Genomic DNA, 52,042 nt, shown 5'->3' with positions numbered 1-52,042 from the left:
GCCCGCCAGCGGCTTTACCTTTCCTCGGCGCAAAGCCGCATGTTGCATGGGCAGACGCGCTATTGCGTGCCGTCGCCATTTTTTGACGAAATTCCGGGTGAATTGTTGCTGGGCTTGAACCGTACCCGCGCGGCGCAGGCGGGGGGCGCATCTGCAGGTTTGCGTGTGGCGGGCGGGGACGCTGCGGTCAGCACCTCGGCTGGCACTTGGCGGATCGGGCAGAGCGTCGAGCACGCCAAGTTTGGTGCCGGCGTCATCGTCGCCTGCGAGGGACGTGGCGCGGATGCGCGGGTGCAGGTCAATTTTGGCGGCGCGGCCGGCATGAAATGGCTGGCGCTCGACTATGCCAAATTGACGCCTTTATGAGTGGCGAGGCCGGTGCTATCCTCGCTGTTGGCGGCTGAGGCGCTGGGCTGAAAACAGGGGGTGGCGCTGTCGCCACGGGGCAATCAAATTTTACGGGTGAAGCGGAATGGCAAAAATCAAGGCGGGGCTGTTATCGCTGCGTGATCTTTTCGCTACGGCGTGGTGGATTTTCCTCATTGCCGGCATCGGTTTCGTCGTTGCCTACCAATTCGTCGAGCCCGCGCCGCCGCGCCATGTGGTGATGACGAGCGGTGGCGAGAGCGGTGCCTACTACCAATTTGCCAAGCGCTACGCGGCAATTCTGGCGCGCGATGGCATCACCCTGGAAGTGCGCACCTCAGAGGGTTCGGTACAGAATCTGGAGCGCTTGCAAGCCGGCGAGGCACAAATCGGCTTCGTGCAAGGCGGGGTGGTGCCGAGTGCGCCGGCAGACGACCCGGACGCCGAATCGCCCTATCCTGACCTGTTGTCCTTGGGCAGCATGTTTTACGAGCCGGTCTGGGTGTTTTACCGCGGGCCGGTAATAGACCGCCTGTCGGCCTTGCAGGGCAAGCGTCTGGCCATTGGGCAGGAAGGCTCCGGCGTGCGTCAGCTGGCGCAGCGTTTGCTTGAAGATAACGGCATCGATTTTCGCCAGAACACGGCTCCTATTTCCGGCTTGGACGCAGCGGAAGAACTGCAGCAGGGGCGCATCGACGCCGCTTTCGTGATCGCCGCCGAACATGCGCCGGTAGTGCAGGTTTTGCTGCGCTCGCCGGGGGTGAAATTGATGAATTTTTCGCAATCCTTCGCCTACGAGCGCCGCTATCCCTTCATGACCCGGCTCACCATGCCGCAGGGCGTGGCCGATCTGGTGCGCGATCTGCCGCCGCAGGACACCCGGGTGCTGGCCCCGACCGCCAGCCTGGTGGTCCGCGAAGATTTGCATCCGGCCTTGCAAAACCTGCTCTTGCAGGCGGCGCGGCAGGTGCATGGCAAGCCCGGCTTCTTCCAGACTGCCAACGAATTTCCCGCCTACATGGACGGCATGCTGCCGCTGTCGGCCGAGGCCGAACGCTTTTTCAAATCTGGCCCGCCTTTTCTGCAGCGCTACCTGCCCTTCTGGCTGGCGGTGCTGGTCGATCGTTTGTTCGTGCTGCTCTTGCCGGTGATTGCCTTGTTGATTCCATTGATGCGCATTGCTCCGGCGCTCTATAGCTGGCGGGTACGCGCCAAGGTGTTTCGCTGTTATGGCGAATTGAAATTTCTCGAAGACGACCTGAAAAATCATTACGACCCGGCGCGCACGCAAGATTATCGGCGCAGGCTCGATGCGCTCGATGAGGAAGCTGCCGTCTTGCGCGTCCCCTTGGGCTTTACCGATCTGGTGTATACCTTGCGCGAACACGTCAATCTGGTACGCCGTATTCTCGCCAAACAAGAAGCAGGCGAGGGCAAAAGCGCGTGAAAGTCTTTCTCGTGGCCAATCCCAAGGGGGGCTCCGGCAAAAGCACCGTGGCGACGCATCTGGCCGCCTATTTTGCGCACGCCGGCGCGCCGGTGATGCTGGGCGACATCGACCGCCAGCATTCGGCGCGCGAATGGTTGGCGAGCCGCCCGGCGCATTTGCCGGCGATTGGCACCTGGGACATCGGTCATGACCACATCGCCCGCCCGCCCAAGGGGGCCAGCCACGTCGTGCTCGATACGCCGGCGGGGCTGCGCGGCAAGATGCTCGATAAAGTATTGAAACTTTCGGCGCGGGTGATCGTGCCGGTGCAACCCTCTATTTTCGATATGCGGGCGACACGGGTTTTTCTTGAGGCGCTCTTGGCGGAAAAAGCCGTGCGCAAGGGGCGCGCCGACGTGGCCGTGATCGGCATGCGGGTGGATGCGCGCACGCGGGCAGCGGGCGAGCTGGAGCGGTTTCTGGAAAAATTTGAACTGCCGGTGCTGGCCTATCTGCGCGATACCCAGCGCTATGTGCAGGTCGCCGCAGCCGGGTTGACGCTTTTTGACCTGCCGCCCAGCCAAAGCGAGCGGGACCGGGAGCAATGGCAGCCGATTCTGGATTGGGCTGCTGCGCCCACCGTCAGTTAAAGCTTTCGTCATGCTCAAATACCTGCTTTTGCTGCTCGTGATCTGGGTCGTCTGGTGGGCCTGGCATGCGCCGCGCCGCCCGGGCAGCCGGCCGAGGGCACAGAAGCCGCCGCAAAAGGAAGGCGAGGAAAAAATGCTGGCCTGCGCGCGTTGCGGTGTCTATTTGCCCGCAAGTGAAGCCCTGCCTGGGCCGCAGGGGCAGTACTTTTGTTCGCCGCAACACCGCGATGCCTAGCATTCCGCTCTGGCTGACCGGCACCTGGGAAGCGAACTGGCGCTCCTTTCAGTATTTTCTTTTCGTACGCGCGGCCTTTGGCGCACTCTGTCTTTTAGGCCTGGTATTTCCGGGGGCATGGAACGTACAGCTTTCGCTGCCGCCCTCGCCCGAGCTGTTTACCCTGTTCATCACCTATCTCGTTCTCAGCGGTGGTGGTCTGTTGCTGGCGCGCCTGTGGCAGAAACATTTCAATTCCCAGCTCTCGCTGCAGGTGCTCGCCGACATCGTGCTGATCAATCTTTTGATGGCGCTGGCGGGGGGCATTGAAAGTGGTTTTGGTCTGGTTTTGCTGGTTTCGCTGGCGGCGGCCAGCCTCGTTGGACAAGGGCGGTGGGTGCTTTTTTATGCGGCGCTCGCAACTTTTGCCGCATTGCTCATGCAAAGCGAGGCTGTGATTACGCGCGGGGTGGACCCGGCGAGCATCGTACAGGCCGGTTTTATTTCTGCGGGTTATTTTGCCACGGCCATTCTGGCGCGCCTGCTCGGCCAGCGCATCATGGCCAATGAAGAGCTGGCGCGCCGGCGCGGTGTGGCGTTGGCCGACCAGATTCACATCAATCAGCGGGTGGTCGAGCGGATGCAAGATGGTGTGCTGATTCTCGGGCACGATGGTCGGATCGTGCGCCATAACCCGATGGCGGCACGCCTGTTGGGTTTGCCGGATACCGCCAGGCAGCTCGAAAACTACGCGCCTCCCTTGGCCGCAGCGCTGCAAAACTGGCTGGCGGGCTATAGCAGCGACAGTGTTTTTATCAGCGGTGCCGGCAATGCCGAACTGGGCGCACGGTTTATGCCCACCGGCAGCAGTAGCGGCGAGGTGCTGGTTTTTATCGAGGATGTGGAGCGCATCAAAGAACAGGCCAAGCAGCTCAAACTCGCCGCGCTGGGGCGGCTTACCGCCAGTATCGCGCATGAAATCCGTAATCCCTTGTCGGCGATTGGCCATGCCGCTGAACTGCTCTATGAGGAGCGGCGCGGCGAGACTTTCGAGCGCCTGTTGCGCATCATCGGCGACAACACCTTGCGTTTGAATCGCATCGTCAGCGATGTGCTCGAGCTGGGGCGGCAAAAGCGAGCGCAGGTGGAAAATCTTGCCCTCACCCCATTTTTTGCGTATTTTTCCGAAGATGCGCAAGCCGTCGGCCTGTGGCCGGCGGGAGGGGTTGTTTTCGATATTGCGCCGGCCTTGTTGCTTTGTTTTGATCGCGCACATTTGCATCAGGTGATGTCGAATTTGATCGGCAACGCCGTGCGTCATTCCACTGGCAGTCCCGGGGCGGTGCGCGTGGTGGCCGCAGTCAGCGGCGAGCGGGTGGAGATCAGCGTCAGTGATGATGGCCCGGGCGTGCCGGCGAATTTGAGCGACCAGATATTCGAGCCATTTTTTACCACCCACAGCCTGGGGACCGGGCTGGGCTTGTTCATTGCCCGCGAACTGTGCGTGGCCAACGGGGCAACCCTGAGCTTGCGCCAGGCTTCTGCGCGCGGCGCGACGGGAGCACAATTCGTCCTTTCCGGGAGAGCAGAGACCTGCCTCTAAGCCGCATCGAATACCGCCCGCGCGCCGCCGCGCCGTACAAGGCATCGCTGGCCGGCTGCGGCTGTGTGAAGGCAGAAAGCGCGGCAGAAAATAGCGGCTCGGGGCTTTCCTCGCTGCGCCGGCGCGGCATCCGATTCAGGCGCGGATCTCTTGTTTTTTCTTGCCTAACCGCTATAATCCCACGTCTTTTTTCCCTGCTTAGGAAAGTATTCCCATGGTGGTTATTCGTCTTGCTCGTGGTGGCGCCAAGAAGCGTCCGTTTTACAACATGGTGGTGACCGATTCGCGTAATCGTCGCGATGGTCGTTCGGTTGAGCGCATTGGTTTCTACAATCCGATGGCTTCCGGCGCGGCTGAAGGTCTGCGGATTGCGACCGATCGCCTGGATTACTGGCTGAAGAACGGCGCGCAGTTGTCGCCGACGGTGGCGCGTCTGGTCAAGCAAAACGCCAAGCAGGCTGCGTAAGACACCTTGCCTGCCAGCGAGATCATTGTTCTCGGCCGTTTGCTCGAACCGTATGGCGTGCGCGGCTGGATACGTTTGCAGCCTTTTGGCGATGATCCGCTCAGTTGGAAGACGTTGCCGGTTTGGCAGCTAGGTAAGGAAGGCGGACCTTGGCAGGGCTATGAATTGCTCGGGTTGAAGCGCCACGGTGATGGTTTTATTGTGGCTTTTGCTGGAGTGAGCGAGCGCACGGCTGCCGAAAGCTTGCGTGGCATGTTGCTGGGTGCGCCGCGTGCCGATTTGCCCGCGGTGGCGGAAGATGAGTTTTACTGGGGCGATTTGCTCGGCCTGACGGTCGTCAATCGTGCCGGCGAGATTTTGGGCAAGGTTGCCGGTCTGATCGAAACCGGTGCCAACGATGTTTTGCGCGTGGTCGATGATACGGGGGAAGAAGCTCTCGAGCGGCTTTTGCCTTTCGTGGCGGCAGTGGTGGGCAGGGTCGATGTTGCGGCCGGCACCATTGAAGTCGACTGGGAGCGCGACTGGTGATTCGTGTTGACGGCGTGACACTCTTTCCGGAGATGTTCGCGGCGCTGACGGAAAGTGGAATCACTCGGCGGGCGCTGGAAGAAACGCGTTGGGTCTGGCAGGCGTGGAATCCGCGCGATTTTGCAGAAAACACCTGGCGACGGGTCGATGATCGTCCTTTTGGCGGTGGCCCGGGCATGGTGATGCAGGCAGAGCCGCTGGAAAAGGCGATTGCTGCAGCAAAATCCGCACAGGCGGCAGCCGGAATGCAGGCAAGCCGGGTGATTTATCTGTCACCGCAGGGGCAGCCCTTGTGTCATGCGCGGGTGATGGAACTGGCGGCCTTGGCCCAGGCAGGAACGGGTTTGGTTTTGTTGTGCGGGCGTTATGAAGGCGTTGATGAGCGGCTGATTAGGCGCTGTGTCGATGAGGAAATATCGCTCGGGGATTTTGTTTTGTCCGGTGGCGAGTTGCCGGCGATGGCCTTGATCGATGCCATCGTGCGCCAGTTGCCGGGGGTGTTGGGCGATGAGGCTTCTGCCGTTGAGGATTCTTTCGTCAACGGTTTGCTCGATTGCCCGCACTACACTCGCCCGGAGGTTTACGCCGGGCAAGGGGTGCCGGAGGTTTTATTGTCCGGCAACCATGAGAGAATTCGCCGCTGGCGCTTGCAACAAGCGTTACGGAGAACCCGGGAGCGTCGCCCGGAGCTGTTCGACAAATGGCTGGCGCAGCGTCATTTGTCCAAGGAAGAAACGCAACTCCTCGCGGAAGTTTTTAGCGCGGAGCAATGCGGTGAGTAATTTTCAACAACAAGGATCTCACATGAATCTGATTCAACAACTTGAGCAAGAAGAAATTGCCCGTCTGGGTAAAACCATCCCTGAATTCGCCCCGGGCGACACCGTGGTGGTGCAGGTGAAGGTCAAGGAAGGTGCACGCGAGCGCTTGCAGGCTTACGAAGGTGTGGTGATTGCCAAGCGCAATCGTGGCCTGAATTCGTCTTTCATCGTGCGCAAAATTTCCTCCGGTGAAGGCGTGGAACGCACCTTTCAGACCTATTCGCCGCTGGTTGCCAACATCGAAGTGAAGCGTCGTGGTGACGTGCGCCGCGCCAAGCTCTACTATCTGCGCGAGCGTTCGGGCAAGTCGGCACGGATCAAGGAAAAATTGCCGGCGAAGAAGGTTTCTGCCTGATCTTTCAGTGCGAAACTTTTCGGCAAGACAACAAAAAAGGCGCTACGGCGCCTTTTTTGTTGTGCTCAAAACCTGCTTTCAAGCTTGTGATTTATCACGCTCGATCAAGGCGTAGGCCGAATGATTGTGGATCGATTCAAAGTTTTCCGACTCCACGACATAGGCGACGACGCGTGTTTCAGCGTTGAGGCGGGCGGCGACGTCGCGCACCATGTCTTCGACAAATTTCGGATTGTCGTAGGCGCGCTCGGTGACGTATTTTTCATCCGGGCGTTTGAGGAGGCCAAAGAGTTCGCAGGAGGCTTCGGCTTCGACCAGCTGGACGATTTCCTCTATCCACATGAAATCATTGGTGCGCGCCGTGACGGTGACATGCGAGCGCTGATTGTGCGCGCCGCGCTCAGAGATTTTCTTCGAGCAGGGGCACAGGCTGGTCACCGGTACGACAACCTTGGTGGCGACTTCAATGCGCCCATCGATGATGTCGCCAATGAAGGTGACATCGTAATCCAGGAGGCTTTGCACGCCGGAAACCGGGGCGGTTTTGTTGATGAAGTAGGGAAAATTCATCTCGATATGGCCGCTTTCGGCTTCCAGGCGCAGCAGCATATCCTGCAGCATGGCGGGGAAATTTTCTACCGAAATGGCGCGTTCGTGGCTGTTGAGAATTTCCACGAAGCGCGACATGTGCGTGCCTTTGAAATTGTGCGGCAGGCCAACGTACATATTGAAGGTGGCGATGGTGTGCTGTGTGCCTTCCGATTTGTCGCGCACCTTGATCGGGTGGCGGATGGACTTGATGCCCACCTTGTTGATGGCGATCTGGCGCGTGTCGGCGGAGCTTTGTACGTCGGGGATGCAGGTAGCGGTCATTGTCCTATTCTGTATGGTAATGAATTAAAATTGATCAAGATCCTGTGCTGGCGCGCACCTGGCGCACGATGCCGGCGGCGTCCAGAGCAAGTTCGCCAAGGAGTTGGCTCTGTTCGCCATGGTCGATGAAACTGTCGGGCAAGCCCAGGCGCAGCAGGCGTGGAGGGCAGCCCGGTCTGCTCGGTTTGCTCAACTCGCCCAGCGCCCGTTCAATTTCTGAACCGGCACCGCCGACGATAGCGTTTTCTTCGATGCTGACCAAGAACGAATGGTTCCCGGCAATTTCTTGCAACAGGGCGCGATCCAGCGGTTTGATGAAGCGCATGTTGACGACGGTGGCGTTCAGCACTTCGCCGGCGGCGAGGGCGGCCGGAACCAGGCTGCCGAAGGCGAGTAGCGCGATGTCGCGGCCTTGGCGCAGGATTTTTGCCCGCCCGATGGGCAGGGGCTCGAGGTCTGCCGCGGGAAGTTTACCGTTGCCGCCGCCGCGCGGATAGCGCACGAGCGCCGGGCCGTCGTAGGCGTAAGCGGTGGATAGCATCTGCCGGCATTCGGCCTCATCGGCCGGGGCCATGATGAGGAGGTTGGGGATGCAGGCGGTAAATGACAAATCGAAACTGCCGTGGTGGGTCGGGCCATCCGCCCCGACCAGGCCGCCGCGATCGATGGCAAAGACCACGGGCAGATTTTGCAGGGCAACGTCATGAATCAGCTGATCATAAGCGCGTTGCAGGAAGGTCGAGTAAATGGCGACGACCGGTTTCAAGCCTTCGCAGGCCAGCCCGGCGGCGAAGGTGACGGCGTGCTGCTCGGCAATGCCGACATCGTAGTAACGCGTCGGGAATTCTTGCGCAAAGCGCACCATGCCGGAGCCCTCGCGCATGGCCGGGGTAATGCCGACCAGGCGGGAATCGGCGCGCGCCATGTCGCACAGCCAGTCGCCAAAGATCTGGGTGTAGGTGAGCTTGGCGCTGCCGGTGGGGGCGATGCCCTGGTCGGCGGCGAATTTTCCGACACCGTGATAAAGGGTCGGGTCGCTTTCGGCGAGTTTGTAACCGTGGCCTTTTTTGGTGATGACATGAAGAAATTTCGGCCCTTTGAGCGCTTTCATGTTTTCCAGCGTGGGAATCAGGGCGTCGAGATCGTGGCCGTCGATGGGGCCGTAATAATGGAAACCAAATTCTTCAAACAGCGTGCCGGGGGCAATCATGCCCTTTACATGTTCTTCGGCGCGCCGGGCAAGTTCGAGTAGCGGCGGCGCGAAACCGAGCATGTGGCGGCCGGCTTCGCGGGCGGCGTTGAAGGTTTTGCTGGAGGTGAGGCGGGTCAGAATGTGGTTGAGCGCGCCGACCGGCGGTGAAATCGACATTTCGTTGTCGTTGAGGATGACGAGCATGTCGGCATCGGCTACGCCGGCGTTGTTCATGGCCTCGAACACCATGCCGGCTGACATGGCACCGTCCCCGATGATGGCGACGACTTGGCGTTCTTCCTTCTTGTGCTTGGCGGCCAGGGCCATGCCCAGCGCAGCCGAGATGGAGGTGGAGGAATGACCGACGCCAAAAGTGTCGTATTCGCTTTCGCAGCGTTTCGGGAAGCCTGCGATGCCGTGGCGCATGCGCAATTTATCCATGCCAGCACGCCGGCCGGTGAGGATTTTATGCGCATAGCACTGATGGCCGACGTCCCACACCAGGCGGTCGTGCGGAGTGTCGTAGACCGCGTGCAGGGCGATGGTCAATTCAACCGTGCCAAGATTGGACGACAAATGGCCACCGGTTTGTGACACCGAGTGGATCAGAAATTGACGCAATTCGCCGGCGAGTTCATTGAGCTGACGCCGCTCCAGGCGGCGCAGCGCGGCGGTGGTGTCGATGGTGTCGAGAAGAGGGTAAGCCATGGTGGGGGTCAGAATGGCCGGTGACAGATGAAATCGGCCAGTTCGGTCAGGCGCCGGGCGCGCTCGCCAAAGCCGGAGAGGGCGATGAGTGCCTCGTGGCGCAGGTTTTCTGCATAGTCACGAGCACCGGCGAGGCCAAGCAGGGTGATGTAGGTCGGTTTGTCGGCGGCCTCATCCTTGCCGGCAGTTTTTCCCAAGGTGGCAGTGCTTGCGGTGCAATCGAGAATGTCGTCTACAACTTGGAACAGGAGGCCGGCGCGTTTGGCGAAACGGTCGAGCTGGCGTTGTTCCTGCTCGCGCAAAGACTGGCCTGCCAGCGCGCCGAGCAGTACGGCGGCGCGAATCAGTGCGCCAGTTTTCAGCGCATGCATGAGTTCGAGTTCAGCTTGCGTCAGCGCTTTGCCGACCGAGGCCAGATCGATCGCCTGGCCGCCCGCCATGCCGCGCGAGCCGCTGGCGTGGGCGAGCAGGGCAATCATTTCGATTTGGCGCTCGCCCAGGGCTTGGCCGGCGAGCAGTTCGAAGGCCAAGGTTTGCAGGCTGTCGCCGACCAACAGTGCGGTGGCTTCGTCGAATTCGATATGGCAGGTGGGACGGCCGCGGCGCAGCACGTCGTCGTCCATCGCGGGCAAGTCGTCGTGCACGAGCGAATACACGTGAATCAGTTCAACGGCGCTGGCCACAACCTCCAAGCGTTCCGGCGGTGCTTCGCTCAACTCGCCGGCCGCAAAAACCAGGAGCGGGCGCACGCGTTTGCCGCCGCCCAAGGTGGCGTAGCGCATGGCTTCGTGCAGGCGTTGCGGGAGGCTGTCGCGGGCGGGGAGAAAGCGGCCGAGCGCGGCTTCGGTGCGCGCTTGCTTGGCCGCCATCCATTCGGTAAACGCGCTGTTCATGCCGATTCCAGAAAATTGCGTTCGACTTCGCGCACCTGTCCGGCTTCGATGATGCGCAGTTGAGCCTGCGCCTCATCGAGTCGATTCTGACAATGGCGAATCAAGAAAACACCGCGCTGGTGGGCGGCGAGTGCATCTTCCAAGGTGAGTTGGCCGTTTTCCATGGCGGCCACGGTGGCTTCCAGCTCGGCCAGCGCAGCCTCGAATTTCATCTCGGCAATCAGGGTCGTTTCCATGGCGCACGCAAGGGGGAAAACACGCGAAAATACTCCATTCGGGGTAGGGCGGTCAAATTCAGTTAAAATCCGCCGTTTCTTCAACCCTGCTGGAGGCTTGGCATGTCAGACATGGCTACTTCGTCCCGGTTGGCACCCGCTGCTTCGCAGTTGCCGGTGAACTGGTACTTCGACGAACGCATACTTGCGCTGGAGAAGCAGCTCATCTTCGATGCCGGCCCCGGGTATGTCGGCCACCGCCTGATGGTGCCGCAAGCAGGGAATTTTCGCACCCTGGAATGGGCCGATCACGGGCAGATGCTGTTGAACGGCGGCGAGACCGGTAAAAACGCCGGTATCTGGCGGATGTCCAACGTCTGCCGGCACCGCCAGGCGATCATGCTAGAGGGCGCGGGAACGCTGGAGGGGCCGGTGGTGTGCCCGGTGCATCGCTGGACCTATGAACAAAGCGGTGAGCTGATCGGGGCACCGCATTTTCCGCAAAACCCCTGCCTGAATCTGGCCAAAGTCAAACTGGCTGACTGGAACGGGCTGCTCTTCAAGGGGTCGCGTTCGGCGCAGGCGGATCTGGCGGGCATGCAGGCCGCGCGACATTTTGATTTTTCGGGCTACAAACTCGACCACGTCGAGATGCACCGCTGCAATTACAACTGGAAAACCTTCATCGAAGTGTATCTGGAGGATTACCACGTCGCCCCTTTTCATCCCGGCTTGGGGAATTTTGTCACCTGCGATGATCTGAGCTGGCAGTTTGGTGAGTGGTATTCGGTGCAGAAAGTGGGGATTACCTCGCTCTTGAAAGCCGGTTCGCCGGTCTATGCGCGTTGGCAAAATGTGGTGCGCGAATACTACGGCGATCGGGGCGAAACCCCGCCGCAAGGCGCGGTATGGCTGACCTACTACCCGAATGTGATGCTGGAGTGGTATCCGCACGTCTTGGTGGTATCTACCGTATTGCCCCAGGGGCCGGATAAAACGCTGAACGTGGTCGAATTCTATTACCCGGAAGAAATCGTCGATTTCGAGCGTGAATTCATCGAGGCCGAGCGCGCTGCCTACATGGAAACCGCCATTGAAGACGATGATATCGGCGAGCGCATGGACCGGGGCCGCAAGGCCTTGCTGGCGGAAGGGCGTAACGAAGTCGGCCCGTACCAGAGCCCGATGGAAGACGGCATGCAGCATTTTCACGAGTTTTACCGACGCATCATGCAAGGAGCGATTGCGGCTTTGTAAGCCGTAAAAATAGCCCCCATGCAGTCACTGTGGATGATCGTTGCAAGTTTTCTCTTTGCCTGCATGGGGGTGTGCGTCAAATTCGCGGCGCAGACTCATTCGGTGGTGGAAATCACCTTTTGGCGTAGTTTTATTGCTTTAGTCATGATGTTTGTCTTGGTGCGCCTGCGCGGTGTCACGTTGGCGACGCCGCATTGGCGTTGGCATGTCACGCGCGGGGTGGTGGGCTATACGGCGCTCTTTGGTTATTTTTACGCGATTGTCCTGTTGCCGCTGGCAACCGCCGTCACCCTCAATTACACCTCGGCAATTTTTCTCGCGCTTTACCTTGCGCTGGCGGGTTTGCGTCTGCGCCCCGGGATGTTGGGGGCGCTGGCCTTGGGGCTCTTGGGTGTTGCGCTTTTGCTGCGCCCAAGTTTTCATGCCGATCAGCTCTGGGGAGCCTTGGTCGGCCTGGGTTCCGGGGTGGTCGCGGCCATGGCGTATTTCAGCGTGCGTGAATTGGGCCGGCGTGGCGAGTCGGAAATTCGCACGGTATTTTATTTTTCTTTCGTGGCCACCTTGTGTTCCTTGATCTGGCTGGCTTTTGGTGAGCTGCACGCAGCGACTTTGCACAGCGGCCTGGCCTTGCTTGGTGTGGGGGTGTTCGCCGCGCTCGCTCAGCTGGCAATGACGCGGGCGTATTCACGCGGCAAGACACTGATGTCGGCGGCGCTGGCCTACAGTACGGTGATTTTCTCCAGCCTTGCCGGCCTGCTGTTTTGGGGCGACAGGCTGCCCTGGATTGCCTGGCTGGGGATTGCCTTGATCATTTTGTCCGGCATCGGTGCCACGCATTTCTCCCGCACGCCGGCGGCGCGGGGTTAAACTGGGGGCGTAGCGTTACTTGCTCAGCGCTGCGCCATTTTTGCGACCAAGGAGCCTGTCATGATCACCATCGACCACAGCGTCAATCGCGTCAATGTCACCGTGTTTGGTGAGTTCACTCTGGCCGATTACAAAGAATTTGAAGAAATCGTCAATTACAAGGTCCGCTTCGAAGGTCCGGTCGATCTGTTTTTCGACCTCAGTCAGATGGCCGGTCTGACGCTCGATGTGGCGTGGGAAGAGCTCAAGTTTTCTCGCGCCCACGCCAACGATTTCAAACGTATCGCGGTGGTGACCGACAGCCAGTGGGTGACTTGGAGCGCCTGGTTGTCGCAAACCTTCGTCAATGCTGACCTGACGGTTTTCGATGATGCCGTTGAGGCGAAAGGCTGGCTGGACACCTGAGCGACTTTGGCGAGGCTTTTGCCAAGCCTGCGAGTCTTCGGGGTCAGGCGTTTTGCTTGGCGTGCAGGCGTGCTAGCGCCCAGGCGATGTGTTCGCCCAGCAGAGGCGAGGCCAGCTGCGATTTTTCTTGCAGGGCGGCGATGGCGGCCGGGCTGGCCGGGCCGTTGCCTAGGGCGATGGCAATGTTGCGTTGCCAGCGTTCAAAGCCGATGCGGCGGATGGGATTGCCCGCCAGACGCTCGTTGAATTCCTGTTCCGTCCAGGCCAAAAGCGTGAGCAGTTGGGCGCTGTCCAAGCCGTGGCGCGGGGCAAAATCGGGAGCGCCGATCTGGGCAAAGCGGTTCCACGGGCAGGCGCTTTGGCAGTCGTCGCAACCGTAAATGCGGTTGCCGATCAAGGGGCGAAATTCTTCCGGAATCGCCCCGGGGAGTTCGATGGTGAGGTAAGAAATGCAGCGCCGGGCGTCCACCACATAAGGGCGGACGATGGCGGCGGTGGGGCAGGCGGTGATGCAGCGGGTGCAACTGCCGCAATGCTCTGGCAGCGGCGCATCGGGCGGCAAGGGCAAATCGCAGTAAATGCTGCCGAGAAAGCGCCAGGAGCCGCGCAGCGACAGCAATAGGCTGTGTTTTCCGCGCCAACCCAAGCCGGCTTGCGTGGCAAATTCGACCTCCATGACCGGTGCCGAATCGGAAAACACGCGATAACCAAAGGGGCCGACGAGCGCGCCGATGGCCGTGGCGAGCTTTTGCAGGCGGCTGCGCACCACCTTGTGGTAATCGCGCCCTTGGGCATAGCGAGAAATGGCGGCCTGGCTGGGCTCGTTCGCCGTTTTGCGGTGCGGCAAATAATCGATGGCGACGTTGATCACCGTAAGCGTTCCCGGCTGCAATTCCTGCGGATTGGCGCGTAGCTGGGCGTGGCGGGCCATATAATCCATCTCCCCGTGCATGCCGGCGGCCAGCCAGGCGCGCAGGCGTTCCACCGCCGGACCGGGTTCGGCACGGCTGATGCCGACCTCGGCAAAACCCAGCGATTTTCCCAATTCACGAATGCGCAATTTAAGCGCAGCGCCATCTGGCAAGGAGTTCTGATCATGCATGCGCCGCATCTTACCGCTGATTGTGCTGGCACTTTCGCCTCGCTGCGCCTCGCTTTGCCGGACGAAGCCAGTACGCAAATGCTGGGTGCCGCCTTGGCGCAAACCCTGCATCCGGGTTTGGTGATTTTTCTCGAAGGCGACCTGGGCGCAGGGAAAACCACCCTGGCGCGCGCACTGATCCACGCCCTCGGTCATGCGGGGCCGGTGAAGAGTCCGACCTACGCCCTGGTTGAAGTTTATGTAATTTCGAGTTTATACTTGTATCACTTTGATTTTTATCGCTTCGAGTCAGCAGAGGAATTCCTCGATGCGGGATTTGATGAATACTTTAATGTGGCAAGTCTTTGTTTGGTCGAATGGCCCGACAAGGCGGCTGGCTGCGTGCCAGCGCCGGATCTGCGCCTTGTGCTGCAGCACGCTGGCGCGGGGCGCAGCATTGAGTTTTTGGCCTGTTCGGAAAGGGGGGGCGCATGCGTCAATGCACTGAAGATTCCCGTCGCCAATTTCTCTGCCGCGCCGGTTCGGCCCTGATTCTTTCGCTCACGCCTTTGGCGTCCTGGGCAGGCAATAGACCAGCGATTGTGGCGGTGCGCATCTGGCCGTCGAGTGACTACACGCGGGTGACGCTGGAGCATGATGCGCCGCTCAAATTCAACCATTTCACGGTGGAAAACCCGGATCGGCTCGTGGTCGATATCGAAGGGGTGGAATTCAACAGCGTACTCGAGAGCATTACCGGCAAGATTGCTGATAACGATCCCTACATCAAACTTTTGCGTGCCGGCCGTTACAAGCCGGGTGTCGTGCGCCTGGTGATGGAGCTGAAAACGCGCATCGTGCCGCAGGTGTTTGCGCTGGCCCCGGTCGGGGAATACGGGCATCGCCTGGTACTCGATGTTTATCCGGAAACGCCGGTCGACCCTTTGCTGGCGCTCTTGGAAGGTCGCCCGGAAGGCGTCGAACCCTTGAAAATCGATCCCGAATTAAGCGACAAAAAACCGGAGACCCCTGCCCATGCGCCGGCACGTCCGGCCAAGCCGATGGTGGATCGCATGATCACCATCATGCTCGACCCCGGCCATGGTGGCGAAGACCCGGGCGCGGTTGGTAAGCGTGGCACCTATGAAAAAAATGTCACGCTGGCGATTGCCAAGCGTTTGAAAGCGCGCATCGATGCCGAGCCCAATATGCGTGCCGTACTGACGCGCGACGGCGATTTTTTCGTGCCCTTGCAAACGCGGGTGCAAAAAGCACGCCGTATCCAGGCCGATTTGTTTCTCTCCATTCATGCTGATGCCTGGATCAAACCCGATGCGCGCGGCTCTTCCGTGTTCGTTCTGTCGGAAAAAGGCGCCTCCAGCACGCAAGCTCGCTTGTTGGCACAAAAGGAAAACGATGCCGACCTGATTGGCGGCGTCAATCTGGCCAAAACCAAGGATATTTTCCTTGCCCGCACCCTGATCGATTTGTCGCAAACGGCAACGATCAATGACAGCCTGAAGCTGGGGAAATACCTGTTGGGTGAAATCGGTTCGATCAATCATTTGCACAAAACGAGCGTCGAACAAGCCGGTTTTGCCGTGCTCAAAGCGCCGGATATTCCTTCCGCGCTGATTGAGACGGCCTTTATTTCCAACCCGGAAGAAGAACTGCGCTTAAAAGACGATGCCTACCAGGCGCAAATGGCAGAGGCTTTGCTGCGCGGCATTCGTCAGTTTTTCATCAAACATCCGCCTGGCCCCAAGGCGCGGCTGGCGCAGCTGGGTTAGCCGGTGTGGGTGCGCCCGGCCATGGCTGGGCGCGCATTACAAACCCTCGCAAAACGCCACCAGTGCTGCGCTTAATTCCGGAAGTTGCCGGCAGTGTTTTTGCCAGTGGCGGGCGTGTTCGCTGAGCGCGGGCAGGGCGTCGATGAAATTTTGCCAGCAGGCAGCGAACTCCTCGTGTGAGGTGGGGGTGTTCCAGGCGAAGAACATGGCGCCTACGGTATGCGCCAGCGCCGGGCTGAGGTCGGCCGTGTAACACTCGAGGAAGGCGTGGAGTTTGTCCAGGTGGGCGTTGTCGGCTTGTGGATAGATGTGCCAGATAAAGGGGCGACCGGCGAGTTGGGCGCGTACGAAGGAATCCTCGCCGCGTACGATGTTGAGACTGCCTTGCCGAAGCAGGGCGTCGTAGGCTGCGGGGGTTAAAAAAGGCAGACGCTCGATGCGCTGTGGGCCGTGTGTCCACGGGCCATTGCCCTCCAGTAGCCCGTTCAGGGCTTGCCAGGCTTGGCCGGGAGAGAGCTGGATGTGCCAGGTTTGCCGCTGCGCTTGCAGGGCGGCGAGCAGTGCCGGCAGTGGGGCGTGGGCGTAACAGAAAACATTGAGTTGCGGTGCTTCGGCCGCCGTTTGTGCAGGCAGCCTGTGCTCGGCGAAATTTTCAGGCGTGTCATCGCGCAGCAGGCCGCCCGTATCGGCGCTGAAGCCGGGAAAGAAAAAATGCTTGGTCAGGGCCAGTTGCGGATGCGGTGAGGCAAGACCGTGGCAACCGGCAACCCAGGTTTCGGCGCTGAGATATTCCAGATTGATCCAGCAGGGCGCTGGCCGGCGCGCCGCCATGGCGTGCAGATAACGCGCAGGCAGTGCGCAGGCAAAGGCTTCGATGACCACGTCGGCGACCTCGGATGCGGCCTGCTCAGGAAAATCCTCCGGCCAGAGGTGGATGGCGATGTTGTCCTGTTCTTGCTGCGCCCAATCTGGCCGAAGCGCCGGACAGAGCGCCTGCAAGGTGCTGAGTTGATCGATCCACAGGCGCACGCTTTTGCCGTGGCGGTGCGCAAGCTGTCGGGCGAGACGCCAGCAGACGCCGGCATCACCGTAGTTATCGATGACGCGGCAGAAAATATCCCAGGTTTGGCGTGGCGTGTGCGGTGGCGACATGGTGGCGATGTTAACATTGCGGCCATGGATGAAACGCATGCCGCCCCAACAGCGCCGACGACTGAGCCGGCAAAAATATTCGATGCCAAGGCTTTTCTGGCAAGCCTGACCGAATTGCCCGGCGTCTATCGCATGTTGGCGGCCGACGGGGCCGTTTTGTATGTGGGCAAGGCGAAAAACTTGAAAAAACGGGTGGCGAGTTACTTTCGTGAAAATCTGCCCAGCCCGCGTATCGCCCACATGGTCAGCCAGATCGCGCAGATCGAAACGACGGTGACGCGTACCGAGGCGGAAGCGCTGCTGCTGGAAAACAATCTCATTAAATCGCTTGCGCCGCGCTACAACATTTTGTTTCGCGACGATAAATCCTATCCGTACATCGTGCTGACGCGGCATGCCTATCCGCGCTTGGGTTTTTTTCGCGGCAATCCGGATCGCAAGGCGCAGTATTACGGCCCCTTTCCTTCGGCCGGCGCCGTGCGCGACAGCATACAGCTCTTGCAGAAGATGTTTCGTCTGCGCACCTGTGAAGACAGCGTGTTTGCCAACCGCTCGCGCCCTTGTCTGCTCTACCAGATCAAGCGCTGCAGCGCGCCTTGTGTTGCGGCGATTACGCCAGAAAATTACGCGGCGGATATGCAGTTGGCGGCGATGTTCTTGTCTGGCAAGCAGCAAGAAGTGATCAAGCGCTTATCGGCGGCGATGGAAGCTGCTGCGATGCAGCTGGCTTTTGAGCAGGCCGCCCTGTACCGCGACCAGATACAAGCCCTGCATCAGGTGCAGGAGAAGCAGTTCGTGGCCAGCCATAAGGCTGAGGACGTCGACATCGTGGTGGCGGTGCAGCAACACGGCCAGGTCTGCGTCAACCTCGCCATGGTGCGCGCCGGGCGACATTTGGGTGATCGCCCGCTGTTTCCGAGTAATGCGGCGGATTCGACGCCGCTCGATGCGCTGCTCGCGTTTTTGCGCCAGCATTACGCCGTGCATCCTGCGCCAGCGCGCATTCTCGTCATGCCTTTGCCGCCGGCGGAAGAGCTGGAGGAAATGTTGGCTGCGCTCGCCGAGCAGGCGGCGCGGCCGGTCGCGGTGCAGGCGGCGCGGCATTTGGGCCAGAAAGCCTGGGTCGACATGGCGCGGCAAAATGCCGAACTCGCCATTTTGGCGCGTAATCAGGCGAGCGCCCAGCAGGAAATGCGTCTGGCAGCCTTGCAGGAAGCGCTGGCTCTGAGCGAGCCGCTGGCGCGTATCGAGTGCTTCGATATCAGCCATACGCAAGGCGAAAGCGCCGTGGCCTCTTGTGTGGTCTACGATGCGAACAAAATGCTGAAAGCCGATTACCGCCGTTTCAATATGCGCGACATCACTCCGGGGGACGATTACGCGGCCATGCGCCAGGCGGTGCAACGGCGTTACGATGGTGTGGCGAGCGGGGAAGGCAAGGCACCCGATTTGATCCTGATCGACGGCGGCAAAGGGCAGGTTGCTGCGGCCTCAGCCGCTTTGGCCGATTTGGGTTTGAGTCATCTGCCGCTATTGGGGGTGGCGAAAGGCGAGGGGCGCAAAGCGGGTTTGGAGCGCCTGATTTTTCCCGAAAGCGCGGGGCGTGCGCCGTTGGTGTTGGGTGAGAACCATCCGGCCCTGCACTTGGTTCAGGAAATCCGCGATGAGGCGCACCGCTTTGCCCTGACCGGGCACCGTGGGCAGCGCGCGAAAAGTCGTAAAACGTCTACCTTGGAGAGTCTGCCGGGCATCGGTCCGGCCCGGCGCAAAGCGCTGATTACCCGCTTCGGCGGCCTGGCCGGGGTGCGCACGGCGAGTGTTGAGCAACTTGCTGAAACTCCCGGCATCAGCCGGGAATTGGCCGAAAAGATCCATTCCGCCTTAAACTGACGCACATGCCGTTCAATCTCCCCATTCTGCTCACTTGGCTGCGTATCGTCGCCATTCCACTTTTTGTGGCCGTGTATTACCTGCCCGCGCCGTGGCTGAGTCTGCACGAGCGTAATTTGATTGCCGCCTTGATCTTCATGGCCGCCGGGTTCACCGATTGGGCCGATGGTTTTCTGGCGCGCAAATTGAATCAAACCTCGGCCTTTGGTGCCTTTCTTGACCCGGTGGCAGATAAATTGATGGTGGCGGCGGCGCTCATCGTGCTGGTCCAGCTGGGGCGGGCGGATGCGATTGTCGCCGCGGTCATCATCGGGCGCGAAATCACCATTTCGGCGCTGCGTGAGTGGATGGCGAAAATCGGCGCGGCCAAGCATGTGGCGGTTTCCATGGTGGGCAAGGTGAAGACGGCAGCACAGATGGCGGCGATCCCCCTGCTCTTGTACGCGGCCCCTTTGGCGGGTTATGACGCGCTGGTCGTCGGCGAGTATTTGCTCTGGCTGGCCGCTTTGCTCACCCTGTGGTCGATGGGCTATTACATGCGGATGGCTTGGCCAGAAATCGTGAAGCGGGGCGCGGCCTAAGGCGCTGCGCTATACTTCGCCCCTCGCCGATGTGCTGGCGGTGGTTTTAGCGGAGAACATGACACTATGAGCGAACGCGAGGTCGATCAGGCCTTGGTCGAACGCGCGCAAGGCGGCGATCAGAAGGCGTTTGACCAACTGGTCAGCAAGTATCAGCGCAAGCTGGAGCGTTTGCTGTCGCGCTATGTGCGCGATGCGGCAGAAGTCGAGGATGTGGCGCAGGAAACCTTTATCAAGGCGTATCGAGCGCTGCCCGGTTTTCGCGGGGAAAGTGCGTTTTACACCTGGCTCTACCGCATCGGCATCAACACGGCGAAAAACTATCTCGTCAGCCAAGGGCGGCGCGCACCGACCAGCACCGGTTTCGATGCCGAAGAGGCCGAGGGCTTCGACGATGCGGCCTTGCTGCGCGACATCAATACCCCGGAAAGTCTGCTCATGACCAAGCAGATCGGTGAAACGGTCAATGACGCCATGGCGGCGCTGCCGGAAGAGTTGCGCCGGGCCATCATGCTGCGCGAAATCGAAGGGCTGTCCTACGAGGAAATCGCGGCCACCATGGATTGCCCCATCGGCACGGTACGTTCGCGCATTTTTCGGGCGCGCGAAGCAGTGGCCAATCGCTTGCGCCCGCTGCTCGACACCTCGCCCGACCAGCGCTGGTGAAGGCGCTTACGTTTGGACAAGATTTGTTGCGAAAAAGCGGCTGAAATCTTGCGTCCCGTGGGTACAAAATTTCGTTTTCATTTCACTGGAAAGGAGAAGCAGGCAATGTTTAATCGGCGTTTGGGCTTGTGGATACTGGCTTTCTTTTTCTTTAACGCACCAGCGTTGGCGCAAGGGCGCAACTTGCCGGACTTCACCCAGCTCGTGGAGCAGCAAGGCGCGGCGGTCGTCAATATCGCCACGACACAGCGTGTGCGGGCGCAGGTGCAGGGGTTTCCTTTACCCTTTGATGAAAGCGATCCGGCGTTCGAGTTGTTTCGTCGGTTTTTGCCGCAGTTTCCGCGTCTGCCCGGTGAGAACGGCGCGCCGCGTGAGGCGGAAAAATCCCTGGGTTCGGGTTTCATCATCAGCAGCGACGGCTATTTGCTGACCAATGCGCATGTGGTGGACGGAGCCGATACGGTGAGCGTGCGCTTGACGGATAAACGCGAATTCAAGGCCAAGGTGATCGGGGCCGACAAACGCACCGACGTGGCGCTCTTGAAAATCGAGGCGAATGCGCTGCCCACGGTGAAACTGGGCGATGCCGCGCGTCTCAAGGTGGGCGAGTGGGTGGTGGCCATCGGTTCGCCCTTCGGTTTTGAAAACTCGGTGACGGCGGGCATCGTGTCAGCCAAGGGGCGCTCCTTGCCGCAGGAAAATTATGTGCCCTTCATTCAGACCGACGTCGCCATCAATCCGGGTAATTCCGGTGGGCCGCTGTTCAATATGAACGGTGAGGTGGTCGGCATCAATTCGCAGATTTATAGCCGCAGCGGCGGTTTCATGGGCTTGTCGTTCGCCATTCCGATCGATGTGGCGATGGACATTCAGCAGCAGTTACGCAGTACCGGCAAGGTCAGCCGGGGGCGTATGGGGGTCGTCATTCAGGAAGTGAATAAAGAGCTCGCCGAGGCCCTGGGTTTGGGGCAGGCGGCGGGGGCCGTGGTGAATGCGGTGGAGCGCGGCGGGCCGGCGGAAAAAGCAGGGCTGGAGGCCGGCGACGTAATTTTGAAATTTGACGGCAAAACCATTACCAGCTCCGCCGAATTGCCGCGCCTGGTGGCTGCCAGCAAGCCGGGCAGCCGGGCGATATTGCAGGTCTGGCGCAAAGGCAAGCTGCGCGAAATTGCGGTGCTTATCGGGCAGATGCCGGACGAAGGCCTCAGCAACATTCGCCCGGCGCAGAGTAAAGCGCCGGCGGTGAGCAGTAATCGTCTGGGTTTGCTGGTCAGCGATTTGAGCAGCGAGCAAAAGCGCGAACTGGGCCTGGACGGCGGTGTGTTGATCGATGAAGTGCGCGCTCAGGCCGCCCGTTCCGATCTGCGCGCCGGCGATGTGATCGTTGCCGTGATCAGCAAGGGCAGCACCAGTGAAGTGAAATCGGCCGAGCAGTTGAATCGCCTGCTCAACCAGTTCGATGCGGCGGCAAACGTTACCCTGCTGATTCGTCGCGGCGAAATGCAAACCTTTGTCACCATCCGCCCGGGGCAAGCCAATGGCCGTTGAACTGACTTTGTTGAGCCGTGTTTACTGTCACCTCTGTCATGACATGGAGGTGGCGCTCGCTCCCTTGGCAGCGGAATTCGGTGCCGTGGTGAAGGTGTTGGATGTGGATGCCGACCCGGCGCTGGAAGCGCGTTACGACGCGCTGGTGCCGGTGCTCTTGCACGGGGAAAACGAACTGTGTCACTACCACCTGGATGTGGCCAAAGTGCGTGAGTATTTGGCGAAAATCCGCTAAAATCCACGACCTTACGAATTTTTAGGGGCGCCCTCAGCGCCCTTTTTTCTGGATCAATTCAGCACGTGGATCACATTCGCAACTTTTCCATCATTGCCCACATCGATCATGGCAAATCGACCTTGGCCGATCGCATCATTCATTTTTGCGGCGGTTTGTCAGACCGCGAAATGGAGGCGCAAGTGCTTGATTCGATGGATATCGAACGCGAGCGCGGCATCACCATCAAGGCCCAGACGGCAGCTTTGAGCTACCAGGCGCGCGACGGCAAGGTATACAACCTCAATCTAATCGACACCCCGGGGCACGTCGATTTTTCCTACGAAGTATCGCGCTCCCTGTCGGCCTGCGAAGGCGCGCTGCTGGTGGTCGATGCCTCGCAAGGCGTGGAAGCGCAGACGGTGGCGAATTGCTACACCGCTATCGAACTCGATGTTGAAGTGTTGCCCGTGCTGAACAAGATCGACCTGCCCTCGGCCGACCCGGACAATGCCCGCCAGGAAATCGAGGATGTGATTGGTATCGACGCTTCGGACGCCGTGCTCGCTTCGGCCAAGACCGGGCTGGGCGTGCAAGACATCCTGGAAATGGTGGTGGCCAAGGTGCCGCCGCCCAAAGGCGAAGCACAGGGGCCGCTGAAGGCGCTGATCATCGATTCCTGGTTCGATAGTTACGTCGGCGTGGTCATGCTGGTACGCGTGGTCGACGGTGAAATGCGGCCCAAGGACAAGCTGCATTTCATGGCGACCGGGGCCAATCAGTTGTGTGAGCAGGTTGGCGTGTTTACCCCGAAAGCCCTGGCGCGCGACGTGTTGCGGGCGGGCGAGGTGGGTTTCATCACCGCCGGCATCAAGGAATTGAAGGCCGCCAAGGTGGGCGATACCATCACCCACGCCGAGCGCAAGGCGACGACGGCGCTGCCCGGTTTCAAGGAAATCAAGCCGCAGGTCTTTGCCGGTCTCTATCCGGTGGAAGCCAACCAGTATGATTCACTGCGCGAGGCGCTGGAAAAACTCAAACTCAACGATGCTTCCCTGCAATACGAACCGGAAGTTTCGCAGGCGCTCGGCTTTGGCTTTCGCTGCGGCTTTCTCGGCCTGCTGCACATGGAAATCGTGCAGGAACGTCTGGAACGTGAATTCGATCAAGACCTCATCACCACCGCGCCCACCGTGGTGTACGAGGTGGTGATGCGCGACGGCAGCGTATTGCAGGTGGAAAACCCGGCCAAGCTGCCGGAAGTGCAGAAGATGGAGGAAATCCGCGAACCCATCATCACCGCCACCATCTTCGTGCCGCAGGATTATCTTGGGGCGGTCATCACCCTGTGCAACCAAAAACGCGGTAGCCAGGTCGACATGCATTACCACGGCCGCCAGGTGAAGCTGATTTACGAAATGCCCATGGCTGAAGTGGTGATGGACTTTTTCGACAAGCTGAAATCCTGCTCGCGCGGCTACGCCTCGCTCGACTACGATTTCAAGGAATATCGTGCTGCCGATGTGATCAAACTCGATATTCTGATCAACGGCGAAAAGGTCGATGCCCTGTCCTTGATCGTGCACCGCGCCAATGCGCAGTATCGCGGGCGCGAACTGGCCAGCAAGATGCGCGAATTGATTCCGCGTCAGATGTACGACGTGGCCATCCAGGCCGCCATCGGCTCGCATATCATTTCACGCGAGAACGTCAAGGCGCTGCGTAAAGACGTGCTCGCCAAGTGTTATGGCGGCGATATTTCGCGTAAGCGCAAATTGCTGGAGAAGCAGAAGGCCGGCAAGAAGCGCATGAAGCAGGTCGGCAGCATCGAAATTCCGCAGGAAGCCTTCCTCGCCGTGTTGCGCGTCGATAACTAACCCCGCTGAGTGTTGGATACCGCATGAATTTTGCTCTGATTCTTTTTGTTCTCTCGGTCGTCACCGGCATCCTGTACGCGCTGGATGTCTTCAAATTCCGCAAATTGCGCGCGGCAGATGCGGCGCAGCCGCTGTGGGTGGCCTGGGGGGCTGATTTTTTCCCGGTCATCCTGCTTGTTTTCGTGCTGCGTTCCTTTTTGTTCGAGCCCTTCAAGATTCCTTCCGGGTCGATGATCCCGACCTTGCTGGTGGGGGATTTCATTCTCGTCAATAAATTCACCTACGGTATCCGCCTGCCGGTGCTCAACACCAAAATCATCGCTTTGAATGCGCCCAAGCGCGGCGATGTGATGGTTTTTCGTTACCCGGAAGATCCTTCGCTCGACTACATCAAACGGGTGGTCGGTTTGCCCGGCGACACCGTAGCCTACGTCAACAAAAAATTGAGCATCAACGGTAATCCCGTGCCGGCGCAGAATCTGCCGGACTACCAGCACGGCGAGCGCCTGTATTACTCGCAGCAATTCAGCGAAAAACTGGGCGAAACCGAACACCGTTTTCTCACCGATGCCGATGCGCCGGCCTATATTCAAGGGGTAGACTTCTTTCCGCACCGGGAAAACTGCACGTACAATGCCAGCGGCGTAATATGCAAGGTGCCGCCCGGCCATTACTTCATGATGGGCGACAACCGCGACAACAGCCGCGACAGTCGGGCCTGGGGTTTCGTGCCGGAGCAGAATATCGTTGGCAAGGCCTTCTTCATCTGGCTGAATTTCAATGATTTTGGCCGTATCGGAGCATTCAAGTAAGGAGTGTGAACATGAAAAAACAACAAGGCGTGGCGTTGAGCGGGCTTTTGATGTGGAGCTTTATTCTGGTGATCGGGGCGATCTTCGGCATGAAGATCGTGCCGGCAACGATCGAGTATTTCAAGATCAAGAAAGCGGCGGAATCGGTCGTGGCGAAAGCAGGCAGCAACGCTACGGTGCCGGAACTGCGGGCGGCTTTCGATCGGCAGATGCAGATCGATAACCTGGAATTTTCATCAAAAGATCTCGACATTCACAAGAATACACGCGGTGCCGTGGTCATCAGTGTCGATTACGAAAAGCGCATTCCGCTGTTCGCCAACGTCTCCCTGGTGATTGATTACAAGGCATCGACGGCAGAATAAATATGGCTGCTGCTTCATTCGCCCGGCAGATCGGACATGAGTTTGCCCGCCCGGAGCTGTTGCGCACGGCGCTGACGCACCGCAGTTACGGTTCGCCCAACAACGAACGCCTGGAATTTTTGGGCGACGGCATTCTCGACTGCGTGGTGGCTGATTTGCTTTACCGGCAATTTCCCGATTTGCCGGAAGGGGATTTGTCCCGCATGCGGGCGAATCTGGTGCGTCAGGAAACCTTGCATCAGCTGGCGCAAACCCTGAACGTCGGCGAGCAACTGCATCTGGGCGAGGGTGAAATGAAAAGCGGCGGCGCGACGCGCCCTTCCATTCTGGCCGATGCGCTGGAAGCCGTGTTTGCCGCGGTCTATCTCGATGCCGATTTTGCTGCCGTGCATTGCGTCATTTCCCGCCTGTACGCACCGCTGTTGGCCGACATCAAGCCGGGGCAATTTCAGAAAGACGCTAAAACGCGCTTGCAGGAATTCTTGCAGGGGCAAAAAAAACGCCTGCCGCAGTATGCCTTGCTGGAAACCAGCGGTGCCGCACACGAACAGTCCTTCACCGTCGCCTGCAGTATTGAGCAGCCGCCGCTCCGCACCACCGGTAGCGGCAACAGCCGCCGGGTGGCCGAACAAAATGCTGCCCAGGCGGCGCTTGCCCTTCTCGAAGCATGAACGACATCCGCTCCGGTTATCTCGCCATCGTCGGCCGCCCCAACGTCGGCAAATCGACGCTGCTCAATCATTTGATCGGCGCCAAGATCAGCATCATCTCGCGCAAGGCGCAAACGACCCGGCATCGGGTGACCGGCATCCGCACCGACGCCGATGCGCAGTTCGTGTTTGTCGACACCCCGGGCTTCCAGACCAAGCATACCAATGCGCTGAACCGGGTGATGAACCGCAGCGTGACGCAAACTTTGAATGATGTCGACGTGGTTTTGTTCGTCATCGAAGCCGGACGTTACGATGCCAAGGACAAGGCGGTGCTGCGGCTTTTGCCCAAAGACCGGCCGGTGATCCTGGTCATCAATAAAACCGATGCCGTCAAGGACAAAGCCGGCCTGCTCCCCTTTTTCGCCGAAGTGGCCGCCGATTTCGACTACGCTGCCGTGATTCCGGTGAGCGCCGCCAAAGGCCGGCAAACCGATGATCTGCTCAAGGAAGCGCGCAAGCATCTGCCGCACAGCGGCCTGTTGTTTGCCGAAGATGATCTGACCGATAAATCCGAGCGTTTTCTCGCCGCCGAATACATCCGCGAAAAAGTCTTCCGCCTGCTCGGCGATGAACTGCCCTATGCGACAGCGGTGGAAATCGAGAAATTTGAAACAGAAGGCGCGCTGCGCCGCATCCACGCCGCCATTGTGGTCGAGCGCGACGGTCACAAGGCGATTGTCATCGGCAAGGGCGGTGAAGCCTTGAAGCGCATCGCCAGCGAGGCGCGTCAGGATATGGAGCGCCTGTTCGACGGCAAGGTTTATCTGGAAATCTGGGTCAAGGTGAAATCGGGCTGGAACGACGATGAGCGCCTTTTGAAAAGCCTGGGTTACGAATAAACCATGCAGCGCGGCAAGGTCGATGGCCAGCCGGCCTATGTTCTGCACAGCTACCCGTTTCGTGAAACCAGCCTGATCGTCGAGGTTTTTGCCCGCGATTTTGGTCGTATCGCCTTGCTGGCGCGCGGCGCACGCCGGCCGCGCGCCGCCATACGCGGGCTGTTGCTGGCTTTTCAGCCGCTGGAATTGGGCTGGGCGGGTAAGGGTGAAGTCCCCAACCTGATGAAAGCCGAATGGGTCGGCGGCCAGCCCTTGCTTGCCGGCGAAGCCCTGTTCTGTGGCTATTACCTCAATGAGTTGTTGCTGCACCTGTTGCCGCGCGAAGATGCGCATGCTGTGTTGTTTGCGCGCTATGCCACGATTTTGCAGCGTTTGGCCGGGCACACCGAACGCACGGCGCGGGAAATCGATCTGCGTTGTTTTGAGAAATACCTGTTGCAGGAATTGGGTTACGGTCTGCTGCTCGAACAAGATGCCGACGGCGCGCCGATTTTGACCGAGGCTTTCTACAGCTACCGCATGGAACAAGGCGCAGTGCGCGTTCCCCACGCGGCGGCAGAAGAAGGCACTCTACGCGGCAAAACTCTGCTCGACCTGGCCGGTGAAGATTTATCCGATCCGCTCAGCCGCAGCGAAGCCAAGCAGATGATGCGCCGCCTGTTCAATCATTACCTGGCCGGCAAGGAACTCGTTTCGCGGCATGTGTTTGCCGATTTGCAGCGTTTCTGAACCCTGACTTTCTCAGCCGGTTTGTTTTTTCAGCCGGTCTCGTTCGCCAATACGGCGCGGTTGCGCCCGTCTGCTTTGGCGGTATACAAAGCGGCATCGGCGGCGGCAATGAGTGCTTCCGGGCTGCCGGTATGGGGGGGGTGCCGGGCAAAATCCCATACGGCGACGCCGACGCTGATGCTCACCTGGGAGGCGATGGGTGAGTTGGCGTGTGGCAAAGCCAGCGCGCTGACGCTGCGGCAGAGTTGCTGGGCTTTTTTTAGCGCGTGTTCTGGGTGGATGTCGAAAAACAGGCAGGCGAATTCCTCGCCGCCGTAGCGGGCGGCGAGGTCGTGCGCGCGCCCGAGTTGGCCGCGCAGGGCCTGGGCGACTTTTTTCAGGCAGTCGTCGCCGGCAGGGTGGCCGTAATGGTCGTTGTATTTCTTGAAATGATCGATATCGATCATGCACAGGGCGAGCGTTTTTTTGTCGCGCTGGCCGGCGCGCCAGAGTTGTTGGATGGCTTCGTCGAAGCGGCGGCGGTTGGCGATGCCGGTGAGGCCGTCGAGCAGGGCGAACTGGCGCAGGTGATCTTGAGTGGCTTTGAGGCTCAAGTGGGTTTTGACGCGGGCGCGCACCACCGCCTGATTGACCGGTTTGCTGATGAAATCGACCGCACCGGCAGCCAGCGCTTGTGCTTCCGCCTGCGGTGCGCTTTGTGCGGTGATGAAAAGTACCGGGATATCCGCTGTCAGCGGATCGGCCTTGAGCTGGCGGCAGACGGTCAGACCATCGATGTCTGGCATTTCGATGTCGAGCAAGATGAGGTCGGGCAGGGGCAGTTCTTGACACAAAGCGAGTGCCTGAGCGCCGTTGTGGGCGATGCGCAGGTGATGATCGGCGGCGAAAATGCGCTGCAAGACGAGTACGTTGCTGACCTGGTCATCGACGATCAGTAGCTGCGGCGCGCTGGCTGCAGGTTGGGCGGAGGTTTCCGCTACGCCGTGCGCAGTTTGCGCAATCAGTGCTTGGAAAAACTGGCTGTCTTCTGTCATGCGCTGCGCCAGTTTTTCTAGTGTGGCGGCAAGCGCAGCCGGGGTTTTTTCTTGGGTGAGCGCTTCTGCCTCGCGGGCAAGTGCTTGCGCGGTTTGTGCGCCCAAGGTGGCGGTTTGGCTTTTCAGGGTGTGGAAAATGCGCCGGGCGCTGGGCAAATCGTCTTGGCGCAGTGCCGTGCGGGCTTGTTCCAGCATGTGAGGCGCATCATCCAGGAAGAGGCGCGCGACTTCGGTATAAAGTTCGCTGTTGTTGCCCAGGCGAGCCAGGCTGGAGGGGAGATCGAAATCTTCCGGTGCTTGCGGCCAGTTTTCTGGAAGGCCATCGGCCAGGGCGCGCTGCGGTTTTGGGCGAGGGGCTTGCAGGGCGGATAAGGGCCGCGCTTCGGGCAGGGCGCAATAGCTCAGCAGGGTTTGCCATAAAACCTGTTGGTCGATGGGTTTGGGTACCATGGCCTGCATGCCGGCGGCGAGGCAGGCATCCCGGTCTTGCGGGCTGTGGTTTGCCGTCATGGCGATGATGGGCAGGTGGGCAAAACGTGGGTTTTGACGCAGCAAACGGGTGGTGGCGCAACCATCCAGAACGGGCATCATCATGTCCATCAAGACGGCGTCGTAGCTGCCATCGGCGGTATTTTCCAGTTGTTTGATGGCGTCTTCCCCGTCCCGCGCTTCGTCGCAGTGTATGCCAGCATCTATCAGCAGATCCTTGCCTACCAGACGGTTCAGTTCATTGTCATCGACGAGCAGGATGCGCAGCCCGTGCAGGTCGGGCGGTGGCCCTTGTTCAAGGAGCGGATTGGTTTGCGGGCGGGCATCGGCCGGGGCAGGCTGAACGGCGACGCGCAGCCAGAAGGTGCTGCCCGCGCCGACGACGCTGCGTGCGCCAACCGTGCCGCCGAGCAATTTGGCCAGGCTGTGTGAAATGGCCAGGCCCAGGCCGGTGCCGCCGTAGCGCCGGCTGATGCTGGTCTCGGCCTGCTGGAAAGGGGTAAAGACGGTGCTGATTTGTTGCTCACTCAAACCGATGCCAGGGTCGCTCACTTCGCCGTATAAAAACCATTGCTGGGGCGTGCGCTCCAGACAAAGTTGCAGGCGGATCGTGCCGCGTTCGCTGAATTTGATGGCGTTGCCGGTGAAGTTGAGCAGAATTTGGCGAATGCGTAATGGGTCGCCCAGGAGCAGGGGAAGCTCTGTTGCGCTTTCGGTGTGCAGAATCAGGCTTTTTTCGGCAGCTTTGGCCGCCAGCATCAGGCGCACGTCAGCAAGGAGCTGATCCGCAGCGAAGGGGATGTTTTCCGGGCGCAGAAAACCGCCTTCGATTTTTGAGAAATCGAGAATGTTGTTGATCACCCCCAGAAGATGTTCGCCGGCGCGCTGGATTTTTTCCAGACGATCTTTCTGCGTGCTGGACAAAGGCCGGCGCAGGCAGGATTGCGTCAGGCCGATGATGGCATTGAGCGGGGTGCGAATTTCGTGGCTCATGGTTGCGAGAAAGCTCGATTTGGCCTGGGCCAGCTGCTCTGCCTCGGTTTTGGCGGTTTCCAGGTAGTCCGAGTGCAGCAAGGCGCTACGGAAAACTTCCAGGGTTTGCGCCATTTGGCCGATTTCATCCTGACGCTCGGTATGGGCGACCTGTCCTTGGTAATCGCGCGCCGCCAGGCGCGACATGGCGTAGGTCAGCTCGCGGATGGGACGGGCGATATGGCGCAGGGAAATCCAGATGGCCAGGCCGATCAGACTCAGTAAAGCCAGGGCAAAAGCCAGGGCGGTATTGCGCAGGGTGCGCTCGGTGCTGGCACCGAGTTCGCTCGAGGCTTGCTGAAAGCGCTGCACGGTGGTGCTGCGCAAAATTTCCATATTGCTGTGCAAAAGGGTTTGCAAGGGGTCGAACTGGGTGTGGATGATGTGCAGCGCCCGGTCACCCCGCCAGCGGGCAGCAGCATCGATGATGTCTTTGGCCTGGGCGAAGAGGGCTTCTTCCTGTTGTTGCAAGGTATCGAGCTGGACGCTGGCTGCCGGCAACAAGTGGCGTAGTTGTTGCAATCGGCCGTAGTAGCTTTCTTGCAGGCCGTTCAGGCGGTTTTGTGCGGCGCGAATGTTGTTCGAGTTGTCTTCAGTGAGTACGGCATAGACCAGGCGGTTGGCTTCGGTCAGGTCATTCATGGCGGCCGTAACTTGCACTGCGGCTTGTGCATCATGTTCGAGCAGGGCGCGATAGGCGCGGTCGATGGTGCGTAGATCAGCCAGGGAATAAACGGTAATACTCACCGCCAAAGCGCCCAAAAGGACAACCAGGCTGACGATTTTGTTGGTCAGGGAGAGGGTGTTGAAAAAGCGCATCGGCGTATTTTGTCGGCTTGTTGCAGCCAATTCAATGACGCAATCTTACCGAACGGGTGTGTGCTTGCCCGATCCAGCGCCGGCAATGGCCTGGCGCAGGCGCGTGATGGCCGTGGCATCATCGATCCGGCCAAGAAAATGCGCGCTGACGACAGCGTAAATGGCATTTTTTACGGCCGGCGGATTGGCGTTACCCATGGCGATCGAGCCCATCAACGTGCGCTGCAGGTTGGCCCGGCGCATATCGCGGATGGCTTTCTGGCCGCAGGCGTTGAATTTTTCTTGCGGCACATCGACCCGCGCCGGTGCGGCACCGGTGGCGATATTGAGCTCGGCCTGCATGGCCGGATCGAGCAGAACCCGGGCAAAGCGTTGTCGTGCGGGCTCTGGCGTGTGCTTGAAAAACATGTACTGGTCGGCGTTAAAGATAAACATGCCCTGGGTGTCGGGAAAACGAAAGCAGGCGTAATCTTCGTCCGGTTTCAGTTGCCGGGCGCTAAATTCACCATCCACCCAAGTGCCCTGCACCTGTAAAAGCGCTTCGCCCCGCCGCACCTGTTCTGTTGCCTTATCCCAGCTCGGCGTTTGTGCGAGGGTTTTGGCGTAGTGACGTAACAGACGCATGCGCTGAAAAATTTCCGGCAATACAGAGTCATCGAGTGCACTGCTGTCCAGTTCGAGGAAGGCGCGCCGGTAAAACTCCGCGCCCCCTGCGCCGGCGGCAACGGCTTCAAAAAGCAAAGTATGTTCCCAGGCCTCGGTGCCGATCGCCAGTGGCGTGATGCCGGCTTTTTGTGCGGCGTCCAATAAGCGCAGCAGATCCGGCCAACTGTCCGGCGCATCGGCCTTTAGTTGGCGCAAGCGGCGGGCGTTGATCCACAGCCAGTTGGTCGAATGTGCGTTGATGGGCGCGGCCACCCAGTGCCCCTGGTATTTGGAAAGTTGCTGGATGCCCAGGGGCACGACCTCATCCCATTCCTGCGCTGTGGCCACGTCGTCGAGAAACGCCAGCTGGGCTTGGCGCGCCCAGTCGTGAATGTCGTAACCGATCACTTGCGAGGCCATCGGTGCTCGATTTTCGGCCACCCAGCGCTTGAGCACGTCGCCATAGCGGCGGGTGCCGCTGCCGGCAACGATGCGCTGCTGCCAGCGCAAGCCCTGGGTTTGTGCGTGGCGGCGAATCACCTCCAGGCTTGCTCGCTCGCCCGGCGAAACCCACCAGCTGGCGATTTCCAGGGGTGCCGGGGGCGTGTCGGCATCGGCGGCAGGAGATAAGCCGGCGGCCAGCATCAGCCACAGGGTCGGCAGTAGAACGCGCTGAGGGGGTGAGAGGGACATGGGCTGGGCTAATTCGGTGCGCCGGTGCTTGTTCGCTTGTTCGCCGGGCTAAACACCGAAATCCTCCTGGAAGCGTTCAATCTGGTGCATCCGCTCGTCCAGCCGGTACGAGGCTGCCTCCTGGATGTGGATAGTGGCTTGGGCCATGTTGCGTCAGGCCCGGTTGCGAGCGATCACATCCGCCGCCGTCAGCGGGTGATACGATGCTTCGGGGGCTGCGTAGGCGTGGGCCAACTCGGTTTTGAGGCGCTCGAACGCATCCGCTTCCTTGTGTTCCTTGTCACGTCGGATCAGGTCGCGCACATATTCGCTGACGTTCTCGTAGGCACCATGCTCACCCACGTTGGTACTAACGCAGTCGCTGAGTGTGCCATTGAGGCGAACCGTCATTGTCGTAGTCGTAACGCGGCGCATGAAACGCTCCTTTCACCATTTAACGTATTCAATGTATTCAAAATTGAATACACAGACAAGCGGAAAACCGGGGGCAAGCTTTCCCCTGGTGGCGCGGCCCCTTTTTCCTGCAAGTCGGTATAGTTCGGCTACTCCGGGCCAAACCGATGGATACAACAAAAAACCAGCCCGGAGACAAGGGTCATGCGGCCCCGGTCGCATGGCATTACACAGGAGTGAGACAAAGGAGGTCGCTGTCATGAGCGGTCATAATGCAGTCGTAGCACGCAATACAGAGAAGGCGCCCAAGAGCCCCTTACATTCACAAACGGTCGCTTTTTCCCATTACAACCATTTTTCAGCGCAATTGCCGGTCGATCCGGCATCGGGAAAACTGGTGGCGGGTGGGGTTAAGGCACAGGCCGAACAATGCTTCAAGAACATCAGGGCGATTGTCGAGAGCATCGGCCATGGCCTGAACGATGTTATTCGGCTCACCGTGTTCGTCAGGGACATCATGGATGTGGATGCGGTGGACGAAGTGTACAAAACGTTTTTCACGGGCTATCTCCCGGCGCGCACGGTGCTTGCCGTTGCTGCCTTGCCCATGGATGCGCTGGTGCAGATCGAGGTGCTGCTTTCGAACGGCGAAGGTACGATTCCGGGGGCACCGCAGGCGGGTGATCTCGTCAAGATGACGAACAACACCGCGCATGCGCCGTGCGATCCCCTGTCTACGCAGACGGTAGCTTTTTCGCACTACAACAATCTGGCGGCCCAGCTGCCCATCGATCCGCTGTCCGGGCAGCTGGTAGTCGGCGGTGTGCAGGAGCAGGCGGCGCAATGCCTGAAAAACATCAAGGCGATTCTGGCAAGCATCGACGTCCCTTTTGACGACATCGTCAAGGTCAACATCTTCCTCAAGGACCTCGCCGATAGCGAAGCCGTCAACGCAGTTTATGCGCGGTTTTTCCCTGATTCCGCGATTGCCAGGAGCGCCGCCTATGTTCCGGCGCGCACGGTGGTTCAGGTTGCCGCCCTGCCGCTGCACGCCCTGGTGCAGATCGAGGCGGTGGTGTCGCACGGTGACGGCACGCCGCCGCAGGCGGTCGAAGATCGGCACGGTCTCATCGTGGAAGCGAACAATACGGCGCGTGCGCCGAAATGCCGCTGGTCCACGCAAACCGTCGCTTTCTCCCACTACAACAACATTTCGGCGCAGTTGCCGGTCGATCCGGTGACGGGGCAGGTGGTGGCTGGCGGCATTAGCGCGCAGGCCGAGCAGTGCCTGAAAAACATCCGGGAAATCGTGGAAAGCATCGGCCACGTCATGGCCGATGTGGTCAAGGTGAATATTTTCCTGCGCAATATCGCAGATATCGATGCCGTCGATGCGGTGTATGCCGGCTTCTTCCCCGGCGGTATTCCCGCGCGCCGGGTTCTCGGCACCGCCGCCTTACCAATGGGGGCTTTGATCCAGATCGACGCTGTCGTGTCGAATGCCGAAGGCACCCCGCCCTTGGCCTAGGGTAAAAACCTTTCGTGCCGGGAAAACCTGGCCTGAAAACGGAGCCTGGGGCCAGGCAGGGTTATTTTTCATAGCCCTGCCTGGCCCCAGGTTCCGAATTGGTTTCAGGTTTGCATGGTCGTCAAACGCGCAGCCTGACGACGGCTTTTGTGAGGCTTACTCGCGTTCGGGTTTTTTGCGGAACTTGCGCTCGCCTGTATCCGGACGGCTGTCCGGGCGGCCGGTATCCGGGCGGATATTGATCGGCACGCCGCGGATGCGGGTGCGTTTGAGCGCGTTGGCGGCTTCCTTGGGCATGCCGGCCGGCAATTCGATGGTGCTCGATTCTTCGTACAGGCCGATGCGCCCGATGAAGCGGCTTTCGATGCCGGCTTCGTTGGCAATCGCGCCGACGATGTCGCGCACTTCGACGCCGTGTTCGCGGCCGACGTCAATGCGGTAACGCACCATGTCGCCGCTGGGCGCGGGGCGTTCGCTGCGCGGGCGGGCCGGACGCTCGCCGCGTTCCTCACGCTCGGCAAAGCGCGGCGGTTTGCTGCGCTCACCACGCTCAGAAAAACTCGGCGGGCGGCGCTCGAAATCCTTGACCGGGCGCGGCGGCGGATCTTCCCCGGCAACTTGCAAGGGCTTGCCTTCCTGCGCCAACTTGGCGAGGGCGGCGGCCACTTCCTCCGGGCTGACGTCTTTTTCCTCGCAAATCTGCGAGACGATGTTGGCGAAGAAATCCAGGCCTTCTTCGTCCAGCACTTCGCCGACTTTTTCCCGGAAATCGGCGACCCGCTTGTTGGTGACGTCGGCGCGGCTGGGGAGCGTCAGCGGTGCGATCGGCTGGCGGGTGGCGCGCTCGATGGTGCGCAGCATGCGAATCTCGCGCGGGGCGACGAACAAAATCGCGTTGCCGGTGCGACCAGCGCGGCCGGTGCGGCCGATGCGGTGCACATAGGCTTCGGTGTCGTAGGGGATGTCGTAATTCACCACATGGCTGATGCGCGGCACGTCGATGCCACGGGCGGCAACGTCGGTGGCAATGACGATGTCCAGCGCGCCGGATTTGAGCTGCTCGATGACGCGCTCGCGCATCTGCTGGTTGAGGTCGCCGTTCAGCGCGGCAGCGGCGTAACCACGGGCATTGAGCTTGTCGGCGAGTTCAACGGTGGCAGTCTTGGTGCGCACGAAGATGATGGCGGCGTCGAAGTTTTCTTCGACTTCCAGAATACGCGTCAGGGCATCGAGCTTGTGCAGGCCGGACACCTGCCAATACACCTGACGAATGGCGGCGACGGTGGCGGTGGCCGCCTTGATCTTGATTTCCTTCGGCTCGACCAGGTATTTCTGCGCCACGCGGCGGATCTGCTCCGGCATGGTGGCCGAGAAGAGCGCCGTCTGGTGCTGTTCCGGGGTGTGTTCGAGAATCCATTCGACGTCGTCGATGAAGCCCATGCGCAGCATTTCGTCGGCTTCGTCGAGCACCAGGGTTTGCAGGTGGTCGAGGTTGAGCGTCTTGCGCTCCAGATGATCCATCACCCGCCCCGGCGTGCCGACGATAACCTGCGCGCCGCGCGCCAGCTGCTTCAACTGGATGGTGTAGCTCTGGCCGCCATAAATGGGCAGCACGTGAAAGCCGGGCAGGTTTTTGGCGTAGCTTTGCAGCGCCTCGGCGACCTGAATCGCCAGTTCGCGCGTCGGCGTCAGGATCAAGGCTTGCGGTTTCAAGAGCTTGCTGTCGATGCGCTCCATCACCGGCAGGGCAAAGGCAGCCGTCTTGCCGGTGCCGGTCTGCGCCATGCCGATGATGTCGTGGCCGTCGAGCATCACCGGGATGCACTGGGCCTGGATGGGGGAGGGGGTTTCGTAGCCGATTTCGGCGAGCGTTTTGAGAAGCGAATCGCTCAAACCGAGCGCGGCAAAGCTGTCCACGGTGGACGTCATGATGCTGTTCCTTTCAGCGCCGCCCCCATCGGGACGGCGGCTTTCGCCCGCACTTTGTCTCGCGCGGGCGACCTCAGAGTGACCCCGACGCAGCCCGTCCGGGGAGTGAATCAATGGGTGAAACCTGCACAAGAACCAGTATTACCGGGGCTGCGGGAGTTACTGCGGGCGATGCATCAACGCATTGAGTTGATTATTTTACTTTTTTTTCGCGCGTTTCGCTGTATGAACTGATTGTCGGAGGTGTGATTGATTACAATCGCCCCTTTCAACAAAAGCGCGCCCGAAACAAACTTTCGGGCGCTTTTTTTGCCATGCCTTGCTTAAAACTGACTGCCGCCTGTCTGGCCTATGGCCACGTTCCCCTGCTTGACCACGCCGATCTGCAACTCGATGCGGGCGAGCGGGTGGCCTTGATCGGGCGAAATGGCACGGGGAAATCTTCCCTGTTGGCGGCTTTGGCGGCGGGCGCTGGGCGCGGTGGTTTGGATGATGGCGAGATCTGGCTGCAGCCGGGTTTGCGTCTGGCCTATGTGCCGCAGGAGCCGCCCTTCGATCCGGCGGCCACGGTGTTTCAGGCGGTCGTCTCGGGGATGGGGGAAACCTCGGCGCTGCTGGCGCAATATCACACGGTGGCGCAGCAACTGGCCGAGGGGGGCGACGCCGAGGCGCTGCTTGCCCGGATGGATGAATTGCAGCACGAGCTGGAGGCGCGCGGTGCCTGGGCCTATGAAGCGCAGGCGGAGAAAGTGATCGCGCGTTTTGCGCTCGACCCGCAGGCGCTGGTCGGTAGTTTGTCGGGCGGGCAGAAAAAACGTCTGGCCCTGGCGCAGGCGCTGGCGGTGACGCCCGACGTGCTGTTGCTCGATGAACCGACCAACCATTTAGATATTGCCGCCATCGAGTGGCTGGAAACGCTGCTCATCGAATCCGGCGTGAGCTTGCTGTTCATCACCCACGACCGTAGTTTTCTCGATCGCGTCAGCACCCGCATCGTCGAACTGGATCGCGGGCAACTGGTGAGTTTTCCCGGTAATTTCAGCCAATATCAGGCGCGCAAGGAAGCCTTGCTGCACGAAGAGTCGCTGGCCAACGCGCGCGCTGACAAGCTGTTGAAGCAGGAAGAAATCTGGATTCGCAAAGGCGTGGAAGCGCGGCGCACGCGGGCGGTGTTTCGCGTGCAGCGCCTGGATAAGTTGCGCGCCGAGCGCCAGGCGCGGCGCGAGCGCATGGGGCAGGTGAACCTCAAATTGGAAAGCGGCGACAAAAGTGGCAAATTGGTGGCCGAACTGGAGCGGGTTGGCAAGGCGTACGGTGAGCAGATCGTCGTGCGTGATTTTTCAGCGCGCATCCAGCGCGGCGACAAGATCGGCCTGATCGGCCCCAACGGCGCGGGCAAAACCACCCTGCTGCGCCTCATTTTGGGTGAGTTGGCACCGGACAGCGGCACGGTGCGCCAGGGCAGCAAGCTAGAAATTGCTTATTTTGACCAGTTCCGCACCCAGCTCGACCCGGAGTCGACCCTGGCCGACGTGATTTCCCCCGGCTCGGACTGGGTGGAGATTGGCGGCGCGAAAAAGCACGTCATTGGCTATCTGGAAGATTTTCTGTTCGCGCCGGAACGCGCCCGCTCGCCGGTCAGTTCGCTCTCCGGCGGCGAACGCAACCGCCTCCTGCTGGCGCGCCTGTTTGCCAAACCGGCCAATGTGCTGGTGCTGGACGAGCCGACCAATGATCTCGATATCGACACCCTGGAACTGCTCGAAGCGCTGTTGCAGGACTACGCCGGCACCCTGTTCCTGGTCAGCCACGACCGGACCTTTCTCGACAACGTGGTGACGCAGACCATCGCCAGCGAAGGCGACGGAAAATGGTGCGAATACGTCGGCGGCTACAGCGATTGGGCCGATTATCAAGCGGCGCGCCGGGCGGCAGCGGCTGGCGCTGCGCCGCAAGTGCAGAAAAAGGCGGAGAAGGCAGAAAAAGCCGCCGCACCGCGTCCGGCGAATAAGCGCGACAAACTGAGCTGGAAGGAAGCGCGCGAACTGGAAGCGCTGCCCGACACCATCGCCGCTCTCGAAGCGGAGCAACTGCAACTGACGCAGCAGCTGGAAGATCCGGCCTTTTACCAGCGCGATGCCCAGGCGGCGCAAGGGGCGGCGCAGCGGCTGGCGGCGATCGACGAGGAGCTGATGGCCCTGCTCGAACGTTGGGAAGCGCTGGAGGCGCGCGCCGCTGCGGCGGGCTGAGTCCGGGTGGACGTGAGGGGAGAGAGGCTGGGAGAGAAGCCGGAAACCGATTTTGCTATGCGATAATGCGCGCCATTGCCTCAGCCGAGTTCCGTCATGCGTTACCAGATCGTCCCCGTTACTGCGTTTGAACAAAATTGCACGCTGTTCTGGTGCGAAACCACCCGCCAAGCGGCGGTGATCGACCCGGGCGGCGACCTCGAGCACATTCTCGCCGCGCTGGCGGCAGAAAACCTCAGCTTGAGCAAGATTCTTGTCACCCACGGCCATATCGACCATGCCGGCGGCGTGGCGGCGCTGGCGGCGCGCACCGGCGCGCCCATCGAAGGGCCGAATGAGGAAGACGCCTTCTGGATCGAGGGCATGGCGCAGCAAAGCCGCATGTTCGGCTTCCCCGACGTGGCTCCGTTCACCCCGGTGCGCTGGCTGCATGATGGCGACACGGTGCAGTTCGGCGAAATCACCTTGCAGGTTTTGCATTGTCCCGGGCATACGCCGGGGCATGTGGTCTTCTATCACGCCCCGAGCCGGCTGGTGCAGGTCGGCGACGTGCTGTTCCAAGGCTCCATCGGCCGCACCGATTTTCCGCGCGGCGACCACGCGACCTTGATCCAGTCGATCAAGCACAAGCTGCTGCCCTTGGGGGACGATGTGACCTTCATCCCCGGGCACGGCCCCACGTCCACTTTTGGTGAAGAGCGCCGCTTCAATCCTTTCTTGGCCGCAGGGATTTAATCCGCCGCAGCTGCCGCCGCGATGGGGGCTCTAGCCCTCGTGCCCTGACTTACAGCGGTGTCGAGATGCGTTCCGCCCAGTGCAGGGCGTCGAGTTGCGCGGCGAGAAAATCTTCCGGGCTGATCTCGAGCTGCTGGAGCAGGCGGGTGCTTTCGTCCAGGTTGCGGTGTGCGGCGGCTTCCAGCGCAAGCAGGAGCTGCCCGGCGCTGCCGCCGTGGTGGTTGAGCGCATCTTTGATACAAGCGTTCAGAGGCAGTTGCTGCACGATTTCCGGCATGGGAATGTGGAGCAATATGCTTAACAGCGAGAAGCAGCCGATCATGAAAGCACTGTCGGCCAGCCCTTCTGATTGCGGCAAAAGCTTTAAGTGCGGCACCAGCGTTTCCATCATGCGTCCGCGCAGTGCCGCGGTGTAGAGCAGCGGGTTGGCCTCGCCGCCGTGTTCCGGGCTGGCGAAAATCAACAGCTGTACCCAGCGTTCCAGTTGCCGCCGGCCAAGCAGATTGATCGCTTGAGAGAAACTGGTGATCGGCGTGCGTGGTGCAATCGCTGCGGAATTGACGAGGCGCAGCAGGCTGTAGGAGAGCTTGGCTTCCTGGCGCAATACCTCTTCCAGCGCCTGGGTGTCGGCGTCTTGGGCGATCAGGGAAAGCAGGGTGAGCATTTTTTGCCGCGTCGTATCCGGGGCGCGGCGGCTGGGGTTTACCGTGAGCAGGTACTCACAGGTGCTCATGCTGCAACCGCTCTGCATTGCCCATTCGCGGTCTTTATGGTTTTGCGTGTCGCTGGTGATGACCCGGCTGCGCACGGCGAGCCCGGTCAGGGCAAAAGGCGGCAGGGTGCGGGCATGGCTCATCGGGATGATGAGATAGGCCCATTCTCCGGTGGGGGGCAAACGGGTGTCGGGGCGCGTGAGCAGCGCTTGTGGCGGCGGGCCGCTGGGTTCGGCCGGGGCGCGCTGCAAGGCGATGAAATTTTGCGGTGCGTTTTCGGTAGGAAAATGCTCGATGGGGACAAACCAGGGGTGGCGCAAGGTCACGCCGGTATCGATCAGCGCCGGGTGTTGCGGCGGCGCGCAGGCGCTGGCGCTGTGTTCCATCAGATAGGCGGCCACCGTATTTTGTGTGCCGATCAGGGGGTGGATGAAGCTGTAGCAGGGGAGGCTCATGATGGCAAATAATAATTATGGGGCGCTGATCTGCGCGCTTCGACGCACAGAGGCTATGCGCGATTCTAGCAAATTTGCCGACTTGCCTGTGCCGGGATGCGCTATCTCTTGAATTTTCGATGCTGCGCGACGCGCAGAGGGGATTCAAATCCGCCGAAACTTGCTGCTTTTCGTCAGCGCTGTCGTCATTCGTCCGCCGTTACCGGGGCAACGAAAATATAGCCTTGCGCGCGCAGGGTTTTGATGTAAGGGGAGCCGTCGGTTTGCTTGCCGAGCAGGCGGCGCAAATGGCTGATGTGTACATCGATGATGCGGTCGTAAGGGTGGTAGTCGCGGCGCAGGGCCGTGTGGGATAAAAAATCGCGCGACAGGGCTTCAAAGGGGCGTTCGAGCATGCAGTTGAGCAGTGCGTAGGCGGCAACGCCCAGGGTTTCGGACTGGCCGTCACGGTGCGTCAGTTCGCGCGTGGCGGCATTCAAGGTCCATTCGCCAAAATGCACGTTGCGTAAAATGGCACGTCCGGTCGGGCTGTGGCGTAGCTGGCTACGGCGCAGGAGACCGCGGACGCGGGCGAGCAGTTCGCGCATATTGCAGGGTTTGGGCAAATAATCGTCGGCCCCGATTTCAATGCCGATGATGCGCTCGATGGCATCCGAGCGGGCGGAATGGATGAGTACCGGAATTTCCGATTGCCGGCGCAGTTTGCGTAAGAGCTCCAAACCATCGGCATCGGGCAGGCTGAGATCGAGAATGATCAGGTCCGGGTTGAGTTCCAGCTGCCGCCACATGGCTGCGCCGTTTTCTGCAAACAGGCAGGAAACGCCGCCGCTGGCCAGGGTTTCCTGCAGAAGGTAGCGTGTGCCGGGGTCGTCTTCGACGATGAGTGCGGTGTGCGACATGGCAAGAAGCGAAGGGCAGGGCCGCCGGAATGAAAATGCCCCGGATTGTAATGCACCGTAAAGTTTTATGGGACTTGTCGTTGGAATTCAGGATTTTTCTGATGTCGGCTTTACCCAGTGTTAGCATTTCTTTACGCAGCCTGGCTTGGCGCAATGGGAGAATGCTGGATCGAAGAGCGCAAAATGGTGCATGATGCAGATTCCCCACGAATTGGAAGGTTTTCAGGTTGATGATGCGATTGCCCGGATGCTGGGGCGTCCACAGCTGTGGTGGCAAACCCTCGGTTATTTCGTGCGCGCCTTTGCCGACTGGCCGCAGCGCTGGCAAGAAAGCCGCTGCGCCGCCACCGATGAACGGCGTGCCGTACATGCTTTGCGCAGCGCCGCCGCCAATGTTGGTGCGCATGATCTGGCCGATGCCGCGCGTCAGCTCGAACAGTCTTTGTCGGGCTCCGCTGCCGATGAGCACGGGCTTGCCGCTTTGCGCATTCACTTGCTGGCGGCATTTACCCTCGCCTGGGAAAATGCGGCGACGGCTTGGGCGCACTCGGGCGCGGCTTTGCCTGAATAAGTTCACCGATGTTTGCCCGGACTGAGGCGGCAACTGCCGTTTCGCCGGGCTTGGCGGAGCAGGTAACGACGCTGCGGCGGCTTTTTCTGCCCTTGTTCGCCCTCTTGTGTCTGGTTTTTTTTCTGGCTTCGTTTTGGCAGTTGCTTGCTAGCGAGCGGGCCGAGAACCGCAGCCGTTTGGCGGTGTGGCGTGCTGCCTTGATGCCGCTGTCGCCTGCTCAGGCGGTGCCGGCGGATTTTGTGCAAAGACTGCAAGCGCAGCCCGCTGTGCTGTATTTGCAGCTGACGCCGCTCGCACAGAAGGCGGTGCCGGCCCCCAAAGCCTGGCTGGATTACCGGCGTGCCGATGTCGCCTTGCCGCTGCCGGCGGCTTTTCCCTTGGCCGCCGGTGAGCGTTTGGGCTGGCAGCATCTGGAATTCGAACAAAACCTTACCCTGGCCCAAGGCCGCTATGTGCTGCGGGGAGCGATCGATCTGGGTGAGCGTGTGCGCCATTTGTTTGTCTCGCTTGCCCTGTTCGCCGCCTTGGCCGGAGCTTTGCTGTGGCTCGTGCTGCGCATGCAGGTACGGCGTCTACAACGCTTGTGGTTGCCGCTGGAGCGCCTGAGCGAGCGCATGGCGGCGCTGTCGGCCGGACAATACGATGTGCGGGAAGAAGAGGTTGGCCTGCTCGAGCTGGATCGTCTGAATCAAGGTTTCAATCAGATGGTCAGCCAGATTCACGAGCGGGACCGCTGGTTGACCGAGCATTTGAGCAGTCTCGAGCAGGCCGTGGAGCAAAGAACGCGCGAATTGCGCGCGGCGAAAGAAGAGGCAGAAGCCGCCAGCCTCGCCAAAAGTACTTTTCTGGCCACCATGAGTCACGAGATTCGCACGCCGATGAACGGTGTTTTGGGGATGACGGAATTATTGCTCGACACGCCGCTCACCCCGAGCCAGCGCCAGTTTGTCGAGGCGGTGGAGCGTTCCGGCCAGCATTTGTTGGGCATCATCGACGACATTCTCGATTTTTCGAAAATCGAGGCCGGGCAATTCAACCTCGATACTGAAGCTTTCGATTTGTTTGTTTTGCTGCGCCAAATCCACGAGTTGTATCTGCCCTTGGCGCAGAAAAAATCCCTTTCCTTGGTCTTGAGCTTGCCGCAGGAAACGGCTTTGTGGCTGCTGGGGGATGCGCTGCGTGTGCGCCAGGTTGTGAGTAATTTGTTGAGTAACGCTATCAAATTTACCGAAACGGGAGAGGTCGAGCTTAGCCTGCGCGTTTTTCATGAAGAAGATGCGCAGCGCCCGGCGCTGGTGCTGAGCGTCAGCGACACCGGGGTGGGTATTCCCGTTGCGGCGCAGGCGCGCATTTTTGAGCGCTTCGTGCAGGCCGACGGTTCGACCACGCGCCGTTACGGCGGCACCGGGCTGGGGCTGGCAATTTCGCGCAGCCTGGTCAGCTTGATGGGCGGCTGGATCGATCTGGCCAGTCAGCCGGGTGAAGGTTCCTGTTTTACGGTCTATTTGAATCTGCCGCGCGCCGAAATCGAGCCGCCCTCTGCCACACCGTTGCCGGCGTTTGAAGCCGATGTGGACAAGCCCGGCTTGCGTGGGCGCGTACTTCTGGTGGAAGACAACGAAAGCAACCAGATTCTCGCCCGGGCGCATCTTGAGCGCTACGGCTTGCAGGTGCTGGTGGTGGGCGATGGGCAACAGGCTTTGAATGTATTGCAGGAAGAAAATTTCGACTTGGTGCTGCTCGATTGCCAGATGCCGGTGCTCGATGGTTTTGCCACCTGCCGCGCCTGGCGGGCGCAGGAAGCGGCCAGTGGCCGGGCGCGCTTGCCGGTGCTGGCGCTGACGGCCAATGCCTTCAACGAAGACCGGGCGCGCTGCCTGGAGGCGGGCATGGACGATTATCTGACCAAGCCTTACCGGGGCGAAGCCATGTACGCCGCGCTCGCCCGCTGGTTGCCGCAGGAGCGCCGGCGCGGGCCGGAGGGGGGGGCTGCGGCTAAAACAGAGGCGGTGCCAGAATTTTTGCCGGCGCGCATGGAGGCCTTGGTGCTCGACCCCGGTGCCTTTGCACAAATGCGCCAAATGGCTCCGGCGAGTGCGCCGCAGCTGATCACCCAGTTGATCGAGGCCTATTTGCGTAGCGGCGAAGGTTTATGGCGCGATTATCTGGCAGCGTTTGCCGCGCACGATGCAAATGCCATGGCGCGCGCTTGTCACGCCTTGAAATCGAGCAGTCACAATGTTGGTGCGCTACGTTTGGCCGGGCTGTGCCGGGAAATCGAATTGATCTGTCGCGCTGCCGAAGCGGGCGGTGATCTGGCTATCGCCCAGCAAGATGCGGCGCTGCGCCTGGAGTGGCCGGCCGTGGTGGCGGCGCTGAATGCTATGCGCGAGAAAGGAATCGAGTGATGTCTACTGGCTGGAAAATTCTTGCTGCCGATGATGATCCCACCATGGGTATTTTGTTGCAGGCGGTTTTCCCCGCCCCGCACCGCCTGCAGTATGTGGCCGATGGTCTGGCGGCGCTGGCAGCGTGGGAAGCCAGTCCGGATTTTGATGTGCTGTTGCTTGATGTCGAAATGCCGGGGCTGGATGGTTTGAGTCTGGCGCAAGAGTTGCGCCGTCGTCACGGGGAAGGCCTGGCGATCGTGCTGTTGACCGGGCGTGAAGATGCGCAATTTCAGGCCTGTTGTCGTGCATTATCGGCCGTGCATCTTGCGAAACCGGTTAATTGGGGCGAATTGCCGGCGCAGATTGCCGCCGTCTTGGCTGGCGAGCGCTAAATCGGGTTAGACTGCAGCGCCTGCCAGAGGGCAGAAAAACATCGAACAAGATCGAATAGGAGGAGCAAGCATCATGCAAAAATGGCTTATTGTGGCGGCCCTGGGCGCTTTTTTTGGGCCGCTTGCCCAGGCAGATGAAGCCTTGGCCAAAGCGAAAAACTGTACGACCTGCCACGGTATCGGCAACAAGATCGTCGGCCCGGGCTACAAAGACATCGCCGCCAAACGGGCTGGCGAAAAAGGCGCAGAAGCTGCGCTTGCCGCCAAGATCAAGAACGGCAGCAAGGATGAATGGGGGCAGGTGCCGATGCCGCCCAATCTGGTGACGGATGCCGAAGCAAGCAAACTTGCCCGCTGGGTGCTGTCGTTTAAGTAAAGTGTCGCCGAAGTAAAACGGCACGGGCGGTTTTTATAAATCAATCCTGAGCGCAGTGGCCGGGCGGGCTTGCCCGGCGTGCGTTCATTCATTGATTCGGCTCGACCAGGCGGGAATTGTGCACGCCCTGCACTGATCGAACTTTTGCGGCAAGCGTGTAGCGTTGTGTAGCGTTCGCCGGATCAGTGATGCAGGGACGGGCGCGGTGACGGGTGATGTGCCCAAACCTGGCGCAGCGGATCGATAACGCGGGGAGAAATTCCCGCTCCGGAGTATTCATGCTGTCTTTAAGTTCTGAACAAATGCGCTGGCGCTGGCTGGCGCTCGGTGTCGTTGCCGTAGCCTTCATTTTGTCCTTTTTCCAACGCTTTGCGCCGGCCGGCATTGCGCAGGATCTGGCGGCGGATTTCGGTACCACGGCGGCCTCGCTCGGCATGCTGGCGGCCACTTATTTTTACGTCTATACCGTCATGCAGGTTCCCACCGGCATTCTGGCGGATACCTTGGGGCCGCGTCGTATCGTCGCCCTGGGCGGCATTGTCGGCGGCTTGGGGAGCGTGTTGTTTGGATTCGCGCCAAGTTTTGAAATGGCGCTGATCGGCCGTACCCTGATCGGCTTGGGGGTTTCGGTGACCTTCATCGCCATGCTGAAACTGATTGCCGTGTGGTTCGAGGAAAGCCGTTTTGCCACGATGGTCGGCATCTGCATGCTGATCGGCAATTTGGGTTCGGTGCTGGCCGGCGCGCCCTTGTCTTGGGCGGCACAAAGCTTTGGCTGGCGCGGGATTTTTCTGTTCGTCGGCGGCTTTTCCCTGTTCTTGTCGGCGCTTTCCTGGTGGATCGTGCGTGACTCACCGCTTGCGGCAGCCGATGCACCCAAGGCGCGGGTGGATCGTACGGTGATTTTTTCCGGCCTGATCTCGGTGCTGAAAAACCGTGCCACCTGGCCGGCGGCCTTGGTCAATCTGGGCATGTGCGGCGCGTTTTTCACCTTTGCCGGTTTGTGGGCCGTGCCCTATCTGATGCAGGTACATGGCCTTGCGCGCGGTGTTGCCGCCAGCCATTTGTCCTTGTGGTTCGGCGGTTTTGCTGTTGGCTGCCTGTTCATCGGCGGAATTTCCGATCGTCTGGGACGGCGCAAACCCGTAGTCATCGCCGTATCGCATATTTATGTGGTGATCTGGCTGATTCTGCTGTCTTGCATCAAGATGCCGCTCGTGCTCTCTTATACCCTGTTCGCCCTGCTCGGCTTGGCCACGGCGGGTTTCAGCCTGAGCTGGGCTTGCGCCAAGGAAGTCAATCCGCCGCTGTTGTCCGGCATGTCGACCAGCGTGGCCAATATGGGGGGGTTTTTGTGTGCGGCGATCATGCAGCCGGTGGTGGGCAAGATTATGGATTTGAACTGGCAAGGCGAAATGCTCAACGGCGCCCCGATTTACGACGTGGCCGCCTGGCAAAAAGGCGTGCTGGCCGTGACCCTGTGCGCCGTGTTGGGGGCGGTGGCGAGCTGGCGGGTGAAGGAAACCGGCTGCCGCAATATCTGGCAGGGATGAAAAAAACGTGAGCACGAAATCGAGCGCAGAACTCCTGCAACTGGCTTCTGAAACCCTGCTCAGGCACTTTGCCGATTATTGCGAGGGGGCCATCATCGTCGATCGTGCGGCGAATATCGTCTGGATGAACGATCGTTACCCGGCGCGTCTGGGGCTGAGCGTGCCGGCCTGCGTATTGGGTCAGGCCGTGGAGTCGGTGATTCCCAACAGTTTGATGCGCAAAGTCGTGGACAGCGGCCAGCCGATCATGCTCGACATCATGGAGTACGGCGAGCAGGCTTTTGTCGTCAGCCGCCTGCCTTTGCGTGATGCGGAAGGTGAGGTGGTGGGGGCGGTGGGTTTCATGTTTTACGACGATCCGCGCCACCTCGGCCCCTTGCTCACGCGTTATCAGCAGATGCGCGCCGATCTTGCGGACGCGCGGCGCAAACTCGCCGAACGGCGCTGCGCGCGCTATAGCTTTGCCGATTTCATCGGTGCCGGCGAGGCCAGCAGCACGCTCAAGCAGGCGGCGCGACGCGCCGCACGCACCAGTGCGCCGGTGCTCATTCTGGGCGAAACCGGCACCGGTAAAGAGTTGCTGGCGCAAGCGATTCATGCGGCCAGCCCGCGCTGCGCTGCGCCTTTTGTTGCAGTCAATATCGCCGCCGTGCCGGAAACCTTGCTTGAAGCCGAGTTTTTCGGCGTTGCCCCGGGGGCGTATACCGGGGCCGAACGTGGTGGGCGCGATGGAAAATTCAAGCTCGCCGACGGCGGCACACTTTTTCTCGATGAAATCGGCGACATGTCGCCGGCACTCCAGGCCAAATTGCTGCGCGCCCTGCAAGAGGGCGAGTTTGAACCGGTCGGCTCGAACCGTTTATTGACCGTGGATTTGCGTGTCATCGCCGCAACCAGCCGCGATCTGGAGAAAATGGTCGCTGACGGCAGTTTTCGTGCCGACCTGTATTACCGGCTCAACGTCATCACGCTCTACATGCCGCCCTTGCGCGAACGCTGCGAAGACATGGCCTTGCTGGCCGATTCGCTGGCCGACAGCATCTGCCGCCAGCGGGGTTTGCCGCCGCGCGGCATGGCCGACAGTGCGATCAACCGCCTGTGCCGGCATAGCTGGCCGGGCAATGTGCGTGAGCTGAAAAACGTCCTCGAACGCGCGCTACTCATGTCGGATGGCGAATTTCTCGAAGCCGCCGACCTCGATGCGGTGATGCCGCCCTCGCGCGTCGATGTAGCCGCTGTCGAAGCACCCGCTGCCGAAGTTTTCGCTACCCCGGCCAGCGGCCCCCGCGACATGGCGGCCATCATCGCGCAAGCCGAGCGTCAGGCGATTAGGCAGGCTCTGCGCGAGTGCAAGGGCAATAAAACCGAAGCCGCCCGCCAACTCGGTATTTCACGCACTGCCCTTTACGAAAAACTGGCGCACCTGGGAGTTTCCGGCGAGGCATGAAGCGGGGGGCGCGGTGGTTTGCGTGTCCGCCAAAGCGCACAGAAAATACACCCGCTGTGCGCGCCGGCGCACGCAAAGCGTTTTTCGATTAAAAAAACATCAATAAAACAAAGTCTTAAGTTTTGGCACGCGATGTGCATTGGGTGGGTCACCATAACCTACTTGAGGAGACATTCGTGGACTTTTTAATTGTGCTGGCCGCCTTGGCCTTTTTGATGTTTGTCGCCTATCGCGGCTACAGCGTCATCTTGTTTGCCCCTGTTGCGGCTTTGGGGGCGGTGTTGCTGATCGATCCGGCCATGGTGGCGCCGATGTTTACCGGCTTGTTCATGGACAAAATGGTCGGTTTCGTGAAGAACTTTTTCCCGGTATTTTTGCTGGGGGCGATTTTCGGTAAGGTCATCGAGCTTTCTGGTTTTTCCAAATCGATCGTCGCCGCGGTCATCAAATTGATCGGGCGGGAACGGGCGATGCTGGCCATTGTGCTCGTTTGCGGTCTGCTCACCTATGGCGGGGTGTCGCTCTTTGTCGTGGTGTTTGCGGTGTATCCCTTCGCGGCAGAAATGTTTCGTCAAGGCGGAATTCCCAAGCGCCTGATTCCTGGCACGATTGCCCTGGGGGCGTTTACCTTCACCATGGATTCCTTGCCGGGCACGCCGCAGATCCAGAACATCATTCCTACCACTTTTTTCAAAACCGATATTTACGCGGCCCCCTGGTTGGGCATCATCGGCGGCTTGTTCATTCTGGTGTGCGGTCTGATTTATCTGGAATGGTGCCGTCGGCGCGCGGCGGCGGCTGGCGAGGGTTACGGCGAAGGCCATAGCAACGAGCCGGAGCCGATGAGCGATGAAAAACTCGCGCATCCCCTGATTGCCTTGTTGCCGCTCCTTATGGTGGGCATCATGAACAAGGTGTTCACCCTGTTGATTCCGAGCATTTACGGCGATTCGGTTTCCTTCGTGCCGGCGGTGATCGGCAATGCCGCCCCGGTGGTGCAGCAGACCAAGGCGGTCATGGCGATCTGGGCTGTGGAAGGCGCGCTCTTGGTCGGTATCGCCACGGTCATGGTGTTTGCCGGGCGGGTGGTGATCCAGAAATTTGCCGAAGGCAGCCGCACGGCGGTGGCGGGGGCATTGCTGGCGACCATGAATACCGCGTCCGAATATGGCTTTGGCGCGGTGATTGCCGCTCTGCCGGGCTTTTTGGTGGTGGCCAATGCACTTTCTTCCATCCCCAATCCGCTGGTCAATGAAGCGATTACGGTTACGGCGCTGGCCGGGATTACCGGATCGGCCTCGGGCGGCATGGGTATTGCGCTGGCCGCCATGGCCGAAACCTTCATTGCCAATGCGCAGGCCGCGGGCATTCCGCTTGAGGTTTTCCACCGCGTCGCCTCGATGGCTTCCGGCGGCATGGATACCTTGCCGCACAATGGCGCGGTGATTACTCTGCTGGCAGTCACCGGTTTGTCGCACCGCCAGTCGTACAAGGATATTTTCGCCATTACCCTGATCAAGACGCTGGCGGTGTTTGTCGTGATCGGCCTGTTCTATGCTTTCGGTATCGTTTGAGCGAGGGGAGAAAACCATGACGCAAAGAAACATGGGCTGTGGTGCACCGGTGCCAAGCAAGATCATGTCCGCCCGCGCGGCAGTGGCGCGGATCTGCCCGGGCAGTACGGTGGCGACCGGCGGGTTCGTCGGCATCGGTTTCCCGGAAAACATTGCTGCGGCGCTGGAAGCCCATTACCTGGATGCCGAGGCAGCAAGCAAGCCGCGCGATTTGACCCTGGTCTATGCCGCCGGTCAGGGCGACGGGCAGCAGCGCGGTTTGAATCATTTTGGCCATGAGGGTTTGGTCAAGCGGGTGATCGGCGGCCATTGGGGGCTGGTGCCGCGCTTGCAGGAATTGGCGGTGGCCAATCGTATCGAAGCCTGGAATCTGCCGCAGGGGGTGATTACCCATTTGTTTCGCGATATTGCGGCGGGTAAACCCGGTACGCTCACCCGCATCGGCCTAGGGACTTTCGTCGATCCGCGTTTTGGCGGCGGAAAATTGAATGAAAAAACCCAAGAAGAGCTGGTCCGTGTGCTGCCCATCGACGGCGAGGACTATCTTTTTTACAAGGCTTTTCCCATTCATGTCGGCATCATTCGTGGCACGACGGCCGACGAAGACGGCAACGTCACCATGGAAAAAGAAGCGCTGACGCTGGAATCCCTGGCGATTGCCATGGCAGCGAAAAATTCCGGCGGCATGGTCATCGTGCAGGTCGAGCGTATTGCCCAGCGTGGCAGCTTGAATCCGCGGCAGGTCAAAATTCCGGGCATTCTGGTGGATTGCGTGGTGGTGGCAGAAAAACCGGAATACCACGCGCAAACCTTTGCCGAGCAATATAGCCCGGCGTTTGCCGGCGAGTTGCGCATTCCCTTGTCGGCTTTGCCGCCGATGCCGATGAGTGAGCGCAAGATCATCGCCCGGCGTGCGGCGTTCGAGCTGCGCCCGGGGGCGGTGGTCAATCTGGGTATCGGGATGCCCGAAGGTGTGGCCGACGTGGCGGCAGAAGAAGGCATCATCGATCAGCTGACTTTGACGGCGGAACCCGGCGTGATCGGCGGCGTGCCGGCGGGGGGCTTGAATTTCGGCGCGGCGGTGAATACCCAGGCGATCATCGACCAGCCCAGCCAGTTTGATTTTTACGACGGCGGCGGCTTGGATCTGACCTTTCTTGGGCTCGCCCAGGCCGACCGTCAGGGCAATCTCAATGTGTCGCGCTTTGGCCCGCGTTTGGCCGGTGCGGGTGGTTTCATCAACATTTCGCAAAGTGCGCGCAAAGTGGTGTTCGTCGGCACCTTTACCGCCGGAAAACTACAGGTTGCGGTGGCCGATGGGCAGCTGTGCATCACGCAAGATGGTTCGGCAGTGAAATTCGTCGCCGAAGTCGAGCACCGCACCTTCTCCGGCCCGGAAGCTGCTCGGCGTCACACGCCGGTGCTCTACATCACCGAGCGCTGCGTGTTTGAATTGAGCGCGGACGGCTTGGTGTTGAGCGAAATCGCGCCCGGCGTCGATCTTGCGCGCGATATCCTCGCCCGCATGGATTTCGTGCCGCTGATGCCCCAGCCGCCACGGCTGATGGATGCGCGCATCTTTGCCGAGGGTTTGATGGGTTTGCGCGAAGATTTGGCGCAGCTCTGAAACCCGTGCTGCGGCAAGTCAAATAGCAAGGCGCGGGAAACCGCGCTTTGCTGTTTTTTGTACGGAGTTTTGCACGGAGTTCGCCGGTTTTTTATCGCACTTCAAGGTGTTTTCCGGTTTTTGTACGCATGACAGACGTGCCGGATTAAGGCATTATTCGCCCCTTGAACGTTCCACGAAAGGTTTGGCGGGGCCCTTGGCCGCGCATTATGTACGACGACCCTGACCCTGAAGGCAGCATTTGGGCGCTGCACAATTTTTGTTTCTTAGGCTTCGGCCTGTCGGCACCGGCGCACGGGGGCTGACATGGAAATTTTCATTCTCATCGGACTGATCGTCTTGAACGGCGTTTTCGCCATGTCCGAAATTGCCTTGGTCACCGCGCGCAAGGCGCGCCTGGTCAAGCGGGCGGAAGAGGGCGATCCGGCGGCGGCAGTCGCCGTCAAGCTGGGCGAAGAACCCACGCGTTTTCTCTCCACCATCCAGATCGGCATTACTTCGATCGGCATCCTCAACGGGATCGTCGGTGAAGCCGCGCTCGCCGGGCCGTTGGCGCAATGGCTGCAGGGCCTGGGCGTCGAAGCCCGCAGCAGCGAAATCGGTGCCACCGTGCTGGTGGTGGTGGTGATTACCTATGTCTCCATCGTGGTCGGCGAACTGGTGCCCAAGCGCATCGGCCAGATCAACCCGGAAGGCATCGCCCGCCTGGTGGCGCGGCCGATGCAGATGCTGTCCGTCTTGTCGCGCCCCTTCGTGCTTTTGCTCTCTAATTCGACCGCCCTCTTGCTGCGGCTTCTGGGCCAGCGTGAAGTGGTCGGCCCGAGTGTGACAGAAGAAGAAATTCACGCCATGTTGGTCGAAGGTTCCGAGGCCGGGGTGATCGAAAAACACGAGCACACCATGGTGCGTAACGTGTTTCGCCTCGACGACCGGCAGATTGCCTCGCTCATGGTGCCGCGCTCGGAAATGGTGTGGCTCGATGTCGGTCAGCCGCTCGATGACAACATGGCGCTCATCACGAGCTGCGAATATGCGCGTTTCCCGGTGTGTCAAGGCGGGTTGGACAACATCCTCGGCGTACTCAACGCGCGTCATCTTCTTGGCCTCACGCTGCGCGGCAAAACCCCCAGCCTGACAGAAAAACTGCATCCAGCGGTCTATGTTCCGGAGTCGCTGACCGGCATGGAATTGCTCGACCAATTTCGCACCTCCGGCACCCATGTGGCTTTTGTCGTCGATGAATATGGTGAAGTGCAGGGCATGGTCACTTTGCAGGATTTGATCGAATCGGTGACCGGCGAATTCGTCCCGAACAACACCGAAGATGCCTGGGTGGTGCAGCGCGAGGACGGCTCCTGGCTGCTCGACGGCCTGATTCCCCTGCCCGAGTTGAAAGACAC

At 60.2% G+C, this 52,042-nt stretch carries 48 protein-coding genes and 1 pseudogene; 37 read left to right on the top strand and 12 right to left on the bottom strand.

Annotated features, from left to right (window positions below; genetic code table 11):
• The 9 genes and pseudogenes from ACM62Q_RS06170 to rplS form a co-directional block, all read left to right on the top strand.
• A pseudogene (locus ACM62Q_RS06170) lies at positions 1–366 on the top strand (DNA helicase II); the annotation flags it as partial.
• A 106-nt stretch (positions 367–472) separates the two neighbouring features.
• A complete protein-coding gene (locus ACM62Q_RS06165; protein ID WP_415034631.1) occupies positions 473–1,813 on the top strand; it encodes a TAXI family TRAP transporter solute-binding subunit in 1,341 nt (446 codons plus the stop codon).
• On the top strand, positions 1,810–2,445 hold the full coding sequence (locus tag ACM62Q_RS06160; RefSeq protein ID WP_415034629.1) for an AAA family ATPase: 636 nt from the start codon (positions 1,810–1,812) through the stop codon (positions 2,443–2,445). The genes ACM62Q_RS06165 and ACM62Q_RS06160 overlap by 4 nt, the downstream gene beginning before the upstream one ends.
• A gap of 10 nt (positions 2,446–2,455) precedes the next feature.
• Positions 2,456–2,680, top strand: a complete 225-nt coding sequence (locus ACM62Q_RS06155) for a PP0621 family protein (RefSeq protein ID WP_415034627.1) — start codon at positions 2,456–2,458, stop codon at positions 2,678–2,680.
• Positions 2,673–4,262: a sensor histidine kinase gene (locus ACM62Q_RS06150; RefSeq protein WP_415034625.1), complete on the top strand. Its 1,590-nt coding sequence runs from the start codon at positions 2,673–2,675 to the stop codon at positions 4,260–4,262. The genes ACM62Q_RS06155 and ACM62Q_RS06150 overlap by 8 nt, the downstream gene beginning before the upstream one ends.
• A gap of 214 nt (positions 4,263–4,476) precedes the next feature.
• Positions 4,477–4,728: a 30S ribosomal protein S16 gene (rpsP, locus tag ACM62Q_RS06145; protein ID WP_415034623.1), complete on the top strand. Its 252-nt coding sequence runs from the start codon at positions 4,477–4,479 to the stop codon at positions 4,726–4,728.
• Positions 4,729–4,734: 6 nt separating this feature from the next.
• The gene (rimM, locus tag ACM62Q_RS06140; RefSeq protein WP_415034621.1) at positions 4,735–5,256 is read left to right on the top strand and encodes a ribosome maturation factor RimM; all 522 of its coding nucleotides are present in this window, start codon (positions 4,735–4,737) and stop codon (positions 5,254–5,256) included.
• Entirely contained in the window at positions 5,253–6,038 is a 786-nt protein-coding gene (gene trmD, locus ACM62Q_RS06135; protein ID WP_415034619.1) for a tRNA (guanosine(37)-N1)-methyltransferase TrmD, read from the top strand. Before rimM ends, trmD begins: the two co-directional genes overlap by 4 nt.
• A gap of 22 nt (positions 6,039–6,060) precedes the next feature.
• Positions 6,061–6,432, top strand: coding sequence for a 50S ribosomal protein L19 (rplS, locus tag ACM62Q_RS06130; protein ID WP_415034617.1), 372 nt, complete (start codon positions 6,061–6,063; stop codon positions 6,430–6,432).
• Positions 6,433–6,510: 78 nt separating this feature from the next.
• Here rplS and folE2 read toward each other — a convergent pair whose 3' ends face one another.
• Genes folE2 through xseB form a run of 4 tightly spaced genes read right to left on the bottom strand, consistent with a single transcriptional unit; the run spans position 6,511 to position 10,334 of the window.
• Positions 6,511–7,305: a GTP cyclohydrolase FolE2 gene (gene folE2 / locus ACM62Q_RS06125; protein ID WP_415034615.1), complete on the bottom strand. Its 795-nt coding sequence runs from the start codon at positions 7,303–7,305 to the stop codon at positions 6,511–6,513.
• A 34-nt stretch (positions 7,306–7,339) separates the two neighbouring features.
• Positions 7,340–9,205 (bottom strand): 1-deoxy-D-xylulose-5-phosphate synthase, encoded by a 1,866-nt coding sequence (gene dxs, locus ACM62Q_RS06120; RefSeq protein ID WP_415034613.1) that lies wholly within the window; start codon positions 9,203–9,205, stop codon positions 7,340–7,342.
• 8 nt (positions 9,206–9,213) lie between these two features.
• A complete protein-coding gene (locus ACM62Q_RS06115) occupies positions 9,214–10,098 on the bottom strand; it encodes a polyprenyl synthetase family protein (protein WP_415034611.1) in 885 nt (294 codons plus the stop codon).
• A complete protein-coding gene (xseB, locus tag ACM62Q_RS06110; protein ID WP_415034609.1) occupies positions 10,095–10,334 on the bottom strand; it encodes an exodeoxyribonuclease VII small subunit in 240 nt (79 codons plus the stop codon). The genes ACM62Q_RS06115 and xseB overlap by 4 nt, the downstream gene beginning before the upstream one ends.
• A gap of 102 nt (positions 10,335–10,436) precedes the next feature.
• Between xseB and ACM62Q_RS06105 the strand changes: the two genes are divergently transcribed.
• Genes ACM62Q_RS06105 through ACM62Q_RS06095 form a run of 3 tightly spaced genes read left to right on the top strand, consistent with a single transcriptional unit; the run spans position 10,437 to position 12,842 of the window.
• A complete protein-coding gene (locus ACM62Q_RS06105; RefSeq protein WP_415034607.1) occupies positions 10,437–11,570 on the top strand; it encodes an aromatic ring-hydroxylating oxygenase subunit alpha in 1,134 nt (377 codons plus the stop codon).
• 18 nt (positions 11,571–11,588) lie between these two features.
• A complete protein-coding gene (locus tag ACM62Q_RS06100; RefSeq protein WP_415034605.1) occupies positions 11,589–12,437 on the top strand; it encodes a DMT family transporter in 849 nt (282 codons plus the stop codon).
• Positions 12,438–12,497: 60 nt separating this feature from the next.
• Positions 12,498–12,842 (top strand): STAS/SEC14 domain-containing protein, encoded by a 345-nt coding sequence (locus ACM62Q_RS06095; protein WP_415034603.1) that lies wholly within the window; start codon positions 12,498–12,500, stop codon positions 12,840–12,842.
• A gap of 43 nt (positions 12,843–12,885) precedes the next feature.
• Here the strand turns inward: ACM62Q_RS06095 and queG are convergent, their stop codons facing one another.
• Complete coding sequence (gene queG / locus ACM62Q_RS06090) at positions 12,886–13,944, bottom strand: tRNA epoxyqueuosine(34) reductase QueG (protein WP_415034601.1); 1,059 nt, start codon at positions 13,942–13,944, stop codon at positions 12,886–12,888.
• Between queG and tsaE the strand changes: the two genes are divergently transcribed.
• Positions 13,939–14,475 (top strand): tRNA (adenosine(37)-N6)-threonylcarbamoyltransferase complex ATPase subunit type 1 TsaE, encoded by a 537-nt coding sequence (gene tsaE, locus ACM62Q_RS06085; protein ID WP_415034599.1) that lies wholly within the window; start codon positions 13,939–13,941, stop codon positions 14,473–14,475. The two genes, queG and tsaE, sit on opposite strands and share 6 nt — an antisense overlap.
• The gene (locus ACM62Q_RS06080; RefSeq protein WP_415034597.1) at positions 14,415–15,713 is read left to right on the top strand and encodes an N-acetylmuramoyl-L-alanine amidase; all 1,299 of its coding nucleotides are present in this window, start codon (positions 14,415–14,417) and stop codon (positions 15,711–15,713) included. Before tsaE ends, ACM62Q_RS06080 begins: the two co-directional genes overlap by 61 nt.
• Before the next feature lie 36 nt (positions 15,714–15,749).
• Here the strand turns inward: ACM62Q_RS06080 and earP are convergent, their stop codons facing one another.
• Positions 15,750–16,865: an elongation factor P maturation arginine rhamnosyltransferase EarP gene (earP, locus tag ACM62Q_RS06075; protein ID WP_415034595.1), complete on the bottom strand. Its 1,116-nt coding sequence runs from the start codon at positions 16,863–16,865 to the stop codon at positions 15,750–15,752.
• A 24-nt stretch (positions 16,866–16,889) separates the two neighbouring features.
• On the opposite strand from earP, the gene uvrC reads away from it, so the two are divergent.
• The 11 genes from uvrC (at position 16,890) to recO (ending at position 27,099) form a co-directional block, all read left to right on the top strand.
• Positions 16,890–18,755, top strand: coding sequence for an excinuclease ABC subunit UvrC (uvrC, locus tag ACM62Q_RS06070; protein WP_415034593.1), 1,866 nt, complete (start codon positions 16,890–16,892; stop codon positions 18,753–18,755).
• Between the two features lie 5 nt (positions 18,756–18,760).
• A complete protein-coding gene (gene pgsA / locus ACM62Q_RS06065) occupies positions 18,761–19,336 on the top strand; it encodes a CDP-diacylglycerol--glycerol-3-phosphate 3-phosphatidyltransferase (protein WP_415034591.1) in 576 nt (191 codons plus the stop codon).
• Between the two features lie 66 nt (positions 19,337–19,402).
• Positions 19,403–20,002 (top strand): RNA polymerase sigma factor RpoE, encoded by a 600-nt coding sequence (gene rpoE, locus ACM62Q_RS06060; RefSeq protein ID WP_415034589.1) that lies wholly within the window; start codon positions 19,403–19,405, stop codon positions 20,000–20,002.
• Between the two features lie 105 nt (positions 20,003–20,107).
• Positions 20,108–21,550 carry a DegQ family serine endoprotease gene (locus ACM62Q_RS06055; RefSeq protein WP_415034587.1) on the top strand — a complete coding sequence of 481 codons (1,443 nt, stop codon included), beginning with the start codon at positions 20,108–20,110 and terminating at the stop codon, positions 21,548–21,550.
• Positions 21,540–21,785: a glutaredoxin family protein gene (locus ACM62Q_RS06050; RefSeq protein WP_415034585.1), complete on the top strand. Its 246-nt coding sequence runs from the start codon at positions 21,540–21,542 to the stop codon at positions 21,783–21,785. The genes ACM62Q_RS06055 and ACM62Q_RS06050 overlap by 11 nt, the downstream gene beginning before the upstream one ends.
• Before the next feature lie 65 nt (positions 21,786–21,850).
• Positions 21,851–23,641, top strand: coding sequence for a translation elongation factor 4 (gene lepA, locus ACM62Q_RS06045; protein ID WP_415034583.1), 1,791 nt, complete (start codon positions 21,851–21,853; stop codon positions 23,639–23,641).
• Positions 23,642–23,664: 23 nt separating this feature from the next.
• On the top strand, positions 23,665–24,453 hold the full coding sequence (gene lepB / locus ACM62Q_RS06040; protein ID WP_415034581.1) for a signal peptidase I: 789 nt from the start codon (positions 23,665–23,667) through the stop codon (positions 24,451–24,453).
• 11 nt (positions 24,454–24,464) lie between these two features.
• Positions 24,465–24,818 carry a DUF4845 domain-containing protein gene (locus ACM62Q_RS06035; protein WP_415034579.1) on the top strand — a complete coding sequence of 118 codons (354 nt, stop codon included), beginning with the start codon at positions 24,465–24,467 and terminating at the stop codon, positions 24,816–24,818.
• Positions 24,819–24,820: 2 nt separating this feature from the next.
• Positions 24,821–25,489, top strand: a complete 669-nt coding sequence (gene rnc / locus ACM62Q_RS06030) for a ribonuclease III (protein WP_415034577.1) — start codon at positions 24,821–24,823, stop codon at positions 25,487–25,489.
• Positions 25,486–26,370, top strand: coding sequence for a GTPase Era (era, locus tag ACM62Q_RS06025; protein WP_415034575.1), 885 nt, complete (start codon positions 25,486–25,488; stop codon positions 26,368–26,370). The genes rnc and era overlap by 4 nt, the downstream gene beginning before the upstream one ends.
• Before the next feature lie 3 nt (positions 26,371–26,373).
• Complete coding sequence (gene recO / locus ACM62Q_RS06020; protein WP_415034573.1) at positions 26,374–27,099, top strand: DNA repair protein RecO; 726 nt, start codon at positions 26,374–26,376, stop codon at positions 27,097–27,099.
• Positions 27,100–27,128: 29 nt separating this feature from the next.
• Here recO and ACM62Q_RS06015 read toward each other — a convergent pair whose 3' ends face one another.
• The 3 genes from ACM62Q_RS06015 to ACM62Q_RS06005 all read right to left on the bottom strand — a co-directional run bounded on the left by ACM62Q_RS06015 (position 27,129) and on the right by ACM62Q_RS06005 (position 32,225).
• Positions 27,129–30,473: a response regulator gene (locus ACM62Q_RS06015; protein WP_415034571.1), complete on the bottom strand. Its 3,345-nt coding sequence runs from the start codon at positions 30,471–30,473 to the stop codon at positions 27,129–27,131.
• A gap of 45 nt (positions 30,474–30,518) precedes the next feature.
• Positions 30,519–31,811 carry an ABC transporter substrate-binding protein gene (locus tag ACM62Q_RS06010; protein WP_415034569.1) on the bottom strand — a complete coding sequence of 431 codons (1,293 nt, stop codon included), beginning with the start codon at positions 31,809–31,811 and terminating at the stop codon, positions 30,519–30,521.
• A 153-nt stretch (positions 31,812–31,964) separates the two neighbouring features.
• Positions 31,965–32,225: a ribbon-helix-helix domain-containing protein gene (locus tag ACM62Q_RS06005; protein WP_415034567.1), complete on the bottom strand. Its 261-nt coding sequence runs from the start codon at positions 32,223–32,225 to the stop codon at positions 31,965–31,967.
• Between the two features lie 238 nt (positions 32,226–32,463).
• Here ACM62Q_RS06005 and ACM62Q_RS06000 point away from each other — a divergent pair, with 238 nt between their 5' ends.
• Positions 32,464–33,732 carry a RidA family protein gene (locus tag ACM62Q_RS06000; RefSeq protein ID WP_415034565.1) on the top strand — a complete coding sequence of 423 codons (1,269 nt, stop codon included), beginning with the start codon at positions 32,464–32,466 and terminating at the stop codon, positions 33,730–33,732.
• 156 nt (positions 33,733–33,888) lie between these two features.
• Here the strand turns inward: ACM62Q_RS06000 and ACM62Q_RS05995 are convergent, their stop codons facing one another.
• Positions 33,889–35,661, bottom strand: a complete 1,773-nt coding sequence (locus tag ACM62Q_RS05995) for a DEAD/DEAH box helicase (RefSeq protein WP_415034563.1) — start codon at positions 35,659–35,661, stop codon at positions 33,889–33,891.
• 314 nt (positions 35,662–35,975) lie between these two features.
• On the opposite strand from ACM62Q_RS05995, the gene ACM62Q_RS05990 reads away from it, so the two are divergent.
• Positions 35,976–37,910, top strand: coding sequence for an ATP-binding cassette domain-containing protein (locus ACM62Q_RS05990; protein ID WP_415034561.1), 1,935 nt, complete (start codon positions 35,976–35,978; stop codon positions 37,908–37,910).
• Between the two features lie 96 nt (positions 37,911–38,006).
• Entirely contained in the window at positions 38,007–38,645 is a 639-nt protein-coding gene (locus ACM62Q_RS05985) for an MBL fold metallo-hydrolase (protein WP_415034559.1), read from the top strand.
• Positions 38,646–38,694: 49 nt separating this feature from the next.
• Here the strand turns inward: ACM62Q_RS05985 and ACM62Q_RS05980 are convergent, their stop codons facing one another.
• Complete coding sequence (locus ACM62Q_RS05980; protein WP_415034557.1) at positions 38,695–39,813, bottom strand: EAL and HDOD domain-containing protein; 1,119 nt, start codon at positions 39,811–39,813, stop codon at positions 38,695–38,697.
• A gap of 185 nt (positions 39,814–39,998) precedes the next feature.
• Positions 39,999–40,712 carry a response regulator gene (locus ACM62Q_RS05975; RefSeq protein ID WP_415034555.1) on the bottom strand — a complete coding sequence of 238 codons (714 nt, stop codon included), beginning with the start codon at positions 40,710–40,712 and terminating at the stop codon, positions 39,999–40,001.
• 190 nt (positions 40,713–40,902) lie between these two features.
• Between ACM62Q_RS05975 and ACM62Q_RS05970 the strand changes: the two genes are divergently transcribed.
• The 9 genes from ACM62Q_RS05970 to ACM62Q_RS05930 all read left to right on the top strand — a co-directional run.
• Positions 40,903–41,283 (top strand): Hpt domain-containing protein, encoded by a 381-nt coding sequence (locus ACM62Q_RS05970; protein ID WP_415034553.1) that lies wholly within the window; start codon positions 40,903–40,905, stop codon positions 41,281–41,283.
• Between the two features lie 8 nt (positions 41,284–41,291).
• Positions 41,292–43,691 carry an ATP-binding protein gene (locus tag ACM62Q_RS05965; protein WP_415034551.1) on the top strand — a complete coding sequence of 800 codons (2,400 nt, stop codon included), beginning with the start codon at positions 41,292–41,294 and terminating at the stop codon, positions 43,689–43,691.
• Positions 43,691–44,065: a response regulator gene (locus ACM62Q_RS05960; protein WP_415034549.1), complete on the top strand. Its 375-nt coding sequence runs from the start codon at positions 43,691–43,693 to the stop codon at positions 44,063–44,065. Before ACM62Q_RS05965 ends, ACM62Q_RS05960 begins: the two co-directional genes overlap by 1 nt.
• Before the next feature lie 73 nt (positions 44,066–44,138).
• Positions 44,139–44,441: a c-type cytochrome gene (locus ACM62Q_RS05955; RefSeq protein WP_415034547.1), complete on the top strand. Its 303-nt coding sequence runs from the start codon at positions 44,139–44,141 to the stop codon at positions 44,439–44,441.
• Between the two features lie 278 nt (positions 44,442–44,719).
• Entirely contained in the window at positions 44,720–45,994 is a 1,275-nt protein-coding gene (locus ACM62Q_RS05950) for an MFS transporter (protein ID WP_415034545.1), read from the top strand.
• 7 nt (positions 45,995–46,001) lie between these two features.
• Positions 46,002–47,441, top strand: a complete 1,440-nt coding sequence (locus ACM62Q_RS05945) for a sigma-54 interaction domain-containing protein (RefSeq protein WP_415034543.1) — start codon at positions 46,002–46,004, stop codon at positions 47,439–47,441.
• Positions 47,442–47,617: 176 nt separating this feature from the next.
• Positions 47,618–49,015 carry a GntP family permease gene (locus ACM62Q_RS05940; RefSeq protein WP_415034541.1) on the top strand — a complete coding sequence of 466 codons (1,398 nt, stop codon included), beginning with the start codon at positions 47,618–47,620 and terminating at the stop codon, positions 49,013–49,015.
• 16 nt (positions 49,016–49,031) lie between these two features.
• Entirely contained in the window at positions 49,032–50,642 is a 1,611-nt protein-coding gene (locus ACM62Q_RS05935; RefSeq protein WP_415034539.1) for an acyl CoA:acetate/3-ketoacid CoA transferase, read from the top strand.
• A 306-nt stretch (positions 50,643–50,948) separates the two neighbouring features.
• On the top strand, positions 50,949–52,042 hold a 1,094-nt coding region (locus ACM62Q_RS05930), incomplete at its 3' end, for a hemolysin family protein (protein WP_415034537.1).

This window comes from Azonexus sp., assembly GCF_047638095.1.
Taxonomy (GTDB): domain Bacteria; phylum Pseudomonadota; class Gammaproteobacteria; order Burkholderiales; family Rhodocyclaceae; genus Azonexus.
Note: the sequence above shows the minus strand (reverse complement) of the source record. Positions and strands in the feature narration are given on the sequence as shown.

What these genes read in the sequence shown, in the direction of transcription:
- ACM62Q_RS05995 (WP_415034563.1), bottom strand. Translation starts at nt 35,661, where the DNA reads ATGACGTCCACCGTGGACAGCTTTGCCGCGCTCGGTTTGAGCGATTCG.
- ACM62Q_RS06155 (WP_415034627.1), top strand. Translation starts at nt 2,456, where the DNA reads ATGCTCAAATACCTGCTTTTGCTGCTCGTGATCTGGGTCGTCTGGTGG.
- ACM62Q_RS05955 (WP_415034547.1), top strand. Translation starts at nt 44,139, where the DNA reads ATGCAAAAATGGCTTATTGTGGCGGCCCTGGGCGCTTTTTTTGGGCCG.
- earP (WP_415034595.1), bottom strand. Translation starts at nt 16,865, where the DNA reads ATGTCGCCACCGCACACGCCACGCCAAACCTGGGATATTTTCTGCCGC.
- ACM62Q_RS06150 (WP_415034625.1), top strand. Translation starts at nt 2,673, where the DNA reads ATGCCTAGCATTCCGCTCTGGCTGACCGGCACCTGGGAAGCGAACTGG.
- ACM62Q_RS05960 (WP_415034549.1), top strand. Translation starts at nt 43,691, where the DNA reads ATGTCTACTGGCTGGAAAATTCTTGCTGCCGATGATGATCCCACCATG.
- ACM62Q_RS05965 (WP_415034551.1), top strand. Translation starts at nt 41,292, where the DNA reads ATGTTTGCCCGGACTGAGGCGGCAACTGCCGTTTCGCCGGGCTTGGCG.
- ACM62Q_RS06115 (WP_415034611.1), bottom strand. Translation starts at nt 10,098, where the DNA reads ATGAACAGCGCGTTTACCGAATGGATGGCGGCCAAGCAAGCGCGCACC.
- ACM62Q_RS05935 (WP_415034539.1), top strand. Translation starts at nt 49,032, where the DNA reads ATGACGCAAAGAAACATGGGCTGTGGTGCACCGGTGCCAAGCAAGATC.
- ACM62Q_RS06080 (WP_415034597.1), top strand. Translation starts at nt 14,415, where the DNA reads ATGCGTCAATGCACTGAAGATTCCCGTCGCCAATTTCTCTGCCGCGCC.
- ACM62Q_RS05990 (WP_415034561.1), top strand. Translation starts at nt 35,976, where the DNA reads ATGCCTTGCTTAAAACTGACTGCCGCCTGTCTGGCCTATGGCCACGTT.
- ACM62Q_RS06105 (WP_415034607.1), top strand. Translation starts at nt 10,437, where the DNA reads ATGTCAGACATGGCTACTTCGTCCCGGTTGGCACCCGCTGCTTCGCAG.
- xseB (WP_415034609.1), bottom strand. Translation starts at nt 10,334, where the DNA reads ATGGAAACGACCCTGATTGCCGAGATGAAATTCGAGGCTGCGCTGGCC.
- lepB (WP_415034581.1), top strand. Translation starts at nt 23,665, where the DNA reads ATGAATTTTGCTCTGATTCTTTTTGTTCTCTCGGTCGTCACCGGCATC.
- ACM62Q_RS06055 (WP_415034587.1), top strand. Translation starts at nt 20,108, where the DNA reads ATGTTTAATCGGCGTTTGGGCTTGTGGATACTGGCTTTCTTTTTCTTT.
- folE2 (WP_415034615.1), bottom strand. Translation starts at nt 7,305, where the DNA reads ATGACCGCTACCTGCATCCCCGACGTACAAAGCTCCGCCGACACGCGC.
- tsaE (WP_415034599.1), top strand. Translation starts at nt 13,939, where the DNA reads ATGCATGCGCCGCATCTTACCGCTGATTGTGCTGGCACTTTCGCCTCG.
- ACM62Q_RS05950 (WP_415034545.1), top strand. Translation starts at nt 44,720, where the DNA reads ATGCTGTCTTTAAGTTCTGAACAAATGCGCTGGCGCTGGCTGGCGCTC.
- ACM62Q_RS05975 (WP_415034555.1), bottom strand. Translation starts at nt 40,712, where the DNA reads ATGTCGCACACCGCACTCATCGTCGAAGACGACCCCGGCACACGCTAC.
- uvrC (WP_415034593.1), top strand. Translation starts at nt 16,890, where the DNA reads ATGGATGAAACGCATGCCGCCCCAACAGCGCCGACGACTGAGCCGGCA.
- ACM62Q_RS06100 (WP_415034605.1), top strand. Translation starts at nt 11,589, where the DNA reads ATGCAGTCACTGTGGATGATCGTTGCAAGTTTTCTCTTTGCCTGCATG.
- pgsA (WP_415034591.1), top strand. Translation starts at nt 18,761, where the DNA reads ATGCCGTTCAATCTCCCCATTCTGCTCACTTGGCTGCGTATCGTCGCC.
- ACM62Q_RS06095 (WP_415034603.1), top strand. Translation starts at nt 12,498, where the DNA reads ATGATCACCATCGACCACAGCGTCAATCGCGTCAATGTCACCGTGTTT.
- rnc (WP_415034577.1), top strand. Translation starts at nt 24,821, where the DNA reads ATGGCTGCTGCTTCATTCGCCCGGCAGATCGGACATGAGTTTGCCCGC.
- ACM62Q_RS05985 (WP_415034559.1), top strand. Translation starts at nt 38,007, where the DNA reads ATGCGTTACCAGATCGTCCCCGTTACTGCGTTTGAACAAAATTGCACG.
- rplS (WP_415034617.1), top strand. Translation starts at nt 6,061, where the DNA reads ATGAATCTGATTCAACAACTTGAGCAAGAAGAAATTGCCCGTCTGGGT.
- ACM62Q_RS06000 (WP_415034565.1), top strand. Translation starts at nt 32,464, where the DNA reads ATGAGCGGTCATAATGCAGTCGTAGCACGCAATACAGAGAAGGCGCCC.
- ACM62Q_RS06035 (WP_415034579.1), top strand. Translation starts at nt 24,465, where the DNA reads ATGAAAAAACAACAAGGCGTGGCGTTGAGCGGGCTTTTGATGTGGAGC.
- era (WP_415034575.1), top strand. Translation starts at nt 25,486, where the DNA reads ATGAACGACATCCGCTCCGGTTATCTCGCCATCGTCGGCCGCCCCAAC.
- ACM62Q_RS05980 (WP_415034557.1), bottom strand. Translation starts at nt 39,813, where the DNA reads ATGAGCCTCCCCTGCTACAGCTTCATCCACCCCCTGATCGGCACACAA.
- ACM62Q_RS05970 (WP_415034553.1), top strand. Translation starts at nt 40,903, where the DNA reads ATGATGCAGATTCCCCACGAATTGGAAGGTTTTCAGGTTGATGATGCG.
- rpsP (WP_415034623.1), top strand. Translation starts at nt 4,477, where the DNA reads ATGGTGGTTATTCGTCTTGCTCGTGGTGGCGCCAAGAAGCGTCCGTTT.
- ACM62Q_RS06015 (WP_415034571.1), bottom strand. Translation starts at nt 30,473, where the DNA reads ATGCGCTTTTTCAACACCCTCTCCCTGACCAACAAAATCGTCAGCCTG.
- ACM62Q_RS06005 (WP_415034567.1), bottom strand. Translation starts at nt 32,225, where the DNA reads ATGCGCCGCGTTACGACTACGACAATGACGGTTCGCCTCAATGGCACA.
- ACM62Q_RS06010 (WP_415034569.1), bottom strand. Translation starts at nt 31,811, where the DNA reads ATGTCCCTCTCACCCCCTCAGCGCGTTCTACTGCCGACCCTGTGGCTG.
- rpoE (WP_415034589.1), top strand. Translation starts at nt 19,403, where the DNA reads ATGAGCGAACGCGAGGTCGATCAGGCCTTGGTCGAACGCGCGCAAGGC.
- queG (WP_415034601.1), bottom strand. Translation starts at nt 13,944, where the DNA reads ATGCATGATCAGAACTCCTTGCCAGATGGCGCTGCGCTTAAATTGCGC.
- ACM62Q_RS06165 (WP_415034631.1), top strand. Translation starts at nt 473, where the DNA reads ATGGCAAAAATCAAGGCGGGGCTGTTATCGCTGCGTGATCTTTTCGCT.
- dxs (WP_415034613.1), bottom strand. Translation starts at nt 9,205, where the DNA reads ATGGCTTACCCTCTTCTCGACACCATCGACACCACCGCCGCGCTGCGC.
- ACM62Q_RS06050 (WP_415034585.1), top strand. Translation starts at nt 21,540, where the DNA reads ATGGCCGTTGAACTGACTTTGTTGAGCCGTGTTTACTGTCACCTCTGT.
- recO (WP_415034573.1), top strand. Translation starts at nt 26,374, where the DNA reads ATGCAGCGCGGCAAGGTCGATGGCCAGCCGGCCTATGTTCTGCACAGC.